The organism is Plantactinospora sp. BC1, from assembly GCF_003030345.1.
GTDB lineage: Bacteria > Actinomycetota > Actinomycetes > Mycobacteriales > Micromonosporaceae > Plantactinospora.
In genome coordinates, this window is sequence record NZ_CP028158.1 from 2,238,439 (window position 1) to 2,296,109 (window position 57,671).

42 protein-coding genes, 1 tRNA gene, 1 pseudogene and 1 riboswitch (2 of these 45 only partly in view) are annotated in these 57,671 nt (G+C 72.8%); of the genes and pseudogenes, 10 read left to right on the forward strand and 34 right to left on the reverse strand.

The window, feature by feature from the left end:
* From C6361_RS09420 to C6361_RS09565, 30 genes are all read right to left on the reverse strand, one after another.
* Positions 1-7,078: the 5' portion of a non-ribosomal peptide synthetase gene (locus C6361_RS09420; protein WP_107267501.1), read on the reverse strand. 3,962 nt of this gene lie to the left of the window's left edge; 7,078 of the gene's 11,040 nt are visible here — the first part of the coding sequence; its start codon is at positions 7,076-7,078; the stop codon falls past the left edge of the window.
* Positions 7,075-12,201 carry a non-ribosomal peptide synthetase gene (locus C6361_RS09425; RefSeq protein ID WP_107267502.1) on the reverse strand — a complete coding sequence of 1,709 codons (5,127 nt, stop codon included), beginning with the start codon at positions 12,199-12,201 and terminating at the stop codon, positions 7,075-7,077. Before C6361_RS09425 ends, C6361_RS09420 begins: the two co-directional genes overlap by 4 nt.
* Before the next feature lie 29 nt (positions 12,202-12,230).
* Positions 12,231-12,446: an MbtH family NRPS accessory protein gene (locus tag C6361_RS09430; protein WP_101365415.1), complete on the reverse strand. Its 216-nt coding sequence runs from the start codon at positions 12,444-12,446 to the stop codon at positions 12,231-12,233.
* 42 nt (positions 12,447-12,488) lie between these two features.
* Positions 12,489-13,505: a 2,3-diaminopropionate biosynthesis protein SbnB gene (sbnB, locus tag C6361_RS09435; RefSeq protein WP_107267503.1), complete on the reverse strand. Its 1,017-nt coding sequence runs from the start codon at positions 13,503-13,505 to the stop codon at positions 12,489-12,491.
* A gap of 9 nt (positions 13,506-13,514) precedes the next feature.
* Positions 13,515-14,489 (reverse strand): 2,3-diaminopropionate biosynthesis protein SbnA, encoded by a 975-nt coding sequence (sbnA, locus tag C6361_RS09440; protein WP_234359582.1) that lies wholly within the window; start codon positions 14,487-14,489, stop codon positions 13,515-13,517.
* Between the two features lie 327 nt (positions 14,490-14,816).
* The gene (locus C6361_RS09445) at positions 14,817-17,309 is read right to left on the reverse strand and encodes an FtsX-like permease family protein (RefSeq protein WP_199853308.1); all 2,493 of its coding nucleotides are present in this window, start codon (positions 17,307-17,309) and stop codon (positions 14,817-14,819) included.
* A complete protein-coding gene (locus C6361_RS09450; protein WP_234359429.1) occupies positions 17,303-18,037 on the reverse strand; it encodes an ABC transporter ATP-binding protein in 735 nt (244 codons plus the stop codon). The genes C6361_RS09445 and C6361_RS09450 overlap by 7 nt, the downstream gene beginning before the upstream one ends.
* Before the next feature lie 126 nt (positions 18,038-18,163).
* On the reverse strand, positions 18,164-19,651 hold the full coding sequence (locus tag C6361_RS09455) for a condensation domain-containing protein (RefSeq protein WP_107267506.1): 1,488 nt from the start codon (positions 19,649-19,651) through the stop codon (positions 18,164-18,166).
* Positions 19,648-19,917 carry an acyl carrier protein gene (locus C6361_RS09460; protein ID WP_107257175.1) on the reverse strand — a complete coding sequence of 90 codons (270 nt, stop codon included), beginning with the start codon at positions 19,915-19,917 and terminating at the stop codon, positions 19,648-19,650. The genes C6361_RS09455 and C6361_RS09460 overlap by 4 nt, the downstream gene beginning before the upstream one ends.
* 32 nt (positions 19,918-19,949) lie before the next feature.
* The gene (locus tag C6361_RS09465; protein WP_107267507.1) at positions 19,950-21,671 is read right to left on the reverse strand and encodes an acyl-CoA dehydrogenase; all 1,722 of its coding nucleotides are present in this window, start codon (positions 21,669-21,671) and stop codon (positions 19,950-19,952) included.
* Positions 21,668-23,488: an acyl-CoA dehydrogenase family protein gene (locus C6361_RS09470; protein ID WP_107270849.1), complete on the reverse strand. Its 1,821-nt coding sequence runs from the start codon at positions 23,486-23,488 to the stop codon at positions 21,668-21,670. Before C6361_RS09470 ends, C6361_RS09465 begins: the two co-directional genes overlap by 4 nt.
* Positions 23,489-23,493: 5 nt before the next feature.
* Complete coding sequence (locus tag C6361_RS09475; RefSeq protein ID WP_159079266.1) at positions 23,494-25,326, reverse strand: fatty acyl-AMP ligase; 1,833 nt, start codon at positions 25,324-25,326, stop codon at positions 23,494-23,496.
* Positions 25,327-25,426: 100 nt separating this feature from the next.
* Complete coding sequence (locus C6361_RS09480) at positions 25,427-26,173, reverse strand: 2-hydroxychromene-2-carboxylate isomerase (protein WP_107267509.1); 747 nt, start codon at positions 26,171-26,173, stop codon at positions 25,427-25,429.
* Positions 26,174-26,206: 33 nt separating this feature from the next.
* The gene (fabG, locus tag C6361_RS09485) at positions 26,207-26,953 is read right to left on the reverse strand and encodes a 3-oxoacyl-[acyl-carrier-protein] reductase (protein ID WP_107257179.1); all 747 of its coding nucleotides are present in this window, start codon (positions 26,951-26,953) and stop codon (positions 26,207-26,209) included.
* 8 nt (positions 26,954-26,961) lie between these two features.
* Complete coding sequence (locus C6361_RS09490) at positions 26,962-27,456, reverse strand: 3-hydroxyacyl-ACP dehydratase FabZ family protein (protein WP_107257180.1); 495 nt, start codon at positions 27,454-27,456, stop codon at positions 26,962-26,964.
* Positions 27,453-27,836: a 3-hydroxyacyl-ACP dehydratase FabZ family protein gene (locus C6361_RS09495; protein WP_107267510.1), complete on the reverse strand. Its 384-nt coding sequence runs from the start codon at positions 27,834-27,836 to the stop codon at positions 27,453-27,455. The genes C6361_RS09490 and C6361_RS09495 overlap by 4 nt, the downstream gene beginning before the upstream one ends.
* Positions 27,833-28,096 (reverse strand): acyl carrier protein, encoded by a 264-nt coding sequence (locus tag C6361_RS09500; RefSeq protein WP_107257182.1) that lies wholly within the window; start codon positions 28,094-28,096, stop codon positions 27,833-27,835. The genes C6361_RS09495 and C6361_RS09500 overlap by 4 nt, the downstream gene beginning before the upstream one ends.
* A complete protein-coding gene (locus C6361_RS09505) occupies positions 28,089-29,501 on the reverse strand; it encodes an acetyl/propionyl/methylcrotonyl-CoA carboxylase subunit alpha (protein WP_107270850.1) in 1,413 nt (470 codons plus the stop codon). The genes C6361_RS09500 and C6361_RS09505 overlap by 8 nt, the downstream gene beginning before the upstream one ends.
* Positions 29,502-29,511: 10 nt before the next feature.
* Entirely contained in the window at positions 29,512-30,165 is a 654-nt protein-coding gene (locus C6361_RS09510; RefSeq protein ID WP_107267511.1) for a biotin/lipoyl-containing protein, read from the reverse strand.
* On the reverse strand, positions 30,158-31,903 hold the full coding sequence (gene accD, locus C6361_RS09515) for an acetyl-CoA carboxylase, carboxyltransferase subunit beta (RefSeq protein ID WP_234359430.1): 1,746 nt from the start codon (positions 31,901-31,903) through the stop codon (positions 30,158-30,160). Before accD ends, C6361_RS09510 begins: the two co-directional genes overlap by 8 nt.
* Positions 31,904-31,906: 3 nt before the next feature.
* A complete protein-coding gene (locus C6361_RS09520) occupies positions 31,907-33,022 on the reverse strand; it encodes a beta-ketoacyl synthase N-terminal-like domain-containing protein (RefSeq protein ID WP_199853309.1) in 1,116 nt (371 codons plus the stop codon).
* Between the two features lie 11 nt (positions 33,023-33,033).
* Positions 33,034-33,924 (reverse strand): SDR family oxidoreductase, encoded by an 891-nt coding sequence (locus C6361_RS09525; protein ID WP_107257184.1) that lies wholly within the window; start codon positions 33,922-33,924, stop codon positions 33,034-33,036.
* Positions 33,918-35,054 carry a beta-ketoacyl synthase N-terminal-like domain-containing protein gene (locus C6361_RS09530; RefSeq protein WP_107267512.1) on the reverse strand — a complete coding sequence of 379 codons (1,137 nt, stop codon included), beginning with the start codon at positions 35,052-35,054 and terminating at the stop codon, positions 33,918-33,920. Before C6361_RS09530 ends, C6361_RS09525 begins: the two co-directional genes overlap by 7 nt.
* The gene (locus tag C6361_RS09535; RefSeq protein ID WP_107267513.1) at positions 35,051-36,223 is read right to left on the reverse strand and encodes a beta-ketoacyl synthase; all 1,173 of its coding nucleotides are present in this window, start codon (positions 36,221-36,223) and stop codon (positions 35,051-35,053) included. The genes C6361_RS09530 and C6361_RS09535 overlap by 4 nt, the downstream gene beginning before the upstream one ends.
* On the reverse strand, positions 36,220-37,155 hold the full coding sequence (locus C6361_RS09540; RefSeq protein WP_199853310.1) for a thioesterase: 936 nt from the start codon (positions 37,153-37,155) through the stop codon (positions 36,220-36,222). Before C6361_RS09540 ends, C6361_RS09535 begins: the two co-directional genes overlap by 4 nt.
* A gap of 50 nt (positions 37,156-37,205) precedes the next feature.
* The gene (locus C6361_RS09545; RefSeq protein ID WP_107267514.1) at positions 37,206-38,135 is read right to left on the reverse strand and encodes an alpha/beta fold hydrolase; all 930 of its coding nucleotides are present in this window, start codon (positions 38,133-38,135) and stop codon (positions 37,206-37,208) included.
* Positions 38,132-39,103 carry a beta-ketoacyl synthase N-terminal-like domain-containing protein gene (locus C6361_RS09550; protein WP_107267515.1) on the reverse strand — a complete coding sequence of 324 codons (972 nt, stop codon included), beginning with the start codon at positions 39,101-39,103 and terminating at the stop codon, positions 38,132-38,134. Before C6361_RS09550 ends, C6361_RS09545 begins: the two co-directional genes overlap by 4 nt.
* Complete coding sequence (locus C6361_RS09555; protein ID WP_199853311.1) at positions 39,103-40,245, reverse strand: beta-ketoacyl synthase N-terminal-like domain-containing protein; 1,143 nt, start codon at positions 40,243-40,245, stop codon at positions 39,103-39,105. Before C6361_RS09555 ends, C6361_RS09550 begins: the two co-directional genes overlap by 1 nt.
* Positions 40,242-41,492: a beta-ketoacyl synthase gene (locus C6361_RS09560; RefSeq protein ID WP_107257189.1), complete on the reverse strand. Its 1,251-nt coding sequence runs from the start codon at positions 41,490-41,492 to the stop codon at positions 40,242-40,244. The genes C6361_RS09555 and C6361_RS09560 overlap by 4 nt, the downstream gene beginning before the upstream one ends.
* Positions 41,493-41,547: 55 nt before the next feature.
* Positions 41,548-41,814, reverse strand: a complete 267-nt coding sequence (locus C6361_RS09565) for an acyl carrier protein (RefSeq protein ID WP_101365395.1) — start codon at positions 41,812-41,814, stop codon at positions 41,548-41,550.
* A 254-nt stretch (positions 41,815-42,068) separates the two neighbouring features.
* Between C6361_RS09565 and C6361_RS09570 the strand changes: the two genes are divergently transcribed.
* The 5 genes from C6361_RS09570 to C6361_RS09590 all read left to right on the forward strand — a co-directional run bounded on the left by C6361_RS09570 (position 42,069) and on the right by C6361_RS09590 (position 49,780).
* Entirely contained in the window at positions 42,069-42,674 is a 606-nt protein-coding gene (locus C6361_RS09570; protein WP_107267516.1) for a histidine phosphatase family protein, read from the forward strand.
* Positions 42,675-42,719: 45 nt separating this feature from the next.
* Positions 42,720-46,784 (forward strand): ATP-dependent RNA helicase HrpA, encoded by a 4,065-nt coding sequence (gene hrpA, locus C6361_RS09575; RefSeq protein WP_107267517.1) that lies wholly within the window; start codon positions 42,720-42,722, stop codon positions 46,782-46,784.
* Between the two features lie 106 nt (positions 46,785-46,890).
* A riboswitch (SAM riboswitch) is annotated at positions 46,891-46,982 on the forward strand.
* A gap of 261 nt (positions 46,983-47,243) precedes the next feature.
* A complete protein-coding gene (locus C6361_RS09580; protein WP_107257192.1) occupies positions 47,244-48,125 on the forward strand; it encodes an ABC transporter substrate-binding protein in 882 nt (293 codons plus the stop codon).
* Between the two features lie 82 nt (positions 48,126-48,207).
* A complete protein-coding gene (locus C6361_RS09585; RefSeq protein ID WP_107267518.1) occupies positions 48,208-49,002 on the forward strand; it encodes an amino acid ABC transporter permease in 795 nt (264 codons plus the stop codon).
* Complete coding sequence (locus tag C6361_RS09590) at positions 48,995-49,780, forward strand: amino acid ABC transporter ATP-binding protein (RefSeq protein ID WP_107267519.1); 786 nt, start codon at positions 48,995-48,997, stop codon at positions 49,778-49,780. Before C6361_RS09585 ends, C6361_RS09590 begins: the two co-directional genes overlap by 8 nt.
* A gap of 445 nt (positions 49,781-50,225) precedes the next feature.
* On the opposite strand, the gene C6361_RS09595 is transcribed toward C6361_RS09590, so the two are convergent.
* The gene (locus C6361_RS09595) at positions 50,226-51,503 is read right to left on the reverse strand and encodes a HAMP domain-containing sensor histidine kinase (protein WP_107267520.1); all 1,278 of its coding nucleotides are present in this window, start codon (positions 51,501-51,503) and stop codon (positions 50,226-50,228) included.
* On the reverse strand, positions 51,500-52,156 hold the full coding sequence (locus tag C6361_RS09600) for a response regulator transcription factor (RefSeq protein ID WP_107267521.1): 657 nt from the start codon (positions 52,154-52,156) through the stop codon (positions 51,500-51,502). The genes C6361_RS09595 and C6361_RS09600 overlap by 4 nt, the downstream gene beginning before the upstream one ends.
* A 131-nt stretch (positions 52,157-52,287) precedes the next feature.
* On the opposite strand from C6361_RS09600, the gene C6361_RS09605 reads away from it, so the two are divergent.
* The 4 genes and pseudogenes from C6361_RS09605 to C6361_RS09620 all read left to right on the forward strand — a co-directional run bounded on the left by C6361_RS09605 (position 52,288) and on the right by C6361_RS09620 (position 56,079).
* Positions 52,288-52,830, forward strand: coding sequence for a hypothetical protein (locus tag C6361_RS09605; RefSeq protein ID WP_107257288.1), 543 nt, complete (start codon positions 52,288-52,290; stop codon positions 52,828-52,830).
* The gene (locus C6361_RS09610; protein WP_107267522.1) at positions 52,827-54,023 is read left to right on the forward strand and encodes an efflux RND transporter periplasmic adaptor subunit; all 1,197 of its coding nucleotides are present in this window, start codon (positions 52,827-52,829) and stop codon (positions 54,021-54,023) included. Before C6361_RS09605 ends, C6361_RS09610 begins: the two co-directional genes overlap by 4 nt.
* A 59-nt stretch (positions 54,024-54,082) precedes the next feature.
* Positions 54,083-54,730: pseudogene (locus tag C6361_RS09615) on the forward strand (ABC transporter ATP-binding protein); the annotation flags it as partial.
* Between the two features lie 125 nt (positions 54,731-54,855).
* Positions 54,856-56,079, forward strand: coding sequence for an ABC transporter permease (locus C6361_RS09620; RefSeq protein WP_107267523.1), 1,224 nt, complete (start codon positions 54,856-54,858; stop codon positions 56,077-56,079).
* Between the two features lie 69 nt (positions 56,080-56,148).
* On the opposite strand, the gene deoD is transcribed toward C6361_RS09620, so the two are convergent.
* Positions 56,149-56,856: a purine-nucleoside phosphorylase gene (deoD, locus tag C6361_RS09625; protein WP_107257291.1), complete on the reverse strand. Its 708-nt coding sequence runs from the start codon at positions 56,854-56,856 to the stop codon at positions 56,149-56,151.
* Positions 56,857-56,932: 76 nt separating this feature from the next.
* Here deoD and C6361_RS09630 point away from each other — a divergent pair.
* Positions 56,933-57,022: transfer RNA gene (locus C6361_RS09630), tRNA-Ser, on the forward strand.
* Positions 57,023-57,112: 90 nt separating this feature from the next.
* Here the strand turns inward: C6361_RS09630 and C6361_RS09635 are convergent.
* Positions 57,113-57,671: the 3' end of a glycoside hydrolase family 18 protein gene (locus C6361_RS09635; RefSeq protein ID WP_107267524.1), read on the reverse strand. 812 nt of this gene lie beyond the right edge of the window; only the last 559 of its 1,371 coding nucleotides appear in the window; its start codon lies beyond the right edge, outside the window; the stop codon is at positions 57,113-57,115.

Sequence of the window (57,671 nt, forward strand, 5' to 3'; positions counted from 1 at the left end):
TGAAGTCCGCGTACCGGACCGCCGGGCGGGTCGCCGGTGTCGGTGTTCCGCCGGCCCGGATCTGCTGGTACAGCTCCAGCAGCTCGGTCAGCATCGCCCGGTGGCTCCACCCCTCGGTGATCGGGTGGGAGACCGTGACGGACATCCACCACGCCTCGTCGCTCTCCTCGTGCACGGTGAACCGCAGCAGCGGGGCCACCCCGAGGTCGAACAGCTTGGCCCGTTCCGCCGTGGTGAACTCCCGGATCGCCTGCTTCCGCCCGGCCGCGTCGAGCTGCCGGATGTCGCGTACGCCGATCGGGATCTCGGCGGTGTCGTGCACGAGCTGCATCGGCACCGAATAGCTGGTCAGGTCGAACGAGGTACGCAGCAGCTCGTGCCGCTCGACCACGATCCGGGCCGCCTCGCGCAGCGCGTCCAGCCCGAACGACTGCTCGGTGCGCAGCCGGAACGAGGTGACGTTGTGGTAGGCGTGCAGATCGTTGTCGGCCAGCATCTCGACGACCATGCCGAGCTGCACCTGCGACAGCGGGTACGCGTCGACCACCCCGGCCGGCAACGCGGCCCGGTCCTCGGCGGAGAGCAGCGCGTACGGCGCGATCGGACCGGACTCGACCGACTGGTCGGCAACCGACTGTCCGGAGAGCTTCTCGGCGAGTTCGGCGATGGTGCGGTACTGGAACACGTCCCGGACCGCCACCTCGAACCCGGCCGCCCGCAACTTCCCGACCAACGCCACCGCCCGAATCGAATGCCCACCCAGATCGAAGAAACTCTCCGTCACCCCCACCCGCTCCAGGCCCAGCACCGCACACCACACCGAAGCGATCCGCTCCTCCACCGGCGTGCGCGGACCCACGAACACCGGCCCTGCATCCACCACGGCAGAATCCGGATCCGGCAACGCCCGACGATCCACCTTCCCGTTCGCGTTCAACGGCAACGCATCCAACACCACGAACGCCGCCGGCACCATGTACTCCGGCAACCGGGTCGCCGCATGCCCGGTCAACCCGGCAACATCCAACTCGCCGGACGAGGCCGGCACGCAGTAGGCGACCAGACGCTTGTCCGACGCCGCACCCACCGCCACCACCACCGCGTCCCGAACCGACCCATGCTCCAGCAACACCGACCGGATCTCACCCAACTCGATCCGATACCCGTGCACCTTCACCTGATCGTCGACCCGACCGACGAACTCCACATCACCGCTCGGCAACACCCGGACCAGGTCGCCGGTCCGATACAACCGAGACCCCGCCGACCCGAACGGATCCGGCACGAACCGCTCCGCCGTCAACTCCGGCCGGTTCACATAACCCCGGGCCACACCGACCCCACCGACATACAACTCACCCAGCACACCCACCGGAACCGGCGACAGGTCGGCGTCGAGGACGTACATCGACATGCCGGGCAGCGGACGACCGATCGGCACCACGTCCGAGTCGGGCGTACGGGTGACGGGATAGGTGCAGGTGCCGACGGACGCCTCGGTCGGGCCGTACTCGTTGACCAGGCGGCCGTCGCCGAGGATCCGGCGCCAGTTCTCGGCGACCGGGCCGGGCAGGGCCTCGCCGGCCACCACCACGATCTCGGCCAGCGCGGCGAGCTGGGCGTCCTCGGCCTGCTGGCCGATGATCTCCAGGTGGCCGGGGGTCAGCTTCAGGAAGCTGAACGGACCGGCGGCCACCAACTCCCGACCCAGATCCGCCATGTCCAGATCCGGACCCGCCAACCACACCCGCTGACCCGACACCAACGGCGCCCACACATTCGGCACCACCAGATCGAACGCCACCGACGAGAACAACGCCGAACCACCAACACCACGACCAGCCAACTCCCGCGCCGCCCACGACACATGGTTGACCAACCCACGATGCGACACCGCCACACCCTTCGGCCGACCCGTCGACCCCGACGTGAAAATCACGTACGCGAGCCGGTCGAGATCGGTCGGGACCACGAGCGGTGTGGCCGGCTGCTCGGCGATGGCCGGCGCGTCCCGGTCCACCAGGACCCGCACCGGGATCTCCGGGAACCGGTCGGCGTAGCCGGAGCCGGTCACCACCACCCGGGTGCCGGCGTCGGCCAGCATGTCGGCGAGCCGGTCGGCCGGGTGGGCCGGGTCGAGCGGCACGTACGCGCCGCCGGCCTTCCAGACCGCCAGCATCGCCACCAGCAGCTCGGGGCCCCGGTCCAGCAGCACTCCGACGACGGACTCCGGCACCACCCCGCAGGCGCGCAGGTGCCGGGAGAGCCGGTTCGCCCGGGCGTCCAGTTCGGCGTACGTGAGCTGCTGGCCGGCGCACTCGACCGCCACCGTGTGCGGGGTGGCCGACATCTGTGCGACGAAGCGCTCCGGCACGGCCGGTCCGGTCGGTTCGGCGGTGGTGCGGTTCCACTCCACCACCAGCCGTTGCCGCTCCTCGTCGGCGAGGAAGGTGCCCCGGGCGTCGCCCTCCGGGTCCGCCGCCATCGCCTCCAGCACGGCCCGGTACATGGCGCCCATCCGGTCGCCGTTGGCCCGGCTCAGCACCCGGGGGTTGACCGCCATCGTCACGTAGCCGAGCCGGACCGCCACGGCGAGCGGGAACTCGGTCGGGCTGTCGTCGATGCTGGCCATGTAGTCGACGAGGTCCCGGTCGACCTGGTCGAAGTCGTGGTAGCTGAACCGGACGTCCATCAGCCGCTGGCCGTCGCCGAACTCGCGCTGGATCTCCGGCATCGGGAACCGGCGGCGGGGCCAGATCTCCATCTCCCGGGCGTACGTCCGCGCCACCAGTTCCAGCCAGGTCCGGGCGCCCCGGTCGTAGCCGAACGGCAGGCTGTTCAGGTACATCCCGTAGACCCGGTCGGCGCCGACCACCTCGGGCCGGCCGTGCAGCACCAGACCGGTCAGGAACGACTCCTCGGCGGTGAGCTGGCTCATCACCTTCAGGTGGGCGGCGAGCAGCACCGTCTTCAGCGACGCCTTCGCCCGGCTGGCCAGCTTGCGCAGGTCGGACTCCAGGTCGTGGAAGGGCACCCCGAGCATCAGCGACTCGCGCGGCGCGTCCTCGTCACCCCAGCCGGTGGGCAGGGTGAACCGGGCGTACCGGCCGACGATGTCCCGCCAGTAGTCCCGGTCGTCCGACGACGCCAGCGAGCGCAGCTCGGCGCCGATGAAGTCGGCGAACCGCACCGGCGGCGGCTCGACCTCGGCCGGCGTACCGCCGTCGCGGATCTCCCGGTAGAGGTCGAGCACCTCCATCAGCAGCGAGTGGTGGCTCCAGCCCTCGATGATGGCGTGGCACTCGGTGACCGAGAGCCACCAGGTCTTGTCGTCGCAGACGTGCGCGTGCAGCCGCATCAGGGCCGGCTGGGCCAGGTCGAAGACGTCGGCCCGCTCCACCGCGGTGAACTCCCGCAGCGACCGGTCCAGCTCGGCGGCGTCCAGGTGCCGCAGGTCCCGCTCCCCGACCGGCATCTCGGCGGTCGGGTACACCACCTGCATCGGCACCGAGTACGTGGTCAGGTCGATCGCGGTCCGCAGCACCTCGTGCCGGGCCACCACGATCCGGGCCGCCTCGCGGAGCGCCTCCAGCGCGAACGGCTGCTCGTCACGGATCCGGAACGACGTCACGTTGTGGTACGCGTGCAGCTCCCCGTCGGAGAGCATCTCGACGACCATGCCGGCCTGGACCCGGGAGAGCGGGTACGCGTCGCTGGCGCCGGCCGGCACCTTCGCCCGGTCCTCGGCGGAGAGCAGCTCGAACGGCGCCACCGGGCGCTCCTGCGCGGCCGGCGCGGACCGGCCGTCGAGGATCCCGCAGAGTTCCGCGACGGTCCGGTGTGCGAAGACGTCCCGGACGGAGACGTCCAGTCCGATCGACCGCAGCTCGCCGACCAGGGCGACCGCCCGGATCGAGTGCCCGCCGAGGTCGAAGAAGCTGTCGTGCACGCCGACCCGCTCGACCCCGAGCACGCTCCGCCAGATCGCCGCGACCCGCTCCTCGACCGGGGTACGCGGCGGCACGTAGGCCTGCTCCCCGGAGAGTGCGGCGCGGTCCGGCGCGGGTAGCGCGCGGCGGTCGAGTTTGCCGTTGGCGGTCAGCGGAATCTTCTCCAGCGGCACGAACGCGGCCGGCACCATGTATTCCGGCAGGCCGCGGGCGAGGAACTCGCGCAGCTCGGCCGGGCTCGGCACCTGGTCGCCCTCGGCCACCAGATAGCCGACGAGTCGCTTGTCGCCGGGGATGTCCTCCCGGACCACCACCACCGCGTCCCGGACCCCCGGGTACGCGGCGAGCACGGTCTCGATCTCGCCCAGCTCGACCCGGTAGCCACGGATCTGCACCTGGTCGTCGATCCGGCCGAGGAAGTCCAGCCCGCCGTCGGGGCGGCGCCTCGCCAGGTCGCCACTGCGGTACATCCGGGCCCCCGGCTCGGAAGCGAACGGGTCCGGCACGAACCGCTGCGCGGTCAGCTCCGGCCGCTTGAGGTAGCCCCGGGCCACCCCGGGACCACCCACGTGGATCTCACCCGGCACGCCGACCGGGACCAGGTTGCCGTACCGGTCGAGGAGATAGATCCGCAGGTCGCCGAGGGGGTAGCCGACCGGGTTGCCGGGGTCGCCGATGTCCTGCGGGCGTACCTGGTGGAAGCTGGAGTGCACCGTCGTCTCGGTGATGCCGTACATGTTGAGCAGGGCCGGGCGGTCCAGGCCGAACCGGTCGGTCCAGGGGGCCAGCTCGGCCATCTCCAGCTTCTCGCCGGCGAAGACCACCGCCCGCAGCTCCAGGGCGGCGAGCCGGGGATCGTCGTCCCGGGCGAAGCCGACCAGGCTGCGGAACGCCGACGGGGTCTGGTTGAGCACCGTGACCCGCTCCCGGACGAGCAGCTCCAGGAACTCGTCCGGCACCCGGGTCACCTCGCGCGGCACCACCACCAGCCGGCCGCCGTAGAGCAGCGCGCCCCAGAGTTCCCAGACGGAGACGTCGAAGGCGTACGAGTGGAACAGCGGCCAGACGTCGGCGGCGGAGAACCGGTAGTGGGTGTCGCCGACGGTCAGCAGCCGGAGCACGTTGGCGTGGGTCAGGCAGACGCCCTTCGGCCGCCCCGTCGACCCCGAGGTGTAGATGACGTAGATCAGGTTCTCCGGGCCGGTGAGCGGGGCCAGGTTCTCCGCCGGCTGCCCCGACAGGTCCTCCTCGTCGAGGTTGACCACGGCACCGTCGGAGAAGCCGGCGACCGTCCCGGCCAGCGACGACTGGGTCACGATCACCGACGCGCCCGCGTCGCCGACCATGAAACCGAGCCGATCCACCGGCTGCGCCGGATCCAGCGGCAGGTACGCCGCACCGGACTTCAGCACCCCGAGCAGGGTCGGGACCAGGTCGATGCCCCGCTCCAGGCAGACCCCGACCAGGGACTCCGGTCCCGCGCCGAGCGCGCGGAGCCGGTGCGCCAGCCGGTTCGCCCGGGCGTTCACCTCGGCGTACGTCAACGAGACGCCCTCGAAGGTCACCGCGACGGCGTCCGGGGCGGCGGCCACCCGCTCCTCGAAGACCTGGTGCACGGTCCGGGTCGGCGGCACCGCCTCGATCCGGAACGGGTCGGCGACCCCGGTGACCTCGGCCCGCTCGGCGTCGTCGAGCAGGTCGACCGCCGAGAGCGCCCGATCCGGGTCGGCGACGACGGCCTGGAGCAGCCGGACCAGGTGCCCGCCGAGGCGGCGCATCGTGGCCCCGTCGAAGAGCGCGGTCGCGTACTCCAGGTGGGCCCGGAGCCCACCGTCGGCGGCCTCCCGGATCTGGAGCGTCAGGTCGAAGCGGGAGACCTGGGAGAGCGCGTCCAGCGCCGAGACGGTCAGCCCCGGCATCGCGTACGCCCCGGCGCCCGCCTCGTGCATGGTGAAGGCGACCTGGAACAGCGGGGTACGGGACATGTCCCGCTCCGGCTGGAGTTCGTCGACGAGCTGCCCGAACGGCACCTCCTGGTGGTCGAAGGCGGCCAGCACGGTCTGCCGGTTGGCGGCCAGCAGCTCGCCGAAGGTGATGTCGGAGTCCCAGCGGGCCCGCATCACCAGGCTGTTGATGCCGTACCCGATCAGCTTGGAAAGCTCGGGCCGGTTGCGTCCGGAGACCACCGTGCCGACCGGGATGTCGGTGCCGCCGGTGTACCGGGACAGCAGCGCCTGGTAGCCGGTGAGCAGCACCATGAACAGGGTGGCGTCGTGCCGCCGGGCGAGGTCCCGGAGCTGCCCGCCGAGCGCGGCCGGCAGCTCCACCTCGACCACCGCACCGGCCCAGTCCCGGGTCACCGGGCGGGGCCGGTCCGCCGGCAGGTCCAGCGGCGGCACCCCGGCGAGCTGCTGCCGCCAGTAGTCCAGGTGCCGCTGGTGCTCCGCCTCCGAGCGGTTCCGCTCCCAGGCGGCGTAGTCGGCGTACTGCACCGGCAGCGGGGCGAGGGTGCTGGGCCGGCCGGCGAGCGCGGCCGCGTACAGCTCGCTGAGTTCCTCGGCGAAGACCCCGACCGACCAGGCGTCGCAGGCGACGTGGTGGAAGACCACGACCAGCAGGTGGTCGTCGTCGGCCAGCCGGACCAGCCGGGCCCGGACCGGCCACTGGGTGGCCAGGTCGAACGGGATCGACGGCTCCTCGGCGGCCCGGTCGAAGCCCCGGCGCTCCCGCTCCGCCTCGGGCAGGTCGGTCAGGTCCGTCACCGCCAGCTCGACCGGCCCGGCCGGGTCGATCACCTGGACCGGCTCGCCGCCGACCAGCGCGTACCGGGTACGCAGGATCTCGTGCCGGCCGACCAGTTCGGTCAGCGCCCGGCGCAGCGCGGCGGAGTCCAGCGGACCGCGCAGCCGCAGCGCGAGCGGTACCAGATATTCCCAGCTGCCCGGGTCCAGCCTGCTCAGGAACCACATCTGCTGCTGTCCGAAGGAGAGCGGCAGTGGACCGCTCCGGTCGACCCGGGTCAGTGCCGCGCGGCGACCGCCGCGCAGCCGCCCGGCGAGCCGGGCCCGGAGCAGTTCCTCCCGGGCCGCCTCGACACCGCGTTCGATCGTGCCCTCGACCGTGCTCATACCTCTTGCTCCTTCAGCAACGCCAGGCCGGCCAGCAGGTCGGACTCGGAAAGCTCGTCGATCTCGGCGCGGATCCGCTCCTCGACCGCCTCGGCGATCCGCGCGATCGTGGGCCGTTCGAAGACGGTCCGCACCGGTAGGTCGATCTCGAACTCCTCCTGGATCCGGGAGGCCAGCCGGACCGCGAGGATCGAGTGGCCGCCGACGGTGAAGAAGTTCGTCTGGGTACCGGCGTCGACGTCGAGCAGCTCGGCCCAGATCTCGGCGATCCGCTCCTCGACCGGACCCTGCGGTGCGACGTAGCCCGCCGCGTCCACCTCGGCGACCGTCCGGGCCGGGGTCGGCAGCGCGCGACGGTCGAGCTTGCCGTTGGGGGTCAGCGGAATCTTCTCCAGCGGCACGAAGACGCCCGGCACCATGTAGTCGGGCAGCCGGCTGCCGCAGTAGCCGACCAGGTCGGGGACGAGCGGCGGGTCGTCGGCGTCGGGTACGTAGTAGGCGACGACCCTCGGCTGGCCCGGCTCCGGCTCGTCGGTCAGCACGACCGCGTTCCGGACGCCGGGGTGCGCGGCGAGCACGGTCTCGATCTCGCCCAGCTCGACCCGGTAGCCGCGGATCTGCACCTGGTGGTCGATCCGGCCGAGGAAGTCGAGCCCGCCGTCGGGGCGGCGCCGGGCCAGGTCGCCGCTGCGGTACATCCTGGCCCCCGGCTCGGCCGCGAACGGGTCCGGCACGAACCGCTGCGCGGTCAGCTCCGGCCGGTTCAGGTAGCCCCGGGCCACCGCCGGACCGCCGACGTGGATCTCGCCGGGGACCCCGACCGGGACCAGGTTGCCGTAGCCGTCCAGCAGGTAGATCCGGGAGTCGCTCAGCGGATAGCCGATCGGGTTGCCGGAACCGGTGATGTCCTGCGGACGTACCAGGTGGTAGGTGGAGTGCACCGTCGTCTCGGTGATGCCGTACATGTTGACCAGTGCCGGACGCTCACCGAACCGGGCCATCCAGGGGGCCAGCTCGGCCATCTCCAGCTTCTCGCCGGCGAAGACCACGGCCCGCAGCGACAGCCGGTCCAGCCGGGGGTTGCCGTCCCGGGCGAACCCGACCATGGCGCGGAACGCCGACGGGGTCTGGCTGAGCACGGTGACCCGCTCGGTGACCAGCAGCTCCAGGAACTCGTCCGGCAGCCGGGTCACCTCGCGCGGCACCACCACCAGCCGGCCGCCGTAGGCCAGCGCGCCCCAGAGTTCCCAGACGGAGACGTCGAAGGCGTACGAGTGGAACAGCGTCCACACGTCGTCGGCGGAGAAGCCGTACTGCGGGTGGGTGGTGGTGAAGAGCCGGAGCACGTTGGCGTGGCTCAGGCAGACGCCCTTCGGCCGCCCCGTCGACCCCGAGGTGTAGATCACGTAGATCAGGTCCTCGGGGTGCGAGACCGGCGTCGGGTTCGCCACCGGCTGCCCCGACAGGTCCTCCCGGTCGAGCACCAGCAGGTCGCCGTCGAAGAACCCGGAGACCGTGCCGACCAGCGACGACTGCGTCACGACCACCGGAGCACCCGCGTCGTCGACCATGAGGCCGAGCCGGTCCACCGGCTGCGCCGGATCCAGCGGCAGGTACGCCGCACCGGACTTCAGCACTCCGATCAGGGTCGGGACCAGGTCGATCCCGCGCTCCAGGCAGACGCCGACCAGCGAGCCGGGCCCGATCCCGCCGGCCCGCAGCCGGTGTGCCAGCCGGTTCGCCCGGGCGTTCACCTCGGCGTACGTCAACGAGACGTCCTGGAAGGTCACCGCCACCGCCTCCGGGGCGAGCAGCACCCGCTCCTCGAAGACCTGGTGCAGGCAGCGGTCCGGGGCACCGGTGCGGAACGGGTCGATCCGGCCGGTGCCGACCAGCTCGTCGACCGGGTCGAGGAAGTCCACCGCGCCGAGCCGCAGCTCCGGGTCGGCGGTGACCGCCTGGAGCAGCCGGACCAGGTGGCCGCCCATCCGGTCCACCGTGGAGCGGTCGAAGAGCGCGGTCGCGTACTCCAGGGCGCCGAGCATCGCGCCGTCTTCCTGCACCCGGACGAAGAGCGTCAGGTCGGTCTTGGCGATCTGCCACGCCTCGGTGAACGCGGCCAGGTCGTCGGCGCGCACCGCACCGCCGGTCAGCCCCTCGTCGTGCAGGTCGAAGGCGACCTGGAACAGCGGGGTACGGGACATGTCCCGGTCCGGCTGGAGGTCGTCGACGAGCTGCTCGAACGGCAGCGTCTGGTGCGCGAACGCGGCCCGGCAGACCTCCCGGGTCGCCTCCAGCGCCTCGCCGAACCGCATCCCGGCGGTCAGGTTCGGCCGCAGCACCAGCGAGTTGAGGAAGAAGCCGACCATCTCCTCCAGCTCGGGCCGGTTGCGGCCGGCCACCGGAGTGCCGACGGCGACGTCCCAGCGTCCGGCGTACCGGGCGAGGAGCGTGCTGAACGCGGTCAGCATCGTCATGTACGGCGAGGCGCCGTACCGCCGGCCGAGGTCACGGATCGCGGCGGCGAGGTCGGTCGGGATGGTGAACGGGGCGAGCGCGCCCGACGGGTCGCGGCGGGCCGGTCGGGGCCGGTCGGTCGGCAGGTCCAGCGGGCCGAGCCCGTCCAGGGTCTTCCGCCAGTACGCCAGCTCCGCCGCCAGCACCTCCTCGGTCAGCCAGCCCTGCTGCCAGCTCGCGAAGTCGGGGTACTGGATCGGCTGCTCCGGCAGTTCCGGGGCGCGGCCGGCAACCGTCGCCGCGCAGAGTTCCCGCAGCTCCCGCTCCAGCACCACCGACGACCAGCCGTCGCAGGCGATGTGGTGCAGGGTGAGCAGCAGCACCGACTCGCCGGCCGGGGTACGCCCGGCCGTGGCCGGGATCCGCACCGAGGTCGGCGGGGCCGGCGTCGGCGTACCCGGGAAGCGGACCAGCAGCGCCCGCCAGACCGGGCCGGTGGCCAGGTCGAAGCCGCGCTCGAACTCGCCGCGGAACACCGTCTCCAGGTCGGCGGCGTCGGCCTCGACCACCCGCAGCTCGACCGGGCCGGGCGCGTCGACCACCTGGCGGGGCTCGCCACCGAACTCGACGTAGCGGGTGCGGAGGATCTCGTGCCGCCCGGCCAGCGCGTCCAGCGCCCGCCGGACCGTGCTCTGGCTGACCTCCCTGCCGAGCCGGACGAAGAGCGGGGCGACCCACTCGGTGTTGCCCGGCTCCAGCCGGTCCAGGAACCAGAGCCGGCGCTGCCCGAACGACAGCGGCAGCGGCCCGGTCCGGGGCACCGGGACGATCGGCGGGCCGTCGTCGGAGGGCACCGAGATCAGCTTCGCCTGCTGCTCGACGGTGGGTGCGGTGAAGAGGCCGCGCAGCGGTACCTTGCTGCCGGAGGCCGCCCGGAGCTGGTTGGCGAGCCGGGTGAGCAGCAGCGAGGAGCCGCCGAGCGAGAAGAAGTCGTCGTGCGCGCCGACCCGGTCCACCCTGAGCAGTTCCGCCCAGGAGCGGGCGACCAGCCGCTCGGCGGCGGTGCGCGGCGCCACGTACGGCGGGCGGCCGTCCTCGGCGCCGATCTCCGGGGCCGGCAGTGCGGCCCGGTCCACCTTGCCGCTGCTGTTCAGCGGGAACTCGGGCAGGGCCACGAAGGCGGCCGGGATCATCGGGTCGGGCAGCCGGTCCCGGAGGAAGGTACGCAGCCGGTCGGCGGTCGGCACCCGCTCGCCGGTGACGTACCCGACGAGCCGCTTGCCGCCCTCGGCGGTCTCCACGGCCAACACCACGGCGGCGTCGACGTCCGGGTTGGCGACCAGTGCGGACTCCACCTCGCCGGGCTCGATCCGGACGCCGTTCACCTTCACCTGGTGGTCGAGCCGCCCGATGTACTCCAGGGTCGCGTCGGTCCGCCACCGCACCAGGTCGCCGGTGCGGTAGAGCCGGGACCCCGGCGGCCCGTACGGGTCGGGGACGAACTTCTCGGCGGTCAGCTCCGGCCGGCCGAGGTAGCCCCGGGCCACCCCGACCCCGCCGGCGTGCAGTTCACCGGCGACCCCGACCGGCACCGGGTCCCCGTTCGGGTCGAGCACCAGCACCCGGAGGTTGGCCAGGGGCCGGCCGATCGGCACCGGGCCGGTCGGCAGCGCCGGGTCGTACGGGTGCGCGGTCACGTCGATGGCGCACTCGGTCGGCCCGTACGTGTTCCAGAGGGTGACCTTGAGTCCGTCGGTGAGCCGCCGGCACAGCTCGGCGTGCAGCGGCTCGCCGGCCGAGAAGAGCAGTCGCAGCGAGGTGCAGTCCCGCCAGCCCGGATCGTCGGCGACCAGCCGGAGCACCGACGGCACGCCCTGGAAGACGGTGACGCCGTACCGGCTGATCGCCCGGACCAGTGCCGCCGGGTCGCGCTCGGCGCCGACCGGGGCGAGCACCACCGCACCGCCGCTGACCAGCGGGGCGAAGAACTCCCAGCAGGCAGCGTCGAAGGTCAGCGCGGTCTTCTGCAACACCCGGTCGGCCGGGCCGAGGCCGTGCTGCCGGACCGCCCAGTCGACCCGGTTGGCGATCGCCGCGTGGCTGATCATGACGCCCTTGGGCCGGCCGGTGGAGCCGGAGGTGTAGATCGCGTAGGCGAGGTCGTCCCCGGTCGCCGGGTTGACCGGCGCCTCGTCGGGCAGCCCGGCGAGTTCGGCGGCGATGTCGTCGAGGTGGAGCACCCGGGCGCCGGTGCCGGCCACCAGCTCGGCGTGGGCCGAGCCGGTGAGCACGATCCCGGCGCCGGTGTCGGTCAGCACCCAGGTCGCCCAGTCCCGAGGGTGGTCCGGGCTCAGCGGCAGGTAGCCGGCACCCGCCTTCCAGACGCCGAGCAGCGCGACGACCAGGTCGACGCCGCGGGGCAGGCAGACCCCGACCAGCGTGTCGGGCCCGGCACCGAGGCCGCGCAGGTACCGGGCCAGCCGGTTGGCCCGGCGGTCCAGTTCGGCGTACGTCACCTCGACGTCGCCGGCCAGCACGGCGACCGCGTCGGGCGTGGCCGCCACCTGGCGGGCGACCAGCGCCGGCAGGATGTTGGCGGACCCGGCGACGCTCGCCGGCCCGCTGGAGTCGCCGACCAGGTCAGTCCGGCTTCGATCGGGGTTCATGGGTGCTCCTCACCTCGTTGCGGGGGCGGTCAGCTCTGCGCTGCCGCCATCCGCTGGCGCAGGCTCAGCGGGCGCATGTCGGTCCAGACCTCGCCGATCCGGGCGAGGCAGTCGGCACGCGGGCCCTCGGTGCCCTCGGCGTGCCAGCCCGCCGGCAGATCCCGGTCGGCGGGCCAGATGGAGTACTGCTCCTCGTCGTTGCGGACCACCCGGTACACCCGGTCGTCGGTCTGCTCGTCAGCCATCGGAACTCCTTGTGGTTGGTCGAGGCTCCGGCCGGGGCCGGATCACCTGGGATAGGCGGTGCCGCCGGTGGCGGGCAGGAAGTCGTCGACGCGGATGCCGAGGCCCCGCTCGACGGCGGCGGCCCGGACGAACTCCGCGAGGGCGATGTCCAGGGCGCCGAGGCCGAACGGCGAGAAGACCACCATCCGGCCGGGATCGCGGCGGAAGCCGCCGGTGCCGCGCAGGATCTGACCGATCGGCGCGTCGATGAAGTCGCGGTGCCCGACCTGCTGTTCGGTCAGGTGCAGCGAGGTCCGTTCCCGGCAGACGTGGTCGACGTCGTCGACCACGTTCTGGCTGGCCAGGATCGTCGCCGGGGTCAGGTCGCGCAGCGAGACGTGCAGCACGAGCGTGCCGGGGCGGGCCGGGCCGAGGTCGAGGTGCGGCTCGGCCGCCGTGGTGGCGATCGAGACCAGGTCGTGCGCCGCGACGGCCCGGCCGGCGTCGGCGGCCAGCGTCACGTGCAGGGTCGGCGAGAGGTCCGCGCACTGCCGGGCGAACGCCGCCGCCCGGGTGCAGTCGCTGTCGAAGAGGGTCACCTCGGTCAGCGTCGGCAGCGCGGCGAGCAGGAAGCGCAGCACCTCGAGGTTGATCACGCCGCAGCCGATCAGCGTCACCCCGCTCGGCCCGGGCTCGCGGACCAGCAGCCGGGCCGCCAGCGCGGCACTGGCCGCGGTCCGCTTGGCGGAGATCACCGAGCCTTCGAGCAGCGCCGTCGGCGCTCCGGTGTCCAGGTCGTTGATCACGATCGAGGCGCTGGCCCGGGCCAGCCCGGAGGCGATGTTCCCCGGCCAGGAGGCGATCCACTTCATCCCGGCGGCCGGCGACTTCCCGCCGACGTACGCGGGCAGCCCGATGATCCGGTTGCGCGGCTGGTCGGGAAAGCGGAGGAAGATCGAGTGCGGTACCGCGGTGGCACCCTCGTCGTGCAACCGGTACGCCTCGCCGACCAGCTCGATCAGCGCGAGTTCGCGCTCGGCGAGGATCTGCCGCACGTCGTCATGTCGAAGGATCAGCATCAGGCCTGATCACCCACCGGAGGCTTCCTTCCAGAGGTGCGAAACTTCACCGAAGCGGCTCCGTACCCAGTCGTCGGAATAGATCGTGTCGAGGTAGCGGTCGCCACCGTCGGGGAAGATGAGCACGCACTTCGCGTCCTCGGGGATGCTCGGAACGCGCCGCTCCAGGGCCGCCACGGTGGCCCCGGAGGAGCCGCCGGCCAGGATCGCCTCCCGGGCGGTGAGCCGGCGGCAGGCGGCGACGCACTCCAGGTCGGTCACGTGGATGACCTCGTCGGCGGCGTCCGGGTCGAAGAGTCCCGGCCGCAGCGACGCGCCGTGCCCGGGAAGCAGCCGCTCGATCGGCTGCTGCCCCTCGAAGATCATGCTGCCGACCGCGTCGACCGCGACGATCTTCGTGTTCAGCCCGTGCTGCCGGACGTAGTCCGCGCAACCGCGCAGGGTGCCGCAGGAGCTGACCGCGCAGAACAGGTAGTCGACGGAACCGTCGAGCGCCTCGACGATCTCGGCCATCGTCTGCCGGTGCGCGACCGGGTTGAGCGGGTTCGCGTACTGGTTGGGCCAGAACGCGTGCGGGGTGTTCGAGACCAGTTCGCGGACCCGGCGTACCCGCACCGGCAGATACTCGCCGCTGTCGGGATCGGGCCGGTTCACCACCTCGACCGACGCCTGGTACGCCCGCAGTATCGCGAGGTTCTGTTCGGTCGTCTTCGCGTCCACGACGCAGACGAACCGGAGCCCGAAATACCGGCAGATCTGGGCGAGCCCGACGGCCAGGTTTCCCGAGCTCGACTCGACCACCACCGACCGGCCCGGCTGGAGTTCGCCGCTGCGGATTTTCTCCAACAGCATGCTCAGCGCGGTCCGGTCCTTGACGCTGCCGCCGGGATTGAAGCGCTCCAGCTTGGCGAACACCTTGATTCGAGAATCGGGGACCAGGCGTTCGAGTTCCACCAGGGGTGTGTTCCCGACGGCCGCGAGGATGCCCTTCAGCGCGTGCGGTGAACCTTTTTCAACCTCCCCTTGAGGTTGGTCGTGGCCGCCGGTGAGAGCCGGCGTGCAGGCGCCGTGCTCTCCAGGTCGTAAAAGGTCCATTGGCACGGCTTTCCCTTCGCGGGTCAGTTACGTTCCCCGGAAACGTCACCCCAGGTGCCGTTCCCACGGTTGGCGCCGGCCTGCTTTCTCGGCTCCTAGTCATCCTGCGACCCGCGGCTATACCAGCCCCATATCGAAACTATCTTCGAAAACGAACCGGGCTCCGCCACCTGAGGAAACAGGTGACGGAGCCCGGAAAGGGTCCGATGTGGGCGGTTATTCGCGTACGCCGGCCAGCTCGACCGCGCCGGACCGGAAGGCGAGCCGGACCGGTACCACCGCACCGAGTACGGCCAGCGCGGCGCTGACCACCGTGATCACCGCGACGGTGCCCCACGGCACGCTGACCGGGGTCGCCCCGACGAGCTGCCCCAGGGCGAGCCGCAGCCCGGCCAGGTTCACCGCCGACGCCCCGACCGCGAGCAGCACCCCGACGCCGGCCACCAGCAGCGACTCGGCGGCGAAGACCCGGAGCACCTGTCGCGGGGTGGCGCCGGCCAGCCGCAGGATCGCCAGGTCCCGGAGCCGGTCCGAGGTCGCCATCACCAGCGTGTTGACGATGGCGATGAGGCAGAAGACGATCGCGATGCCGAGCACCAGCAGCATGCCCAGCGTGCTGGCCTGGCTGTTCTCGCTGCTCTCCTCGCCGAGCCAGTCCTCCGCCGCGACCGCCCGGGCACCCAGCCCGGCGGTGGCGCTGCCCAGCGCCGACCGGACGGCCGCCGCGTCGGTGCCGTCCTGCACCGAGACGTAGACCCGGCGGGCCAGGCCGGTGAAGGCGTACCTGGCGGTGCCGGCGTACTTCGTGCTCAGGTAGGCGACGTCGTTGCTGCCCGAGGTGGTGTCGAGCACCGCCACCACCCGCAGCGGCACGCTGCTGCCGTCGGCCATGAAGACCTCGACGGTCTCGCCGACCCCGACTCCCCAGTCGTCGTTGACGATGATGGTGTCGTCGCGCAGGTCGGCCGGGTTGCCCTCGTCGACCGGCAGGCTGAGGGTGCCCGACAGCGCCGCCGGGTCGACGGCCAGCGCCTCGTAGTCGGCGAGCCGGGCGTCGTCCCGGACGTACACCATGGTCGGCAGCGCGGCGACCACGTCGACGCCGGGGATCGCCCGGACCCGCTCGGTGACCGCCTCGTTGATCCCGGGCGTACCGTTCGGGGTGACCACGAAGTCGGCGGTGACCTGGTTGCGCCGGCCGCTGTCCTTGGCCCGGTCGATGGTGGCGGCGGCGCCGAGCAGCGAGATGGAGAGCCCGACGGTGAGCAGCACCGGCGCGGCGGTGGCCGCGGTACGCCGCACCGAGGTCAGCGCGCTCTCCCGGACCAGCATCCCGGCGGCACCGCGGAGCCGGCCGAGCGGCCAGGTGATCAGTCGGGCGATCGGCTTCACCACCACCGGGGCGAGCAGCGCGAAGGCGAGGATCGGCAGCATCAGCACCCCGATGTACCGGGTCGGCACCATCACCATGCCCGGGTTCACCACCGCCACCCAGCCGATGGTGACCAGTCCGAAGGCGAGCGCGAGCAGGCCGTAGAGCCACCGGCCGGAGGTCATGGTGCGGGAGTCGACGGCGGCGTCCCGGAGCGCCTCGATCGGGCGTACGTCACCGGCCCGGCGGGACGCCGCCCAGACCCCGGCCAGCGCCACTCCCAGCCCCACGCAGAAGGCGATCAGCAGCGGCACCCAGACCGCCGGCCCGGTGGAGAACCCGACGGTGAACCACGGCGGGGCGAGCCCCAGGTCGACCATCCAGCCGGCCAGCAGCGGCGCGACGGCGAGCCCGAGGGCGCAGCCGGCGACCGCGGAGGCGAGCCCGACCACGAACGCCTCGGTGAGCACCATCCGGCGTACCTGCCGGGGCGTGGCGCCGACCGTGCGGAGCAGGGCGATCTCCCGGCGCCGCTGGGCGACCGCGAAGGCGAAGGTCGAGGCGACCAGGAAGATCGAGACGAAGCCGGCGACCACGGCGGTGATCGGCAGCAGCGTCTGGGTGTTGTCGATCGCCTCCCGGTCGGCGTTGTAGCTCGGGTCGAGTACGTTGCGCCGCTGACCGGTGAGCACCTCGGCGTCCCCGCCGACGGCCTGGCGTACCGCCTCCGGCGCCCCGTAGGCGACCAGCGCCTCGACCCGGGGCGAGAGCCGGGCCGCCTCGGCGTCGGTGAAGAAGACCGCGGACTCGAAGTCGGCCGGCGCCGTCACCCCGGCGACGGTGTAGTCGCGTGGCCCGCCGGTGGTGAAGACGGTGACCCGGTCGCCCGGCCCGGCACCGCCGCTCGGCACCACGACCTCGGTGTCGGCCTGCGGCGGCCGGCCGGCGGCCAGCGCGTACGGCGCGAACTCGGCGCTGGACCAGCCGTGCCCGACCTGGTCGTCGGGGCCGCCGGCGAGCTGGGCGTAGAAGTTGCGGACCGGTACCGTCCGGCCCAGCGCGCCGACCTCGGCGGCCAGCGCGTCGGAGATGCCCCGGGCCTGGATCAGGGAGCGGCTGCCCGGATCGTGCCGGGCCGGATCCCACTCCGGGTCGAGCGCGGCGACCACCACCGGGGCGGCGGCGAACCGCTGCGGTGCCCGCTCGGGCAGCCCCAGGGTGGCGCCGATCTCCAGCCCCATCGCGGCGATCATGCCGGCGCCCAGGGTCAGCGCGACGAAGGTACCGACGAACGCGGCCCAGCGCACCCGCAGGGTCTGCAACGCGATGCTCAGCACGCGCCGACCTCCATCCGGGTCATCCGGGCGGCGATCGTCTCCGCCGTCGGGTTGACCAGCTCACCGGCGAGCACCCCGTCGGCGAGGAAGACCACCCGGTCGGCGTTGGCGGCGGTCACCGGGTCGTGCGTGACCATCACGATGGTCTGCTGGTGCCGGTCGACCAGGCCGCGCAGCAGCGCCAGCACCTCCCGGCTGGTGCTGGTGTCCAGCGCACCGGTCGGCTCGTCGGCGAAGAGCACCGCCGGCTTCGTGACCAGGGCGCGGGCGATCGCCACCCGCTGCTGCTGGCCGCCGGAGAGCTGCGCCGGCCGGTGCCCGCCCCGGTTGCCGAGCCCCACCTCGGCGAGTACCTCCGCCACCTCGGACCGGCTCGGCTTGCGGCCGGCCAGCCGCAGCGGCAGCGCCACGTTCTGCTCGGCGGTCAGCGACGGCAGCAGGTTGAAGGCCTGGAAGACGAAGCCGATCTTGTCCCGCCGGAGGAGCGTCAACGCGGTCTCGCTCAGCCCGGTCAGGTCGGTGCCGCCGATCACCACCCGGCCGCCGGTCGGCCGGTCCAGCCCGGCCGCGCACTGTAGGAGGGTCGACTTGCCCGAGCCGGACGGCCCCATGATCGCCGTGAAGCTTCCGGCCCGCAGATCGAGCGACACGCCTCTCAGGGCGGTCACCTCGTTCTGACCCGAACCGTACGTCTTGCTCAGCGACTCCAGCCGCACAGCCTGCTCCATAGCGAGCATCCAATCACTGATCGTTAGATCGACACATGAGATACCACCCTGAGAACCCCCGGACCGGCGACCCTGAGGTGTCCCGGGTTTCGGGCGGTTCCCCCCGGGATCCGGGTGTTCCCCGGTTCACTGCCCGGGCGAGACGCCGCCGGTACCCAACGCGAGCAGTTGTTCCAGTTGTGCGCTGTCGACAAGGGAGACCCGGTCGATCCGGCGCGTCGGGTCGGCGGTAGCCGCCTCCAGCAGCCGGCGGTAGTGCCCGGTAAGCCGCTCTATGGTCGCACCGTCGAACAAATCCGTGTTGTACCGGAAGGCACCGGTGAATGAATCCTCCGTCTGGCGCAGCTCCACGTTGAGGTCGAACTGCCCCTCCAGCTGCGGTACGTCGAACGCGGCCAGCCGAAGCCCCCGGTAGGAGATCTCCGGGCCCACGGCGGAGCCCTCCGGCACCAGTGGCAGCGGCGGGTCCAGCCGGTCCGCCGCGACCATCGTGAAGGCGATTCGGAACAGCGGCGACCGGGTGCTGCCCCGGGCCCCGCCGAGCATCCGGTCCAGCAGCGGGAACGGGTAGCCGACGTGGGCCAGTCCGGAGAGGAGTTCCCGGTGTGCCGCCGCCACCGCGTCGGCGAAGGTGGCCCCGGTGGCGAAGGACGAACGCAACACCAGGGTGTTGACCAGATAGCCGACCACCTCCCGCAGCCCCCGGCCGTGCCGGGTCGCCACCGGACAGCCGACCGCGAAGTCGTCCTGGCCGCCGTACCGGTACAGGGTGGCCTGGAAGACCCCGAGCAGGAAGGCGAACGGGGTCACCCCGGCCGCCGAGGCCGCCGCCCGGACCCGGGCCGCCAGCTCGTCGGGGAGCCGCAGGTGGTAGGTCGCCCCGTCGAAGGTCTGCCGCTCCGGTCGGGGCCGGTCGACCGGGATCGCCCCGGCCGACACGCCGGTGCAGCGATTCCGCCAGTACCGTTCCAGCCGCTCCCGTCGGGGCGAGTCGAGGAGTACCCGCTCCGCCTCGACATAGTCCAGGAAGCTGCCGGTCAGCGGCGCCCAGTCCGGTGCGCCACCGGCCGCGATCCCCTGGTATCCGGCCAGCAGGTCCCGCAGCAGCAGCCACTGCGAGGTGGCGTCGCTGATGATGTGGTGGGTGACCACGACCAGGGCGGCGTCCTCGGCGGAGCGGCGCAGCAGCACCACCCGGAAGACGTCGCCGGCACCGAGCCGGAACGGCACCTCGCCGACCGACCGGGCCAGCCCGAGCAGCGCCTCGTCGGTGCGGCCCGGAACGTCCCGGACCTCCAGCCACCGGGAGCCGTCCGCCGGCCCGGCACCGGCCGGCGGGACGAACTGCCGGGGTACCCCGTCGACCTCGGCGAAGGCCGTGCCGAGCACCGGGTGCCGGGCCACCAGCGCGCCGACCGCCCGGCCCAGCGCCGCGACGTCCAGCGCGGACCGGACCCGGACCGCGAGGGTGATGTTGTACGCCGGGCTCTCCGGCGCGAGCTGGTAGAGGAACCAGAGCGCCTCCTGCCCGACCGAGAGTGGATGGCCGGGGCCGGACAGCGGACCGGCCGGCCCGGCCGCCGACTCGTCCGGGCGGATGCCCTGCACGGTCATCCCCGGGCGCCCAGCACGCCGTGCAGGTGCTTGGCGAGGGCGTTGACGCTCGGGTGGTCCCAGGCCATCGTGGGCTCCACCTCGATGTCGAACCGCTCCTCCACGTCCCCGCTCAGGGTCATCGCGTAGACCGAGTCGAGGCCGATCTCGACCAGCGGGGCGTCGGCGTCGATCTCCTCGGCCGACCGTTGCAGATAGAAGGCGATCCGGCCGACCAGCCAGCTACGGATGGCGTCGACGGAGGTGTCTTGGATGGTTCCGGACATGGTGCACTCCTTTGGCGTACGGACGGAGACGGTCAGCCGGCGAGACGCCGGTTGACCAGATCGAAGCCGCGGTTGTCCTGGTGCCGCTCCAGCAGCTCGACGAAGAGGTGCCGCTCCAGCCCGTCCGGTGCCGCGCCCGGGTCGAGGCCCAGCCGTCCGGCGAGCCGGGTCAGCGCGGCGAGCAGCCACGGGGTGTCCCGCAGGAACGGGTCGTCCTGGTTGTGCCGCCACACCCCGAGGCAGGCGGCGGCGGCCAGCACGGTCGTGTACCGGTCGGTCAGCTCGAAGCTGCGCCGGCCGGCGATCACGGTACGGTCCCGGGGCGGCAGGTCGGCGCAGACCTCGGCGAGCCGGTCGAGTTCGGCGGTGAAGAGGCCGCAGAGCCGGGCGAGGGCCGGCTCGGCACCCGGTTCGGCGCCGTGTTCCCGGAGCGTGCCGGCCAGGCTGTCCACGCCCCGGGCGGAGAGCCCGAGAGCGCCGAAGTCCAGCGGCGGCAACGAACCGCCGAGCCGGAACAGCTCCGGCGGCGGTGCCGGCGACGAGCGCCAGCCCTGCTGGGCCAGCCGGGGCAGCTGCGGGATGATCGTCGCCTGGCAGACCGCCGCGCTGGCGTGGGTGAGCGTCGCGGCGAGCAGGTCCCGCAGGTTCTTCTGGAAGATCGCGTACGGGCCGTCCCGCAGGTACGACCGGGCGCCCAGCACCACCGAGAGCCGGTGCACCGCCTCCTGCAACATCTTCGGCACCAGGTATTTCACGGCGGCGCTGTAGACACTGGTCTGCCCCGGCAGCACGTGCAGGGCCCGGGCCACCACGGTGGCCAGACAGTCGCTGACCAGCAGGTCCAGGAAGGCGTCGACCAGGGTGGTCCGGGCGTGCGGCAGCTCGGCCACCGGCAGCCCGTACAGCCGGCGGTCGAGGGCGAACCGCAGCACCGTACGCAGTTGGGTGTCGACGATCCCGACCGCCATCCCGGGCAGTACGCCCCGGGTCACCTGGAAGGCCCGCAGCACCGTCTCCATCGCGCCGCCGGGTTCGCCGACGACCGCGTCGGCCGGCACCGGGCAGCCGTCGAACTCCAGCCCGCCGAGCAGCACCCCGCGCACCCCGGCGGTGCGGTAGCGGCGCAACTGCCGCAGGTGCTCCGCCGGCAGCGCGGCCATGTCCAGCAGCAGGTGCGAGTGGCTGCGGCTGCCCGGCCGGTCGTCGGTGCGGGCGAAGAGCGTCACCGCGTCCGCCCGGCTCAGGTTGCCGACCATCTCCTTGCGACCGGTCACCAGGAAGCGGTCGCCGTCGGGCCGGGCCCGCAGCTCGGCCCGGCCGAAGTCGGTGCCGTGCGCCAGCTCGTTGTAGCCGGCCGACGCCTTCCCGTGCCGCAGCAGCAGGTCGGCCATCCAGCGCCGCTGCCGCGCGGTGCCGTCGGTCCAGACCGGGGTGGCGGCGATGAAGGTGGTGACCCCGTAGCCGACCCCGAGGGTGGTGTCCCGGCGGAACACCGCGCGCAGCACCTGGGCCAGCCGGTCGGCCCGGTCGAACCGGCCGCCGAGGGCCCGGGGCACGAACTCGGCGTTCAGCCCGTACCCGTCGAGCGCCCGCTCGCCGTCGGCGAGCAGTTCGCCGCGCTCGTCGGCGGCGAGCAGCGCCGGATAGCCGACCGGGTTCGTCGGATCGTGCGGATTCCCGAGGTACGTCTCCAGGTCCGGGTCAGCGTCGGGAGCCGGGACCGGGCCGGGGACGCGGGCGGTGTCGACGCTCATCGGGCTGCCACCTCGGAAAGCTCTGCGGCCGGCTCGGCGGAGCGCGCCGCGGGCTCGGACGTCTGCGGGCCCGCCTCGGCGAGCCGGGCCGGGAGCAGGGAGAAGAGCCGGCCCTCCCGGTGCTGGGCCCGCAGGTCCGGCAGCAGCCGGTCGTAGTCCTCGCCGTCGTCGGTCTCGGAGCCGGTCCCGGCGGCCGGGCGGAGCTGCCCGATCAGCCGGTGCAGGCAGGCGCGCAGCCAGCGGGCGTCCGCCCAGAGCGGGGCGGTCGGGCCGTCGGAGAGCCAGTGCCGGTTGCGCAGCCAGAGTTGCAGGCAGGCGGCGGCGGCGAAGGCGAGCGCGTACTCGCCGGCCATCGCGAACGCCTCGGCCGGCACCTGCCGGGGCTGCGGCCGGTACGCGGCCATCCGCTCGTGCAGCCGGTCGACCAGCCCGGCCAGCGTCTCGGCCTGGCCGGCCAGCGCCTGCGGGGCGATGCCGGCGTCGACGAGTTCCAGTACCTCGGCGACGGCGACCGGCAACCGCTGCACCACGCTGCACCCGGTCCGGGAGAGCAGCGCCAGCCGGCTCCGGTCGAAGTCGGGCAGCGGCCGGGCCAGCTCGACGGTGTCGGCCAGCCCGGGGTCGACCACGCCCCGCCGGTATCCGCGTACCAGGCCCGGGAACTGGTTGACCAGGGTGTTCAGGTTGACCAGGGTGTTGCCGTCGAAGATGCCGACGATCCGGTGGTCGCGTTCGATCTTCTGGAACAGCCCGTCGGCGTGGTCGGCGGTGAGCAGGGCGCGGGCCCCGAGCACCTGGCCCAGCCTCGGGATGGTCCGGTCCATCATCGTCGGCACCAGGTATTTGGCGACCGCCGAGGTGACGCTCAGCTCGCCGGGGATGGCGTGGATGCCGCGCGCGGTCAGCATGCTGGTGGCCTCACCGATCAGCAGGTCGACGTACGCCTCGGTGAGGGTGCGGTTCGCGTGCGGCAGGTCGACCAGCGGCCGGTCGTAGAGCCGGTGCCCGGTGGCGAAGTCGAGGACCAGCCGCAGCGCCTGGTCACCCAGGCCGAGCGACATCGCCGCGCACATGGTGCGGGTGAGCTGGACGCTCTTCAGCACGATCTCCGGGCCGACGCCGGTCGAGCCGACCAGTGCGTCGGCCGGCACCTCGGCGCCGGTGAAGGCGATCCCGCTGATGTCCGCCCCGCGTACCCCGTGGGTGCGCTCCTTGGGCAGGCAGCGGAAGGTGCCGGGGGCGAGCCGCCGCTTGTCCACCATCAACAGGCTGAAGCCCCGAGTGCCGCCGGCCGGTTCGGTCCGGGCGAGTACGCAGACCACGTCCCCCCGGCTGGCGTTGTTGATCAGCCACTTCTCGCCGTCGACCCGGTAGCCGTCCCCGGTCGGCACCGCCGACACCTCACCGGCGAGCAGGTCGCTGCCGTGCTCCCGCTCGGTCAGCGCCAGCGAGATCACGCTGCCGGCGAGCACCTCGGCACCGACCCGGCGGGCCTGCTCCGGGGTGGCGCCGACCCAGGCCGAGACGGCACCGAGGTAGGTCTTGCCGTGCCCGATCGCGACGGTCAGGTCCCGGCGGGCCAGGATCCGCACCGCGTGCAGCAGCTCCTCGTAGTCGCGCAGCTCGCCGCCGAACTCGGCCGGCACGTACCAGCGGGGCAGGCCGAGCCGGTCCAGCTCGGCGCAGATCTCGGCCGGGAACTCCTCCCGGGCGTCCAGCGCGACGCAGCGGGCGAACGAGGCCGGCCGGTCCGGGTCGTGCGGGTCGCCGAGGCCGTGGTCGAGATGCTCGGCGAGGGCGAAGGCCGGATAGCGCATCCCGGTCACCCCCGCCCGGCCGGCACCGGCTGCGCGGCCCGCCCGGCCCGGTAGCGGTCCCGGACCTCCGGATCGAGATCCTCGTACGTCGCGTCGAGCACGCCGGAGACGAAGAGTTCCCGCATCATGGTGCGCTGGATCTTTCCGCTGGTGGTACGCCGGACCTGACCGACCCGGACGAAGACGACGTTCGCCACCCGGAGCCCGAGGATCCGGCTCAGCGTCGACTTGACCGCACCGGCCAGCCCGGCGATCTCGGCGGCGTCCCGGGCCCGGGTGCGCAGCTCCTGGACCACCACGATCTCCTCCCGGGGCGCCGGCACCGAGAAGACCGCGCAGGGCAGCCCGGCGAACGCCTCGGCGACCTCCCGGACCTCCCGCTCCACGTCGTGCGGGTAGAGGTTGCGGCCGTGCACGATCATCATTTCCTTGATCCGGCCGGTGACGTACAGCTCGCCGTCGTCGAGGGTGCCGAGGTCACCGGTACGCAGGAAGCCGCCGTCGCCGTCCGCGGTCACCGCGCCGAAGGCCCGCCGGGTCGCCTCCGGGTCCCCCCAGTAGCCTCGGGTCACGCTGCCGCCCCGGATCCACACCTCGCCGACCCGGCCGTCCGGCAGCACCGTGGAGGTGCCGGGGTCGATGATCCGTACGTCCAGCGCGTTGACCCGGCCGCTGCCGACCAGGGCCAGCCCGGAGGGCGTACCGGCGGGCAGCGGGGTGAAGACGTCCCGGGCCAGCTCGGCGGGGTCGACGTACGCCGTCACCGGGGCACCGGCCGGGCGGGCCCCGGTGACGCAGAGCGTCGCCTCGGCCAGCCCGTACGTCGGCAGGAACGACTCGTAGCGGAAACCGGCCGGGGCGAACCGGGCGGCGAACCGCTCCAGGGTGGCCGGGTCGATCGGCTCGGCACCGTTGCAGGCGTACCGCCAGCGGGACAGGTCCAGCGCGGCGACCTGCTCGTCGGTGAGCAGCCGGGCGCAGAGGTCGTACGCGAAGTTCGGCGCGCAGGCCACCTCGGCGCCGTACCGGTCGATCGCCTCCAGCCACAGCTGCGGCCGCTTGAGGAAGTCGTTCGGCCGGATCAGCACGGCGGTGCTGCCGAGATAGAGCGGCGCGATCAGCATCGCGATCAGGCCCATGTCGTGATAGAGCGGCAGCCAGCTACAGAACCGGGTCTGGTCGGTCCAGCCGAGGGTGCGGTGCACCGAGCCGATGTTGTGCAGCACGTTGCCGTGGGTGACCATCACGCCCTTCGGGTCGCTGGTCGAGCCCGAGGTGTACTGGAGGAACGCGATGTCGTCGGGACGGGCCGGATACGGCAGCCACCCGTCCGCGGCCGTCCCGGCACCGTCGGTCGGCTCCCCGCCCGGGTCGCCCGCGCCGCCGCCCCCACCCGGGGCGTCCAGGTCGGTCGCCGCGAAGGCCAGGTGGTCCAGTCCCTCCTGGAGCATCCAGTCGTCGACCGCGCCCAGGTTCCCCGGATCGGTCAGCACCACCGCCACGTCCGCGTTCCGGGCGATCGCGCTGGTCCGGTCGGCGTGGTGCCGGTAGTTCGCCGGCAGCGGCACCGGCACCGGGATCACGCCCGCGTAGAGGCAGCCGAGGAAGCCGGCCACGAACTCCAACCCGGTCGGATACAGCAGCAGCGCCCGGTCACCCGGCCGGCACCGCCGGCCCAGCCAGGCCGCCGTCGACCGGGCCGCCCGGTCGAGTTCGGCGTACGTCAGGGACGTCTCGACGAACCGCTCCCCCGCACCACGGCAGAACACCACCGCCTGCCGTTCCGGCGATCCGGCCACGTTGTGCCGGACCGCCTCGACGATGCTTCCCTTGGACACGTTTGTTTCCCCGGCTTCTCCGCACGGCGTCCACCGCGCCATCGGCGTTTCCGTGGCAGACCGTACGATCGACGTCCATATTCGGGCTATATCAACGGGCTCAGCCGCAGCCGCCGGCATGCCCCTCGTCGGTCCGGCCCGGCGCACCCACCGGCACCGGCTCCGGTGCCGCCCCCTCACCGTTCCCCGGCACCTGCGGCGGCTCGGCGGGACGGGGCTTCGCGGTCCCGCGCTTGGCGGCGACCGAGGCGGCGAACGCGGCCAGCCGGTCCACCCCCCAGAACCGGTCGAAGCCGTGTACGAAGAACGGCACCCCGAACACGCCGTCGCGGTAGATGTCGAGCAGCGCCCCGACGCCCTGGCGACGTACCTCCGGATCGTCCGCCGCCCCGGAGACCTCGGCCGGGTCGAGCCCCAGCTCGGCGGCGATCTCGGCGACCGTGGACCGGTCGCAGATGTTCCGCCCCTCCTCCCACCTGGCCCGGTACGCCCGCTCCAGGTAGGCCGGTCCGGCACCGTGCCGCGCCGCCACCAGGTAGCCGAGGTGCGGGATCTCCCAGACCGGCTCCCGGTCGACCGGCCAGCTGAACGTCAGCCCGCGCTCGGCGGTGAGCCGCCGGACGTCCTGGAGCACGTAGAGGTGCTTGGCCCGGGACATCGCGGTGTAGACGAACTCGCCGCCGGCCTCGGCGAGCAGCCGCGAACTCTGCTCGTCCGGCTCCCAGAACGGCACCCAGTCCAACTCGGACACTAGCTCCGGATACCGCTGGTGCAGGTCCCGGTAGGCGAGCCAGGAGTACGGGCTGCGCAGGCTGAAGTAGAACCGTGGGGTGCGGCGCACCGCCATGGGAAACTCCTCGGGTGCTTCGGGGCGGGCGCGCTACAGCGCGATGCCGCCGTCGACTTGGAAGACCTGGCCGGTGACGTAGGAGGCCCGGTCCGAGACGAGGAAGCCGACCAGGTCGGCGGTCTCCTCCGCCCGGCCGAACCGGCCCAGCGGGATCCGGCCCAGCATCTCCTTGGTGACCGCCGGCGGCAGCCCCGCGGTCATGTCGGTCTCGATGAAGCCGGGTGCGACGACGTTGGCGCGGATGCCGTACCGACCCATCTCCTTGGCCAGCGCCTTGGTGAAGCCGATGATCCCGGCCTTGGACGCCGAGTAGTTGGTCTGCCCGGCGTTGCCGGCCACCCCGGCCACCGAGGAGAGCGTCACCACCGCGCCGCGCCGCCGCTTCATCATCGCGAAGACCGCGGACCGGCACACCGTGTAGGTGCCGTCCAGGTTGGTCCGCAGCACGCTGTGCCACTCGTCCTCGCCCATCAGCACCAGCGGCCGGTCCCGGGTCACCCCGGCGACGGTCACCACCGCGTCGATCGGGCCCAACTCGTCCTCGGTGGCGGAGACGAAGTCGCGTACCTGCGCCAGGTCCACCACGTCGACCTGCCGGGTCAGTACCCGGGCCCCGGCCTCGCGGGCCGCCTTGGCCGCCAGTTCCGCCGCCTCCGCGTTGGCCTGGAAGCAGAAGGCCACGTCGAAGCCGTCGGCGGCCAGTCGGCTCACCACCGCCCGGCCGATGCCCCGGGATCCGCCGCTGACCAGCGCGACCCGTCGCTCGTTCTCGCTCATGTCGCTCCTCACACCCCGACCGGGGTCGGGCCGGCCGGGCGCAGCGCGTCCAGCGGGCGCAGGGTCTGCACGAACTGGCCGAGCCGCATCACCGGCTCGCCGCCGACCACGGTCTCGCCCTCGAGGATCACCGTCTCGCCGATGACCTTGACCAGCCGGACCCGGTGTTCGAGGACGTCCCCGGGGTAGACCGGGTTGCCGAAGGTGACGTTGCTGATCGACCCGGCCAGCACCACCTTCCCGGCCAGCACGTCCGGGTTGGGGGTCTCCCAGCTCGCCAGCAGCACCGCCGCCTGGGCCCAGGACTCGACGATCAACGTCCCCGGGTACGCGTAGTCGCGGTCCACGGACGTCTCGTCGAGCAGTTCGTAGCAGGCCTCGCTACAGGTCACCGCCTTGAGCGCGGCCAGCCGCTCACCCGGCACCAGCTCGACCACCCGGTCGAGCAGCAGGATCGGATACCGCTGGGGTATCACCTTCCTGATCCCGGCAACCCCGATCATCGGTTCTCCTCGAAGCGGTAGCGCAGGCGCAGGTCGGCGGCCGGACCGCGCCCCGTGTTGATCTTGGCTGTGCAGCGCAGTTCCGGCCCGGCCCAGGAGAACTTCGCCTCGATCCGCAGTTCGTCGCCGGGCGCGACCGGACTGAGGAAACGGCACCGGTCCATCGCGGCCAGCTCGGGGCGGCGCCCCTCGCCCAGCGCCGCCCGTACGGTCTGGCCGACCAGTTCGACCACGTACACCCCGGGCAGCACCGGGAAGCCCGGGAAGTGCCCGGTGAAGACCGGATCGGCGGGATCCACCTTCGCGGTCGAGACCGCCGAGGAGTCGTCGGCCTCGACCAGTTCCACCAGGTCCGCCAGGGGCGCGCAGCGCGGCGTCACGAGCCGCCCCGCAGCTTGCCGTCGAGGAGCTGGTAGGTGCTGTCCAGCGTGCTGACGGCGATCAGCTCGCTCTCCTCCATCTTGACGCCGTACCGCTTCTCCAGCCGGACGGTGATCTCCAGGGCCATCAGGGAGTCCACCTCCAGGTCGTTGACGAAGTGCGCGTCGTCGGTGACGTCGGAGAGGTCGACGTCGATGGTGTCGGCGATGAGCTGCCGGAGGTCTTCCTTGTCGAGCCTCGTGGTGAGCTGGTCAGACATGACTTTCCGTCCTTTCGGTGTGGATCTCGTGGTCCTCGGAGTGGGCGTCCTCGCCCGGGGATGGCTCGGCGAGCACGGACTCGACGACGCCGAGCTGGTAGTCGCCGGAGCGGAAGCCGGGATGGCGCAGCAGCCGGCGGTGGAAGCCGACGTTCGTGGTCACCCCCGCCGACCGGTACTCGGCCAGCGCCCGGTCCAGCCGGCGCAGCGCCTCCTCCCGGGTGGCGCCGTGCGTGACGACCTTGGCCAGCAGCGAGTCGTAGAACGGCGGTACGACGTAGCCGTCGTAGAGGTGGCTGTCCACCCGTACGCCGGGACCGGCCGGCATCCGCAGCCCGTGCAGCCGGCCGGTCGAACCGGCCCAGTCCCGGTCGACGTCCTCGGCGTTGATCCGCGCCTCGATCGAGTGCCCCTCGAACCGGACGTCGGACTGGGTCAGGTCCAGCCGTTCCCCGGCGGCGATCCGGATCATCCAGGCGACGATGTCGATCCCGGTACGTACCTCGGTGATCGGGTGCTCGACCTGGAGCCGGGTGTTCATCTCCATGAAGTACGCCGCACCGTCCGGCGCGACCAGGAACTCGAAGGTGCCGGCGCTGACGTAGCCGATGTCCCGGGCCCCGGCCACCGCCGCCGCGCACAGCCGCTCCCGCAGCCCCGGGTCCAGCGCCGGGGACGGGGACTCCTCGACCAGCTTCTGGTGCCGGCGCTGGACCGAGCAGTCCCGCTCGCCGAGGTGCAGCACGGTGCCGTGCCCGTCGGCGAGTATCTGCACCTCGATGTGCCGGGCGGCCGGCAGGTAGCGCTCCAGGTAGACCCGGTCGTCGCCGAAGAGGGTCCGCGCGGCGGACCGGGTCGTCTCGTACGCCAGCGGCAGGTCCTCGGCCTGGTGCACCACCGCGATGCCCCGGCCACCGCCGCCGGCCACCGCCTTGACGATCAGCGGGAAGCCGATCTCGGCGCCGACCGTCACCGCGTCGCCGAGCGAGTCGACGGTGCCGTCCGAGCCGGGCAGCACCGGTACCCCGGCGGCCCGCATCGCCGCCCGGGCGGCCACCTTGTCGCCCATCAGCGCGATGTGCTCGGCGGCCGGGCCGACGAAGGTGAGCCCGACGTTGCGGCAGGAGGCGGCGAAGACCGGGTCCTCGGAGACGAAGCCGCAGCCCGGGTGCACCGCGTCGGCGCCGGACTTGGCGGCGGCGTAGAGGATGGCCGGGATGTTGGTGTAGCTGCGGGCGACCGGGCCCGGTCCGATGTGCACCGCCTGGTCGGCGAGCTGCACCGCCAGGCTGTCCCGGTCGGCGGAGGAGTAGACCTGCACGCTCTCCAGGCCGAGGTCGCGGCAGGCGCGGATGATCCGGACGGCGATCTCGCCCCGGTTGCAGATGAGTACCCGGTTGACCATCGTCGGCACCTCAGCCCGGCTCGATGCTGAGCAGCGGCTGCTCGTACTCGACGACCTCGCCGTCGGTGACGTGCACGGCCCGGACGATCCCGGCCCGGTCGGTGAGGACCGGGTTCATCATCTTCATCGCCTCCACGATCGCGACCTGGTCGCCGGCCTCGACCCGCTGGCCGATCTCGGCGAAGGGCGGCTGGTCCGGGCCGGGAGACCGGTAGAAGACCCCCATCAGCGGTGCCGTCACCGGCACGGTGCCGGCCGCCGGGGCGACCGCCGTGGCGACGGCGGCCACGGCCGCGCCCGGTACCGCCGCCACGGCCGCGCCGGGCACGGCGGAGAGCGCCGCGCCGGTCACCGCCGGGTCGCCGGTGACGGTGACGACCGCCTCCCGGCCCGGCTCGGCACCCTCGACCTCGATCTGGACGTCGGCCACCCGCACCCGGACCCGCCGGATCGCCGGGTCCCGGACCAGTTCCGCCACCTCGGCGGCGGCCCGTACCGCCCCACGCAGCGCGGCGTCGCCCGGCCCGGCACCGGCCGGCACCGCCGCTCCAGCCGAGTGCGCTCCGCCGCCGTTCGCTGCCGTCGGCCCGGTGCCGTTCGCGGTCACCGGGCCGGTGCCGTTGGCCGCCCGGACGGCGGCCGATTCGCGGACCTGCTCAGACATGCGCGCCTTCCTTCCAGGGTTCCGCCACCGGGCTGCCGGTGGCGGTGCCGTCCGGGGCCAGCACGCCGTAGCCGCGCAGCCGGCGGTAGCGGGCGGCCAGCAGTTCCTCGACCGGGACCCCGGCGAGCTGGCGCAGCAGCCGGCCGACCGCCTCGGCGACGAGTCCGGCGGCCCGCTCCGGGTCGCCGGGCGGCTCCGGCAGGATCTCGTCGACCACACCGAGCCGGCCGAGGTCCTCGGCGCGCAGCCGCAGCGCCCGGGCGGCCACCGGGGCCTGCCCGGCGTCGCCGAAGAGGATCGCGGCGCAGCCCTCCGGGCTGATCACCGAGAAGACGCCGTTCTCCTGGATCAGCAGCCGGTCCGCGACCGCCAGCGCCAGGGCGCCGCCACTGCCACCCTCGCCGGTGATCACCGCGACCACCGGGGTACGCAGCCCCGCCGCCAGCGCCAGCGTCTCGGCGATCGCGGCGCTCTGGTTGCCCTCCTCGGCGGCGAGTCCGGGGTACGCCCCCGGGGTGTCCACCAGGGTCACCACCGGTACGCCCCAGCGCTGCGCCAGCTCGAAGAGCCGCATCACCTTGCGATAGCCCGCCGGGTGCGGCATGCCGAAGTTGTTCGCCACGTTCTCCCTGGTGTCCCGCCCCTTGGCGTGCCCGACCACCACCACCGGGCTGCCGTCCAGCCGGGCCAGCCCGCCGACGATCGCGGAGTCGTCGCGTTCCCAGCGGTCGCCGTGCAGCTCGACGAAGTCGCCGAAGATCCGCTCGATGTGCTGCCGCACCGTCGGCCGGTCGGCGGCCCGGGCCCGGCCCACCGCCGTCCAGGCGTCCACCGAACGCTCGGGCCGGTCGTCGTGGCCCGGGGCACGGGACGGCCGGCGAGCGGCGGCCGCCACCGGGTTCCCGGCCGAGGTGCCGGCCGCCGCCGCGCAGAAGCCGACCAGCCGGGCCAGTACGCCCCGCAGCTCCTGACGGCGTACCACCAGGTCGACGTGGCCGTGCTCGTGCAGGAAGCGTGCGGTCTGGAAGCCCGCCGGCAGCGGCTGCCGGATCGTCTGCTCGATCACCCGGGGTCCGGCGAAACCGGCCCGGGTCCCCTCCTCGGCGATGATCACGTCGCCGAGGCTGGCGAAGGAGGCGGCCACCCCGCCGTACACCGGGTCGGTGAGCACGCTGACGTAGGGCACCCCGGCGTCCCGGAGCAGCCGGATCGCGGCGGCGGTCTTGGCCATCTGCAACAGCGAGAGCACGCCCTCCTGCATCCGGGCCCCACCGGAGGCGCTGACCGCGACCAGCGGTACCCCGTGGTCCAGCGCCGTCTCGGCGGCCCGGGCGACCTTCTCGCCGACGACCGAGCCCATGCTGCCGCCGAGGAAGGCGAAGTCGAGCACCACCAGCGCGACCCGGTGCCCGCCGATGGTCGCCATCCCCAGCACGGCGCCGTCGGCCCGGCCGGTCCTGGCCCGGGCCCGGGCCAGCCGCTGCGGGTACGGCATCCGGTCGGTGAACTCCAGCGGGTCGGCGGCGGCGAGTTCGGCGTCGTGCTCGACGAAGCTGTCCGGGTCGACCAGCAGCGCGATCCGGTCGTCGGCACGCAGCGGCAGGTGGTGACCGCACTCCGGGCAGGTGTGCAGGGCCCGGGCGAGCCGGTCCCGGTGCAGCAGCGCCGCGCAGCGCGGACACGGCTGCCACACGCCGTCCGGAAGCCCGTTGATCAGGTCCAGTGTGGAGGCTCCCACGACTCAGCCCACCGCGCCGAGCAGGGTGGCCCCGACCTGGCCGTCCCGGTCCACCCCGGTGACCAGCGCGATGCCGTCGGGACGGTCGGTGAGTTCGGCGAGCGCACCGGCGAGCTGGAACGCCGACGAGGCCGCCGAGGTGTCGCCGAGCAGCGCCCGGCAGTGCACCCGGGTCGGCCGGGCCGCACCGAGCACGTCGGCCAGCGCGGCCTCCTCCTGCGCGCCGAACTCGTCACCGCTGTCCGAGGCGGCCAGCACCGTCACGTCCGCCGGGCTCAGGCCGGCTCCGGCCAGCGCCTCCGCGACGGCCCGGGCCAGCACGGTACGCACCGCCGACGGGTCGGCGAAGGCGAGGAACCGGGAGCCCCGGACCGCCGCCAGCGGCTGGCGCTGCTGCCGGACCGCACTGGAGTACGACTCCAGCAGGAAGATCGCGCACCCCTCGCCGAGCGCCGTCGCACCGTCGGCCGGGGCGGCGCCGTTTCGGGACCGGGCGTGCCACTCCAGCCAGCCGCGCGCCACCGAGTACTCCTCGACCGCGCCGCAGAGCACCGGCTCGGAGTGGCCGCACCGGTGCAGCCGTACCGCGTAGTTCAGCGCCAGCAGGCCGGTCAGCGAGCCGCCCGCGATGGTGGTGTTCGGGCCCTTCAGCCCGTACCAGATCGCGCTCTGCCCGGCGGCACGGTTCATCACCGTGTTCGGGAAGCGCGCCGGGTCGACGTGGAACGGCTTCGCCCCGGTCAGCGACTCCCGGGTGAAGTCCATGATGCTCTGCACGCTGCCGGAGTTGGTGCCCAGCACCAGGCCGAGCCGTTCGGGCTCGCCGAGCCGCTCCCGGCCGTACCGGTCGAGCAGCATCCCGACGGTGGCCACGGCGATCCCGGTGGCCCGGTCCATCGACCGGGTGCCCTTCTTGCCGAGCACCTCGGCGACGTCGAAGCCGGGCATCAGCCCGGCCCGCTCGTACGGTCCGGGCCAGACCTCCCGGTCCAGCGAGGTCACCGCGGCGGCCCCGGCCCGCAGGCCGGCGGTGAACCGCTCGGCGCCGAGCCCGAATGCCGACGCGGCCGACCAGCCGGAGAGCACCAGTTCGTCCGCGGCGATGGTGGTGACGGTCATCTCTCTCCCTCTCAGACCGCGACCGGCGCCGCGACCGGCGCCCCGCTCGGCTCGGGCGTGACGTCCGGCTCGACGGCCTCGGCGTGCCGGGGACTCCAGGCCGGAATTCCGGCGATGTTCTCGGCCCCGTCGACCCCGATCGTGTTGCCGGTGATCCAGGACGAGTCGGTACGGGACAGCAGCAGGATCGCCTCGGCCACGTCCTCCGGCTGGGTCAGCCGGCCGTGCGGGTTGGTGGCGCCGGCCTGGGCGACGAACTGGGTGTGCTCCGGGATCCGCTCCAGCGCCGGGGTGACAGTGACTCCGGCGCAGAGCGCGTTCACGGCGACGCCGTACCGGGCGAGTTCGCAGGCGAGCTGCCGGACGTGCGACTCCAGCGCACACTTGGCGGCCGACACCGCGCCGTAGCTCGGCATCACCGAGGTGGCGCCGGAGCTGGTCATCGCGTAGACCTTGGCGCCCCGGTGCAGCAGCTTCGCCGCCATCAGGTCCTGCACCCAGTAGACGAGGCTGTGCGCCATCACGTCGACGGTCATCTCCATCTGCCGCTGGCCCAGCGTCCGGTCCCAGCCGGCGCGCGGCAGGTACGGCAGCAGCGAGCCGAACGCCAGCGAGTGCATCACGACGTGCAGCCCGCGCGGCCCGGTCAGCTCGGCGATGGTGGGCAGCAGTTGCTCCCGGGTGGACCGGCTGGACGCGTTGACGTTGAAGAAATGCGCCTCGACCCCGTACCCGCGCAGTTCCGCTTCGAGCTCCCTGGCCGCCTGGGCCCGCTCGCCCATGTCCAGGTGCACCCCGATGACGTTGCCGCCCTCCCGGGCCAGCGCCAACGCGGTCGCCCGCCCCATGCCGCTGGACGCGCCCAGCAGCAGACTCCACGTGCCTTCCAGGGGAATCAGCATCCCGCGCTCCTTTGTGTCGATCCGGCGGTACGCCAGATCCGGACCATCGCCACGTTTCCGGTGCCGGCCGCGGTGACCAGCAGGCTGTCCCCGTCGGCGGCACGCAGCCGGTCGGCCAGCCGGAGCATCGGGGTGAGGCTGCCGGCGGCGGGCGGGCCCGCGTCGCGCACCGGGCCGACGGCGGCCGGCACCGCCCCGGCCACCAGCTCGCTGACCGGCGAGTCGTCCAGCACGGCGTGCACCGGGACCTGGTCGGCGCCGAGGCTGTGCGCCGCCTCCCGGAGCACGGCCACGGCCCGCTCCCGGCCCGCCCCGGCGGCGAGCCCGTGCGGCGGCAGCAGCAGGGTGCGGACCGCGCACCGGCCGTAGCCGGTGGCGCCGCGCGCCGCCGCCCGCTCCGGCGGCTCCAGCACCAGCACCACCGCGCCCTCCTCCGGTGCCGCCGCCTCGGGTGCCGGCACCGCCTGCTCCATCGCACCGACGAGCAGCAGGTCGGCGCGGCCGGCCGCGAAGGCCCGCGCCCCGACCTGCACCGACTCCAGACCGGCGACGAGCGGCGAGATCAGGGTCAGGCTGATCCCGGTGAACCCGTGCTCCATCGACAGCCGGCTGGTCAGCACGTTGACCGCGCCGTACGGGGCGGTGACCGGGCTCAGCTCGCTGGCGTGCTCGGCGATCACGGTGCGGTCCTGCTCGTCGTGCAGCGCCGCCGCACCGTTGTTGGTGCCGATCACCACGCCCCGGTCCTGCTCGGCGGCACCGGTGAGGCAGTCTCCGGCGTCGTCGAGGGCCTGCCGCCCGGCGACCAGCAGGTACTGGCAGGCCGCCGGCAGGTACTTGTAGCCGCGCCGCCCGAGCTGGGTGCGTACGTCGAACCAGGCCCCGTCGGCCGCCGGCCGCTCCACCGGCGGCGCGCATACGCCGATCCCGGTGACCACGACCTGGCCGGCGGGCGGCATCCGGCCGGCCACCCGGCCGACCGACGGCAGCGGAGGCCGCGCCTGCTCGAGCGTGGCGTTCCGGGTCGGCCCGGCGACCGGAGAGAACCCGGCCGAGAGACTGTCGAGCTGCCCCGGCGGTGCGCCCACCCCGGGCGGCCGGCCAGCCACCCCGACACCGTCCCGGCTCATCCGCCGGCCCCCGCGAGCACCAGCGACACGTTGTTGCCGCCGAAGGCGTACCCGTTGACCATGATCCGGTCGGACCCGAGCGGGGTGACCATGCCCTGCGGTAGCCAGACCCGGCACTCCGGGTCCTGCTCGGCGATCGGCACGTTCGGCGGCACGGTCCGGTGCCGCAGGATCAGCGCCGCCGCCACCGCCGCGACCGCGGCCGCCGCCCCGCCGGTGTGCCCGATCAGCGCCTTGAGGCTGTAGAGCGGCACGTCGGCGCCGAGCACCTCGTTGAGGGCCCGGCTCTCCACCACGTCGTTGAGCTGGGTACCGGTACCGTGCGGCAGGACGCAGCCGATCCGTTGGTCGGCACCGGTGGAGTCCAGCGCCGCCCGCATCGCCCGGACGATCTGGGTCCCCTCCGGCTCCGGCGCGGTCAGGTGGTAGGCGTCGCAGGTCCAGCCGGAGCCCTCCACCACGGCCTGCACGGTGGCGCCCCGGGCCCGGGCGTGCTCCGCCGACTCGACCACCAGGACGCCGGCGGCCTCGCCGAACGACGTACCCCGGCGGTTCAGGTCGAAGGGGCGGCACCGGACCGGGTCCACCGCGCCCATCCGGTTGAAGCAGGCCAGCATCACCCGGCTGTACGCGTCCGCGCCGACCGTCAGCACCACGTCCGCCTCGCCGGAGCGGACCAGGTCGGCGGCGGCGCCGAGGGCGAAGCCGCCGGCCGCGCAGGCGTTGCTGATCGTGGTCACGACGCTCAGCGGCCCGAGCCGGTCGGCGACCGCCGAGGCGACGCCGACCTCGGTGGTGAACCGGGCGGCCGGCTTGCCGCCGTCCGCCCGCCACTGCTCGTGCAGGCTCGCGTCACCCATGCAGGTGCCCAGGGCCAGGCCGATCCGGGACCCCGCCGTCGCCGGCCCGCCCAGCGGCAGGCCGGCGTCGGCGATGGCCTCGTCGATCGCGGTCAGCGCCAGCCGGGACGTCCGGGCGAGCGCCTGCGACTGTGCCGGCAGGTCGGCGTCGGGGACGCCCTGCACCGCCGGCACGTCCATGTTCGCGTACGGGTCCGGCACGGGACCCGGGTCGGTAACCGGTGCCGCCATCATCGCGTCCCAGAGGGCGCGCGTACCACTGCCGTGGCACGTGACGACACCGAGGCCGGTGATGGCGACGCCGGTCATCGACGCGTACTCGGAGCAGCCGGCGTGCCTTCCAGCGCGCTGGCGAGACGGTCGTCGAAGTCCACCAGGCTCCAGTCGCGGCGGTTCTCGATCACCGCGTACCCGTGGGTGATCTTCCCCGTGGCGGTCGGCACCAGGATGCCGTCCCGGAGCACGTAGCAGTCCATCCGCGAGGTGTAGGTGAGCCGCTTGAAGACGTTCTCGACGGTGAAGACGGTGTAGAGGTCCTCCTCCATCCGCGCCTCGTCCAGGATGGTGATCCGGGAGTGCGGCACCACCGGGATCCAGTCCTGCTCGTCCAGCAGCCGCTTGATCGAGACGTTCCGGTCGGCCAGGAAGAGGTCGACGACCTCCTCCATCTGCCGCAGGTAGCCGGACATCTGCATCCGCTCGGTGAAGTGGCAGTAGAAGTACGGGATCCGCCACTTCCAGGCGTACGCGTTGCGCCCGGCGGTGAGCCCGGCCAGCAGGTCGCCCTCGGGCGCCGGACCGGAGGCGGCCGGCCGGGTCACCTTGACCGGCGACTGCCCCAGCCGGGACACCGTGTACGGGGCAAGCTCGGCCGGCACCTGCTGCACCGGGTGCCCGTGCGGGTCGAGGCGCAGCTCCACCCGGACCTTGGCGGTGACCGCCTTGATCGGCGGTGCGCCGTTGACCGAGATCTCCACCGCGAAGGCGAGCGCGTCGCCGGGCAGCGGCCGGACCTCGGCGGTCGCCACGTCGTCGATGTGGAAGGCGTGGGTGATCCGGCTGTCGATGTCGACGATGTCGACGCAGAGGCCGTGCCGCTCGTAGAGCCCGCCGGGCGCGAAGCCGCGCTGCCGCAGGTGGTCGAGGACGGCCTCCTCGACCAGGTAGTTGACGTGCTTGAAGCCGATCCAGGTGCAGATGTTGGACCCCTCGTACCGGGGCCGCAGCTCCACACGGGTCACGCCGTCCGCGGCTGGTTCGGAGACGGGACGGGGTGCCAGGGTCGTCGAGTTCACGTGCGCTCCAGGTGTGTGTCGAGGATCGGTTCCGGGCTTGTGTCGGGGGGCGACAGCGGGTGGGCGAAGTCCGCCACCAGGGCGGCGAACCGGTCGGGGTGCTCGGCCATCGCGAAGTGGCCGCAGTCGGCGAGCAGGGCGTACCGGCCGGCGGGTGCGGCGTCGGCGAGCGCCCGCCCGTCGCCGGGCCGGGCGGCGAAGTCGCCGTCGCCGGAGATCACCAGCAGCGGCAGCGCCAGGTCGGCGACGGGCAGGAACGGGGTACGCAGGTAGGCGTCGAAGAAGCGCATCCAGCCGTACGGGCCGATCCGCTCCCGGACCCGCTCGCCCATCGCGACGCGTACCTCGGCGGGCAGCCCGGCCGGGGCGCTGACCCGGATCCCCTCTTCGAGGATCCGGTGGAAGTGGTTGAGATAGAAGTCGATCGCCGCCCAGTCGAAGTCGTCGGCGGCCGGTCGGTAGAAGGGCGAGACCAGCACCACCGCCCGGGGCAGCGGCATCGCGCCCGCAACCGTCGGAGCCATCGCCATCGCCGGCCGGATGGTCTCCGGCTCCGCCGGCCCGCCGACCCGGCCGGCCCGGCCGAGCAGCTCCAGCAGGGTGTTCGCGGCGAACGAGTGCGCGACCACCAGGTCCGCGCCGCCGGGGACCGCGGCCAGCGCCTGCGCCGCCGCGCCGGTGGCGTCGGCCCGGTGGCTCCAGCCGGTGTCGCCGGCGCTCGCCCAGGGCAGCTCGGCGTCCCACAGCTCCAGCCAGGCGGGTGCCCGCGACTCGAAACGGTCCCAGATGGCCCGGCTGCTGCCGAGGCCGTGCAGCAGCAGGGTGCGCACCGGTCGGGTGCCGGCACCGGGCCGCCGGCACCGGACCGGTACCCCGGTCCCGTGCGGCAGGGCGCGGTCCGGTCTCGGCGGCGCGGAGGTGCTCATCGCCGGTCTCCCCCGGCGGTCAGCAGCAGCGCGGCCGCCGCGTCCGAACCGTCGCCGTCGGCGGTGGCGAGTACGGCACCCCGGTCGTGCCCGTTCAGCCAGGCGGTACCGGCGACGCACTGGAGCACGCCGAGCGCCCCCGAGCAGTGCCCGTGGTACGCGGTCAGGTCGTGGCTGGTCTGCTCGGTCATCCCGGTCGGTCCACCCGCCCCGGCCCCGAACCACATGTCCACCGGACGCGGGTCGGTACGCCGGATCGCGGCCACCGCCGCCGGCTGGTCCGCCTTGCGGGCGTACGGGCCGAGTTCGGCGAGCGCCTCGACGCCCCGGTCCCGGACCGCCGTCGCCGACTCCAGCACCAGCGCCGCGGCACCGTCGAAGAGCCGGAGGTCGTCGTCGTCCTTGCTCCGGCCGCCGCTGACCAGGTGCCGGACCGGCGCGTTCGCCGGTTCGACCCCGACCACCAGCACCCGGTCGACCCGGCCGGCCAGCACCAGCAGCCGACCCCAGTTGACCGCGTCCAGTCCGGAGGTCGCCCCGTTGCACATGGTCAGGTTGGCGCCGCGCAGCCGGAACCAGATCGCCAGCCAGGACGCGATCACGTTGCTCGCGGTGGCCGGCAGGTTCATCGGGCTCAGCCCGACGTAGGTCTCCTCGGCGATCGTCGACACCGTGTCGCAGACCGTGTCGACGTTGCCGTAGTTGGAGCTGACCACCACGCCGACGGTCTCGCCGGGGACGGTCAGGCCCGGGTCGCCGAGCAGTCCGGCGTCGGCGAGCGCGTCCCGGCCGGCGCAGAGGGCGAGCCGGGTGGCCCGGTCCTTGTAGCGCAGTCCCTTGCGGTCCAGGCGGCGGGTCGGGTCGTCGCCGTCGGCACCGGCCGGGGTACGCCGGAGCAGGTCGTCGGGGCCGGCGATCCCGGAGACCGCCACCCCCACCCCGCTGACCACCACGTCGACCGGAGCCATCAGGACACCTTCTCCACGATCGCGACGGCGTTCAGTCCGCCGAAGCCGAACGAGTCCACCTGGGCGACCCGCAGGGTGGCCAGCTCGGCGTGCTCGCGTACCAGTCGGAAGCCGTCGACCTCGTCGATCGGGTTCTCCAGGCCGAGGATCGGCGGCACCACGCCGGAGCGCAGCGCCTCGACCGCCACCACCAGGCTGTGCAGCCCGGAGGCACCGGCGGTGTGCCCGGTCATCGACTTGATGGCGGTCATGTACGGCGAGGGCGACACCCCGGAGTAGACCTCCCGGACGGCCTGCGCCTCGGCCTCGTCGTTCAGAGCCGTACCGGTGCCGTGCAGCATCAGCAGGTCGACGTCGGCCGGCTCCACCCCGGCCCGCCGGTGCGCCTCCCGGGTGACCAGGGCGATGCTCTTGGCGTCCGGCGCCGATGGGTGGTACGCGTCGCAGTTCACCGCCACGCCCCGGACCCGGGCGTGCCGGTGCCCGGCACCGGGGCCGTCGGCCTCCCGGCGCAGCACCACGGCGACCGCGCCCTCGCCCTGGAGCATGCCCCGGCGGTCCCGGTCGAACGGCCGCACCTGCTCGGGCGCCTCCGCGTAGCAGCGGTCCAGCAGCCCGTAGGTGCTCTCGGTGATGGTGTCGACCCCGGCCACCACGACGGTGTCGGCGACACCGAGGTCGAGCAGGTCCATGCCGAGGCCGAGGGTGTAGAGCGAGGCCGAGCAGGCGTTCGCCACGGTGTGCGTGTCGGTGGCTCCGAACCGCTTCCGCAGCGCGCTGCCGAAGTGCAGGTCGCGGGCGTCGAACGGCACCCCGTCGCGCCAGCTCAGCTCGACCGAGCGCAGTTCCCGCAGGGTGGTGCCGACCAGCACCGGGGTGTCGCCGAGGTCGCCGTCGAGGCCGGCGTCGGCCAGCGCGGCAGCGACCGCCTGCTCCAGCCACCGGCTGGCCCGCAGGGTCTCGTCGCAGCCGGGACCCGGCCGGTCGTCGATCTCGTACGCGTGCTGCGCCCGGTAACGGGAGCGGTCGAAGCCGCGCAGTTCGGCCAGCCCGCTGTAGCCGGCGCAGAGCGAGTCGAAGAACTCGACGGTACTGCCGCCGATGCTGGCCACCGCGCCCATCCCGACCACCAGCGCGGTCATGGCGTCACCTCGTCGTACCTGCCGAGGATCAGCACCGCGTTGTTGCCGCCGAAGGCGAGCGCGTTGTTCTGCACCACCCGCAGATCGGCGTCCTGGGCCACGTTCGGTACGCAGTCGAGCCCGCACTCGGGGTCGGTCTCGACGTGGTTGATGGTCGGCGGGATGAATTTGTGGGTGATCGCCAGGGCGCAGGCGGCCGAGGCCAGCGCACTCGCCGCCCCCATGGTGTGCCCGATCATTCCCTTGATCGAGACCGTCCGGGGCGCCCCCTGCCCGAAGACCTGCCGGATGGCGCCGGCCTCGGTGACGTCGTTCGCCTTGGTCCCGGTGCCGTGCGCGGAGATGAAGTCGATGTCCTCCGGCTTCACCCCGGCGTTGCGGTGGGCCAGCTCGATGCAGCGGGCGATGCTGTTCTGGTCCGGCGCGACCGGGTGGTACGCGTCGCAGTTGAGCCCGTAGCCGAGCACCTCGGCGTAGATCCGGGCACCCCGGGCCCGGGCCGAGTCGAGGCTCTCCATCAGCAGGATGCCGGCGCCCTCGCCGGTGAGGATGCCCTTGCGGTTGCGGTCGAACGGCTGGCACGCCTCCGGGGCGATGGTGCCGAGCCGGTAGAAGCCGGTGAAGGTCTTCCGGCACAGCGCGTCGGCACCGCCGCAGAGGGCGACGTCCACGTCACCGCTGCGGATCGCGTCCAGGCCGTACCCGACGGCGTAGTTGCCGGCCGCGCAGGCGGTCGGGATCGTCACCGCCTCGACATCGGTCAGCCCGAGTTCGGCGACGATGCTCGACGAGAGGCGGCCGGCGGGAACCCGACGCGCCACGACCGGGTCGAAGTGTTCCGCACCCCGGTCGACCTGGACCCCGACCAGTTGGTCGAGGTCGTGCGATTCGCCGTCCGTGGTTCCCACCGACACCAGTGCGCGGCGGGACCGCAGCTCCCCGAGAGACATGCCCGCGTCCGCGACCGCCATGCCGGCGGCGGCGGCCGAGAGCTGGCTCGCCCGGCCGAGCTGTGCCGGGTCGACGTTGTGCAGCCAGCGGGCCGGGTCGAAGTCGGTGATCTCGCACCCGTTGGCGTACGCGAACCCGGTCGTGTCGAACGCGGTGATCGGCTTGACCCCGCTCCGACCGGCCCGCAGTCCGGCGAGAAACTTCTCGACCCCGATTCCGATGCTGGTCACCACGCCGAGCCCGGTGACGACCACCCGGCGGGGCGATCGAGCATCGCCTGGCAGAACGCTCATCATCGCGCCTCACTCACCTGTAGTCCTCCGACCCGACTCCGCCGTCCGCGCGACGCGCTCAGGCGTTCGACGCCTCGCCGACGACGGCGTAAACGCCCTGCAGATTCACCATTCGGCTCAGTTCCGCCTGGTCGATCGTGACGTGCAGATTCCGCTCCAGGGCGGCGAGAATTTCGATCGCGAGCAGCGAGTCGGCACCGTGGTCCTCTTTGAACAGACTGGTCTCGGTGACCTCGTCCGCGTCGATTTCCAGAATCTCGCAGACGATCTCCTTGACCTGCTCGCGGTCGATGTCGGTGCTGGTGGTGGGGGTCGTGCTGCTCATGTCGCCTCCAGAAACGGATCGGTTGAGTGAATATCTCGATGACTGGCCTTGGCTGGCGGCGCCGTGCGCCTCACCGCCCGATACCGTTTGCCGCCTCGGCCGTCTGGCGGCACCATCGGATCGCGGTACTGTCCCGAGTCTGTGAGCCGCGACTATATTTCTCCTATATGGCGACGGGCGGTCCGCCATATCCACCGCCGGACTCCGGTAACGAGTGAAGCGATCGCCGCCCGTACGGATGGCAGGGTGGGGACATGGCGGTCGACATCGTCTACGAGACGCACGCGACGACCACCGACAACGAGGCCGGGCTGGCCACCGGCTGGCGGCCCGGCCAGCTCTCCGAGCAGGGCCGGCGGGAGGCCCGCGAGCTGGGCGAGCGGCGCCGCGACGACGGGCTGCACGTCGTCTTCTGCTCCGACCTGGCCCGGGCGGTGGAGACCGTCGAGCTGGCGTTCCCGCTGCGGGAGCTGCCGGTGCACCGGGACACCCGGCTACGCGAGTGCGACTACGGCGACCTGACCGGCCGGCCCGTGGCCGAGCTGGCCCCGCTGCGGGTCGGATATCTGGACGAGCCCTTTCCGGGCGGGCAGAGCTACCGGCAGGTGGTGGAGCAGACCCGCGGCTTCCTCCGGGACCTGGCCGCCGCCTGGGACGGCTTCCGGGTGTTGATCGTGGCGCACTCGGCGAACCGGTGGGCGCTGGACCACCTGCTGCACGGGGTACCGCTGGCCGAGCTGGTGGCGGCGCCGTTCGACTGGCGCCCGGGGTGGACGTACCGGCTGCCGTCGGGCTGGGGCACGGACCGTCCGACGCCGGCCCGACGCCAACCGGGGCGGCCGGCGCCGGAAGGTGGGTAACTCACGGGCGGTCACGGCCGGGGCCTGCCTATTCTTGGCGACGACATGCAGACGCCACCGCCCGCCCCTGCCGTACCCGCCGCCGACCTTCCCGCGCTCCGGGCCCGGCTGCCGGAGTTGATGTTCCGCGACCAGCGCCGGATCCAGCGCCGGATGGAGGGGCTCGCCAAGATCCGTGATCTCGGGCGGCGGCAGGCGGCCACCGCCGAGATCGCCGCCGAGATCGGTACCGCGGAGGAGCGGCTCGCCCGCCGCCGGGCCGCCGTACCGGTGATCACCTATCCGGCCGGGCTGCCGGTCAGCGAGCGCAAGGACGACCTGCTCGCCGCGATCCGGGACCACCAGGTGGTGATCGTGGCCGGCGAGACCGGCTCCGGCAAGACGACCCAGCTGCCCAAGATCTGTCTGGAGCTGGGTCGGGGCGTCCGGGGGCTGATCGGGCACACCCAGCCCCGCCGGCTGGCCGCGCGCACGGTGGCGGACCGGATCGCCGACGAGCTCGGCACCGAGCTGGGCGGGGTGGTGGGCTACAAGGTCCGCTTCACCGACCAGGTCGGCGACAACACGCTGGTGAAGCTGATGACCGACGGCATCCTGCTCGCCGAGCTTCAGCAGGACCGGATGCTGCGGCAGTACGACACGCTGATCATCGACGAGGCGCACGAGCGCAGCCTCAACATCGACTTCATCCTCGGGTACCTCCGGCAGCTCCTCCCCCGCCGGCCCGACCTCAAGGTGATCATCACCTCGGCGACCATCGACCCGGAACGCTTCGCCCGGCACTTCGCCTCCGGCGACGAGCCGGCGCCGGTGCTGGAGGTCTCCGGCCGGACCTATCCGGTGGAAACCCGCTACCGGCCACTGGTCGAGCTGGGCGACGGCGAGGACCCGGACGACGACGGGGAGACCGTACGGGACCAGATCCAGGCGATCGGCGACGCGGTGCAGGAGCTGGCCGCCGAGGGGCCCGGGGACATCCTGGTCTTCCTCAGCGGAGAACGGGAGATCCGGGACACCGCCGACGCGCTGGGCAAACTCGTGCAGAATCGCCCGGCGCTGCGGGACACCGAGATCCTGCCGCTCTTCGCCCGGCTCTCCACCGCCGAGCAGCACCGGGTCTTCCAGTCGCACCGGGGTCGCCGGGTCGTACTCGCCACCAACGTCGCCGAGACCTCGCTGACGGTGCCCGGCATCAAGTACGTGGTGGATCCCGGCACGGCCAGGATCTCCCGCTACAGTCACCGGCTCAAGGTGCAGCGGCTGCCGATCGAGCCGGTCTCGCAGGCGTCGGCGAACCAGCGCAAGGGGCGCTGCGGGCGTACCTCGGACGGGATCTGCATCCGGCTCTACGACGAGTCGGACTTCCTGTCCCGGCCCGAGTTCACCGACCCGGAGATCCTGCGCACCAACCTCGCCTCGGTCATTCTCCAGATGACCGCGATCGGGCTGGGCGACATCGCCGCGTTCCCGTTCATCGACCCGCCGGACAGGCGCAACATCGCCGACGGGGTCAACCTGCTGCGCGAGCTGGGCGCGCTGGAGGAGACCGGCGAGGAGGCCGGGCACCGGCTGACCCCGCTGGGCCGCCGGCTGGCGCAGCTCCCGGTCGACCCCCGGCTGGCCCGGATGGTGCTGGAGGGCGAGCGCAACGGCTGCGCCACCGAGGTGTCGGTGATCGCCGCCGCCCTCTCCATCCAGGATCCCCGGGAGCGGCCCGCCGACAGGCAGGCCCAGGCCGACCAGGCGCACGCCCGGTTCACCGACAAGGAGTCGGACTTCGCCGCCCTGCTCAACCTCTGGCGATATCTCCAGGAACAGCAGCGAGCACTCTCGTCCAGCGGTTTCCGCCGGATGTGCAAGGCCGAATACCTCAACTACCTGCGGGTCCGGGAGTGGCAGGACATCCACTCCCAACTCCGCCAGGTGCTCCGCAGCACCGGCGGCGCGGCGTCCGACGCCCGTCCCGGGCGCGGCCGGCGCGGCGGCGACTCCGGCACCGACGCCCCCGCCAGTGGTACGCCGACGGCACCGGCCGGCGACGCGACCCCGGAGAACCTCGACACCGACCGGATCCACCAGTCGCTGCTGGCCGGACTGCTCTCGCACGTCGGGCTGAAGGAGACGCAGAAGAACGAATACCTGGGCGCCCGGGGCGCCAGATTCGCCCTCTTCCCCGGCTCGGCGCTGTTCCGCAAGCCGCCGCGCTGGGTGATGGCCGCCGAGCTGGTCGAGACGTCCCGGCTCTGGGGCCGGGTCGCCGCCCGGATCGAGCCGGAGTGGGTCGAGGCGCTCGCCCAGCACCTGGTGAAGCGCAGCTACAGCGAGCCGCACTGGGAAAAGAAGCAGGCCGCGGTGATGGCCTTCGAGAAGGTCACCCTCTACGGCATCCCGCTGGTCAGCGGCCGGAAGGTCAACTTCGGTCGGATCGACCCGGCGCAGAGCCGGGAACTGTTCATCCGGCACGCGCTGGTGGAGGGTGACTGGCAGACCCACCACCGGTTCTTCCACGACAACCGCGCGCTGCTCGACGAGGTGGAGGAGCTGGAGCACCGGGCCCGGCGCCGGGACATCCTGGTCGACGACGAGACGCTGTACGCCTTCTACGAGCAGCGGATCCCCGCCGAGGTGGTCTCCGGCCGGCACTTCGACGCCTGGTGGAAAAAGACCCGCCGGGACCGGCCCGACCTGCTCACCTTCGACCGGCAGATGCTGGTCAACGAGGGGCGGGGCGGGGTCGACGCGGCCGACTACCCCGACGAGTGGCACTCGGACGGGGTGGCGCTGCCGCTGACGTACCGGTTCGAGCCGGGGACCGAGACCGACGGGGTGACGGTGGACATCCCGCTGCCGATGCTCAACCAGGTCGACGCGGAGAGCTTCGACTGGCAGGTACCGGGGCTGCGCGAGGAACTCGTGGTGGCGCTGATCCGGTCGCTGCCGAAGGCGGTGCGCCGGAATTTCGTCCCGGTGCCGGACTACGCCCGGGCGGTGCTGGCCTCGATCACACCCGGCCGGGAGCCGCTGCTCGACGCGCTGACCCGGGAGCTGCGCCGGATGACCGGGGTGACCGTGCCCCGGGACGCCTGGGACCTGGCGAAGCTGCCGGCACACCTGCGCCCCACCTTCCGGGTGGTCGGCGAGGAGCGGCAGACCGTCGCCGAGGGCAAGGACCTGCCGGCGCTGCAACGGCAGCTCACCACCCAGGTACGCCGGATGGTGGCCGCCGCCGCCCCGGACGTCGAACGGTCCGGGCTGCGGGAGTGGAGCATCGGCACGCTGCCGCGCTCGATCGAGCAGGATCGGGCCGGCTACCTGGTGACCGCCTACCCGGCCCTGGTCGACGAGGGCGACAGCGTCGGGGTACGGGTCTTCGAGACCGAGGCCGAGCAGGGTCGCCAGATGTGGGCCGGTACCCGGCGACTGCTCCGGCTGACCCTCGGCTCGCCGCAGAAGTTCGTCTCCGGTCGGCTCTCCAACGAGGCGAAGCTGGCGCTGAGCCGCAACCCGCACCGCAACGTGCAGGAGCTGCTCGACGACGCCGCCGACGCGGCGGTGGACAAGTTGATCGCCGACGCCGGCGGGCCGGCCTGGGACGCCGAGGGGTTCGCCGCGCTGCGCGACCGGGTCCGGGCGGATCTGGTCGACACCACCGTCGAGGTCGTCGACCGGGTACGCCGGGTGCTCGCCGCCGCCTACGCGGTCGAGCAGCGGCTGGCCCGGACCAACGACCTGACCATGGTGGCGGCGTTAACCGACATCCGGGCCCAGCTCTCCGGGCTGGTGCACCGCGGCTTCGTCACCGAGACCGGGTACGCCCGCCTCGCCGACCTGCCCCGCTATCTGACCGCGATCGAGCGTCGCCTCGACCGGCTGCCGCAGAACCCGCAGCGGGACCGCGACCAGCAGGCCCGGATCGAGCAGGTGCAGCAGGAGTACCGGGAGATGGTCGACGCGCTGCCACCCGCCCGCCGGGGTTCCGACGCGGTACGGCAGATCCGCTGGATGATCGAGGAACTCCGGGTGAACGTCTTCGCCCAGGCGCTCGGTACGCCGTACCCGATCTCGGAACAGCGGATCTACCGGGCGATGGACGTCGCCGAGGCGGGCTGAGGCCCCGCACCGGCCGGACGCCCCGGGGCGGCGGGTGGCGAGCGACACAGCCATCCCGGCCCTGACCAGTTGGAATGTCGGTACCCGGGTTTAGTAGGCTGACCTCCGGCCATCCAGAGCGACCGAGAGACCTGGCTCGTCGACGTCGCAGCAACCCCCCACCGTGGGTGCGGGTGCTACCGCCAGGACCGATGGAGGTTCAGCAGTGCGCAGCATCCGAGCCGGGCGGGCGAGCCGGCTGCATGTCGTCTGGCACCGGTGGCGTCGACACGTCGACCTCTGCCGGACCAGCACCATGCTCTGTCGGGCCTCGGCCTGACCGCGACCGCCGGTCGGCGGCATTCCGACCATCTCGTCAGCACCCCCTGAGCGACGCCGTCGGCGTACCGCCCGCGACCTGACCGGTCCGGGTGGTTCTCCGGCACGCCGTCGCCGGATATTTCATGGAGTTTCAGCACAATGCGCATCAACCCTCTCGCCACCCGCCTCCTCTCCGGCGTCGCCGCCGTCGCGCTGCTCGGCGCGGTCGCCGCCTGCGGCGGCTCGTCGTCGGGCGACACCGCCGACAACCCGTACGACCTGCTGCAACCCGGGACCCTGCGGGTCGGCACCCTGACCGACGCGCCGCCGAACGTCTTCCTCTCCGACGGCAAGTTCACCGGCTTCGACAACGACCTGATGACCGCCGTCGCGGGCAAGCTCGGGCTCAAGGTCGAGTTCGTCGGCACCGAGTTCTCCGCGCTGCTCGCCCAGGTCAACAACCACAAGTTCGACGCCGGCTCGTCGTCGATCACCATCACCGAGGCGCGGCGCAAGACCGTCGACTTCACCAACGGGTACGACTTCGGCTACTTCGGACTCGACGTACCGGCCGGCTCGCCGATCAGGAGCTTCGCCGAGCTGAAGGGGAAGCGGGTGGTCGTGGTGCAGGGCACCGTGCAGGACGACTACGCCACCAAGGAGGGCCTGGACCCGGTCCGGGTACCCGACTACAACGGCGCGATCAACCAGCTCAGGTCGAAGACCGCCGACGCCTGGATCGCGCCCGCCGAGATCGGCGAGAAGTCCGCACAGGAGAGCGGCGGCAAGATCGTACTGGCCGAGAAGCAGCTCAGCTCGGCACCGACCGCGTTCGCGGTGGCCAAGGGCGCCGACCCGCTGCGCGAGGCGCTGAACTCCGCACTCGACCAGGTGATCGAGGACGGCACCTGGACCCGCCTCCAGGAGCAGTACTACCCCGGTCGGCCGGTACCGGAGAGCTTCAAGCCGGGCAGCGGCACGGTGACGTACCCGCCGGTCAAGGCCGGTCCGACGAGCCCGGCCGCCACCCCGGCGAGCTGACCCGGCCAGCACATCAGACAGTCGTCGGCCGGCCGCCCGGGGCGGCCGGCCGACGACTGGTGGATCCGAGACAGGTGAGGCGATGGAGACCCTGGCGACGTTGTGGGAGACGTTCTTCGACTGGGAGTCGATGCGCGAGGCGCTGCCCGAGATGCTCACGGTCGGGCTGCCCAACACGCTGCTGCTGGCGCTGCTCTCCGCCATCGTGGGGACGCTGCTCGGCATGCTGCTGGCGATGGCCGGGCTGTCCCGGAGCCGGTGGCTGCGCTGGCCGGCCCGGATCTACACCGACGTGTTCCGGGGACTGCCGGCCGCCGTCACCATCCTGCTGATCGGGGTCGGGCTGGCACCGCTCGGGCTCGCCTGGTGGGGACCGAACCCCTATCCGCTGGGCATCCTGGCGCTGTCGCTGATCGCGGCGGCGTACATCGGGGAGATCTTCCGGTCCGGCATCCAGAGCGTGGAGGCCAGCCAACTGGAGGCGACCCGGGCGCTGGGACTGTCGCACGGCGCCGCCATGCGCCTGGTGATCATCCCGCAGGGCGTACGCCGGGTGCTGCCGGCCTGGGTCAACCAGCTCATCGCGCTGATCAAGGACTCCAGCCTGGTCTACTTCCTCGGCCTGGTGGCCAGCCAGCGGGAACTGTTCCGGATCGGCCAGGACTACGCGGCGAACACCGGCAACGAGTCCGCGCTGCTGCTCGCCGGACTCTTCTACCTGGTCATCACCGTGCCGCTGACCCACCTCGTCAACTGGGTCGACCGGCGGCTGCGCGACGGCCGGGCCGGTGGCCCGGAACCCGACGAGGAGGACCCGGTGGCGCTGGCCGGCGAGACCGCGCTACCGACGGGTGGAAGGGGAACCCAGCATGCCTGAGTCTGTCAGTCCGACGGTGTCGGCCCGGCCCGCCGAGGCGGGTCCCGGATACGAGTCGGTGAGCGTCGCGACCCGGGACGTACATCTGGCGTTCGGCCGGAACCAGGTGCTGCGCGGCATCGACCTGGAGGTCGGCCGGGGCGAGACCGCCTGCGTGATCGGCCCCTCCGGCTCCGGTAAGTCCACCCTGCTCCGGGTCGTCAACCGGCTGCTGGAGCCGGACCGCGGCGACGTACTGCTGGACGGCGTGAGCGTGCTCGACCAGGACCCGGACGCGCTGCGCCAGCGGATCGGCATGGTCTTCCAGCAGTTCAACCTCTTCCCGCACATGACGGTACTGCGCAACGTCACACTCGCCCTCCGGCAGCTCAGGAAGCTCTCCAAGGACGAGGCCACCGAGCTGGCGCTGCGCCAGCTCGACCTGGTGGGGCTACGACACAAGGCGGACGTACGGCCCGGCCGGCTCTCCGGCGGCCAGCAGCAGCGGGTGGCCATCGCCCGGGCGCTGGCGATGTCGCCCCGGGTGATGCTCTTCGACGAGGCGACCTCGGCGCTCGACCCCGAACTGGTCAAGGGCGTGCTCTCGCTGATGGCGGACCTGGCCGGTCAGGGCATGACGATGCTGGTCGTCACCCACGAGATGGGCTTCGCCCGGCAGGTCGCCGACCAGGTCGTCTTCCTCGACCGGGGCCGGGTGGTCGAGGCCGGCCCACCGGCACAGGTCTTCGAGGACCCGCGAAGCGCCCGGCTCGGGCAGTTCCTCTCCCAGGTCCTCTGACAGTGAGGATGTAGGAGCGGGTCACCCGGCCGGTCTGACTCAGCCTCTGACTGACCTTGGGTGTCTTCTAGGGGATTCGTCGGTCTGCCCGGGTGACCCGTTCCTGCACTCACCGACCGGGCGCCGCCGCCGCACCCAGGGCAAAACCGACCGCGAGATCAAACGCTGCCTCAAGCGCTACATCACCCGAGAGCTCTACCGACGCCTCGAAACACCACCCTCAACCACTTGACGCACCATAGGAGCGTCCCGGTACCCGTCACCCGCCACCCGGTACGCCGTTGTGCACAGTGCCCGACCCGGCGGCTCGCCGGTTTTCCACAGCTCCGGGGCCGGTGGGACGGCGGTTCTGCACAGCTCCGGTCGAGGTTGTGCACACCCTTGTGGATAACCTCGACCGCCTGTGGAAAACTCTCGTGTCCCCGGTGCCGCTGACCGCACCGGATCAGCCCGGTACGCCCCGAGCCTGGCCCGCCGCCGGCCCGAGGTTGCCGGTCGGGAGCTCGGCGCGGGGCGCGAGGGACGACGTGGCCGCAACGGCCGGCGGGGCGTACTCCGGAACGGCCTGGACCGGCGCCTCGGCCGGCAGCAGGACCGTCACGACCAGCCCACCCCCGTGCCGGGGCTCGGCCCGGACCGACCCGCCGTGCGCACCCGCGACCGCCCGCACGATCGACAGCCCGAGCCCGAAGCCGCGACCGCCGCCGACCCGCTCCTGACGCAGCCGTCGGAACGGCTGGAAGATCGTCTCGATCTCGTACCCCGGCACCACCGGCCCGGTGTTCGCCACCACCAGGCTCGCCCAGCCGTCGACCGTCGCGGTGTTGAGCCAGACCTGACCGCCGGTCGGGACGTTGTGCCGCAGCGCGTTCTCCAGCAGGTTCTGGGTCAGCCGCTCCAGCAGCACCGGATCGCCGGTGGTGGGTGCCGGAGCCAGGTGCCGGTAGACCGGCAGTTCGGTCCGCATCTGCTCGGCCACGTGCCCGACCACCTCGGCGAGGTCGAGCGGGGTGCGCTCCACCACCTGCTGCTCCGAGTCGGCCAGGGTGAGCAGCCCGTCGATCAGCCGCTCGTGTCGCTCGTTGACCGCGAGCAGCGTCTCGCCGAGCTGCCGCAACTCGGCCGGCGCGCCCGGCCGGGTGACCGCCAGTTCCAGCAGTGACCGGTTCAGCGCCAGTGGCGTACGCAGCTCGTGCGAGGCGTTGGCGACGAACCGCCGCTGCCCGTCGAAGGACTGGTGCAGCCGTTCCAGCATCAGGTCGAAGGTGTCGGCGAGTTCCTTGACCTCGTCGCGGGGGCCGTCCAGCGCGATCCGCTCGTGCAGTCCGCGACCGGCGATGCCGGCACCGGCGATCCGCCGGGCGGTACCGGTGATCTGGTGCAGCGGTTGCAGCGCCCGCCCGGCGATCAGCCAGCCGAAGGCGAAGGCGGTCGCCGAGACCAGGGCGAGGGCGATGCCGCCCTGGGTGAGCAGGGTCTCCAGGGCGTTCTGCCGGGCCTCGTCCTGGATCTGGCGGGCGAAGATCCGGAGCTGCTCGGCGTCGCCCGGACTGACGATCCGGGTGGGTGCGGGGGCCGGCGGCCGGTTCAGCGTCACGCCGAAGGTGGCGGGCATCCGCTGCTCGACGAGTACGTAGGTGACGGCGAGCAGCACCACCCCGGCAAGCAGGAAGAGGCCGCCGTAGACCAGGGTCAGGCGGGCCCGAATCGTCAGTCTTTTCACCTGATCTGATACCCCACTCCCGGCACGGTCTCGACGATCTGCGGATCGCCGAGCTTGCGGCGCAGCTTCATCACGGTCACCCGGACCACGTTGGTGAACGGGTCGATGTGCTCGTCCCAGGCCCGTTCCAGGAGTTCCTCGGCGGAGACCACCGCGCCGCCGGCCCGCATCAGCTCGGCCAGCACCGCGAACTCCTTGCGGGACAGTGCCACGTACCGGCCGTCGCGGTAGACCTCGTGCCGGGCCGGGTCGACGACCAGGCCGGCCCGGGTCAGCTTCGGCGGCGCGGCCGGTCGGGCCCGCCGGGTCAGCGCGTGTACTCGGGCGGAGAGTTCGACCAGCGCGAACGGCTTGATCAGGTAGTCGTCGGCGCCGAGGGCCAACCCGGCCACCCGGTCCCGGACCGCGGCCGCGGCGGTGAGCATCAGCACGCGGGTCTCGCCCCCGCCCTCCACGATCGCCCGGCACACGTCGTCGCCGTGCACCACCGGCAGGTCCCGGTCGAGTACCACCACGTCGTAGTCGTTGACGCCGAGCCGCTCCAGGGCCGCGTCGCCGTCGTACGCGACGTCGACCGCGAACGCCTCCCGGCGCAGCCACTCGGCGACGGCGTCCGCCAACAGCTTCTCGTCCTCGACCACCAGTACCCGCACCGTCCCATCCTGACTCGGTGCCGGATAACCCCGCCGTAAACGTCGACGGTTACGCCCCGGATACGCGTCGCAGACTTCACTTTGTCCGTATCGGCCGGCGAACCGCGCCGGCCCACGGAAGGAGTTGTGCCATGCGCCGACGAATGTCGGGCATCTGGCTGGCCCTCCCCGTCCTCGGCCTGGCGCTCGCCGGTTGCGCCGGGGCCGACGAGGGGCCGGGGGTGGCCACCGCCCAGGGTGGCACCGGAGCCGGGCCTACCGCCAGTGCCAGCGCCGCCGCGCTCAGTGACGAGGACCGCCGCCTGGAGTTCGCCAAGTGCATGCGGGAGAACGGAGTGGAGATGCCGGACCCGGAGCCGGGTCAGGGCGGCATCCGGATCCAGCGCAACCCGGGCGACGATCCGGCCAAGACGCAGGCGGCGATGGAGAAGTGCCGCCACCTGCTGCCGAACGGCGGTCAGTTGCAGCTCAACCCGGAGCAGGTCGAGCAGGTGCGCAAGATGGCGAAGTGCATGCGGGAGAACGGTGTGCCGAACTTCCCGGACCCGCAGCCGGACGGCACCATGCGGTTCGACCAGGGCAGTGGGATCAAGCGGGACGATCCGACGTTCCAGGCCGCGATGGAGAAGTGCCGGGGCGACTTCCCGGTCCGGATCCAGGGTGGTGGCCGATGACGGTGGGTACCTCCACGACCGAGACCGGCCCGTCCCCGGACGGGCCGGTTCCGGCCGGCACCGGGCCGGACACCGCCGCCGGGACTGTTCCGGCCGCCGGGGGCCGGTCGGGGCGTCGGCGCCGGGGCGGCCGGGGCCGGGCGGTGGCGGTGGGGACCGCCGCCGCGCTGGCGGTCGCCGCCGGGGTCGCCGCCGCCGTCGGCTTCGGCGGTGACGATCCGGGTACGGCCACCGCCAGCAATCTGCCACCGGCGAACGCACAGGTGACCCGGCAGACGCTGATCGACTCGGAGACCGCCGACGGCGAACTCGGGTACGGCGAGACCCGGACCGTGGCGGTACGCAAGGCGGGCACGATCACCTCGATCGCCGCCGCCGGTACCCGGGTCACCCGGGGCAAGCCGCTCTACTCCATCGACAACAACAGGGTGGTGCTGCTCTACGGCGGGCTGCCGGCGTACCGGACGCTGCGCTCCGGCGACAGCGGCGAGGACGTCGAGCAGTTCGAGAAGAACCTGAGCACGCTCGGCTACGACGGGTTCACCGTCGACGACGAGTACACCTCGGCCACCGCCGAGGCGGTGCGGGAGTGGCAGGAGGATCTCGGCCTCGACGAGACCGGCCGGGTCGAGTTGGGCCAGGTCGTCTACGCCACCGGCGAGATCCGGGTGGACAGCACCGACGTCGAGGTCGGCGACGCCGTACAGCCCGGCGGTGGAGTGCTCAGCTACAGCGGTACCTCCCGGGTGGTCACCGTCTCGCTGGAGGTGGACGACCAGCGGCTGGCCAAGCGGGGTGCCAAGGTCACGGTGACGCTGCCGGACGGCAAGGAGGTGGCCGGCACCATCGCCGCCACGGAGACGATCATCGAGACCGGTACCGGCGCCAACGGCGCACAGGGCGAGCCGGAGACCAAGATCGAGGTGACCGTCACCGCCGCCGACCCGAAGGCGCTGGCCGGATTCGACAGCGCCTCGGTCGACGTGGCGTTCACCGCCGCGCAGCGGGAGAACGTGCTCACCGTCCCGGTCGCCGCGCTGCTCGCCCTCGCCGAGGGCGGCTACGGGGTGGAGGTCGTGGAGGGCGACGCGACCCGGATCGTGGCGGTGCGGACCGGACTCTTCGCCTCCGGCCGGGTGGAGGTGACCGGCGACGGGCTGGTCGAGGGGGCGACCGTGGGGATGCCGAAGTGAGCCGGGACGTGGCGGCTGCGGGTACCGCACTCGTCGATCCGCCGGCCGGCACCGACGGGGTGGTCGTGCTGGACCGGGTCACGAAGGTCTATCCGGGCGGCGTGACCGCGCTCGGTGGCGTCACCCTGACCGTCCGGCCGGGCGAACTGGTGGCGATCGTCGGGCCGTCCGGCTCCGGCAAGTCCACCATGCTGCACCTGATCGGCACCCTCGACCGACCGTCGACCGGCACCGTGCACATCGACGGGTACGACGTGGCGAAGCTGTCGGACCGGCAACTCTCCGCGCTGCGGTCGTCCCGGATCGGGTTCGTGTTCCAGCAGTTCCACCTCGCACCGGGCGTACCGGTGCTGGACAACGTGGCGGACGGGCTGCTCTATGCCGGCGTACCCCTCGGGGAGCGGCGGCGGCGCGCGGAGGCCGCGCTGGTCCGGGTCGGGCTCGGGCAACGGCTGGACCACCGGCCGCACGAACTCTCCGGCGGCGAACGGCAGCGGGTGGCGATCGCCCGGGCCGTGGTGGGCAACCCGGCGCTGCTGCTGGCCGACGAGCCGACCGGCAACCTCGACTCGACGTCCGGGGCCGGGGTGCTGGCGCTGCTGCGTGAGCTGAACGCCGCCGGGACCACGGTGGTGGTGATCACGCACGACCGGGAGATCGCGGCGAGCCTGCCCCGGCAGGTGCAGATGCGCGACGGCCTGGTGCTCACCGACAGCGCCGCCGGCGATGATTCCGCCGTCGGCGGTGGCTCCGTCGGCGGTGGTGGCTTCGTCGGCGGTGGTGGCTTCGTCGGCGGTGGGCTCGCGCCGATCGCGTCGAACGGGGTCGGCTGATGGCCGGGGCGAACGGCGGGGCGGGACCCCGGCTGGTACCGGCCCGGATGCGTCCCCGCGACATCCTCCGGGTCGGCGGCGTCGGGCTGCGTACCCGGCCGCTGCGGGCCTTCCTCTCCGCGCTCGGCATCGCGATCGGTATCGCCGCGATGGTCGCGGTGGTCGGCATCTCCTCGTCGTCCCGGGCGGAACTGGACCGGATGCTCGACTCGCTCGGCACCAACCTGCTGACCGTCGCGCCCGGCAACACCATGTTCGGCGACGCGGCCCAGTTGCCCGAGGAGTCGGTGGCGATGATCGGCCGGATCGGCCCGGTCCAGCAGGTCTCCGCCACCGGGCAGCTCGGCGAGGCCCGGGTCTACCGCTCGGACCGGATCCCCGAGGTGGAGAGCGGCGGGATCGCCGCCCGGGCGACCCGGCTGGACCTGCTCGACACGGTCGGGGCGACCATGGCCAGCGGTACCTGGCTGAACGGGGCGACGGCGCGCTATCCGGCCGTCGTCCTCGGGGCCACCGCGGCGGAACGGCTCGGGCTCGGCAGCGCCGGACCGGACGTACAGGTCTATCTCGGCAGCCGGTGGTTCACCGTGGTCGGGATCATGGCACCGGTACCGCTGGCGCCGGAGCTGGACCTCTCCGCGCTGATCGGCTGGGAGGCGGCGGCGACGTACCTGGGCTTCGACGGGCACCCGACCACCGTCTACACCCGGTCGGTCGAGCAGTCGGTCGAGGCGGTGCAGGCGGTACTCGGTGCCACCGCCAACCCGGAGGCGCCGAACGAGGTCAAGGTGTCCCGGCCGTCCGACGCGCTGGAGGCGCAGCAGGCCACCGACGAGGCGTTCACCGGGCTGCTGCTCGGGCTCGGCGCGGTCGCGCTGCTGGTCGGCGGGGTCGGGGTGGCGAACACGATGGTGATCTCGGTACTCGAACGGCGGGCCGAGATCGGGTTGCGCCGCTCGCTCGGCGCGACCCGTGGCCAGGTACGCACCCAGTTCCTCGCCGAGTCGCTGCTGCTCTCCGCCCTCGGCGGCGTCGGCGGAGTGCTGATCGGCATCGGGGTGACCTCGGGCTACGCCCTGTCCCGGGACTGGCCGACGGTCGTGCCGAGCTGGGCGATGGTCGGCGGCGTCGGTGCGACGCTGCTGATCGGCGCCTTCGCCGGCCTCTACCCGGCGATCCGGGCTGCCCGGCTGGCCCCGACCGAGGCACTCGCCACCCCGTGACGGGGGTGCGGGGAGGGGCCCCTTCTTGTCGCGTTCTGTGAAAGAAGGGGCCCCTCCCTGTGTTGTCGATCAGGCGACGATGGTGTCGAGGGCGATCTCGACCATCTGGCTGAAGGTCTGCTCGCGCTCCTGCGCGGTGGTCTGCTCGCCCCGCTTGATGTGGTCGCTGACGGTCAGCAGGGTCAACGCCCGCGCCCTGAACCGGGCCGCGATCGTGTAGAGCGCCGCCGACTCCATCTCCACCGCCAGTACGCCATAGTCGGCGAGGGTGTCGTAGAGGTCCGGACGGTCGGTGTAGAAGGCGTCGGCGGCCAGGATCGGCCCGACCCGCATCGCGATGCCGCGCCGCTCCGCCACCTCCACCGAGGTACGCAGCAGCCCGAAGTCGGCGACCGGGGCGTAGTCGATCAACCCGTCGAACCGCATCCGGTTCATGTTCGAGTCGGTCGACGAGCCGCTGGCCGCGATCACGTCCCGGAGTTGGAGGTCCTCGCTGAGGGCGCCGCACGAGCCGACCCGGATCAGCGACTTCACGCCGTAGTCGTTGATCAGCTCGTGCGCGTAGATGGAGGCGGACGGCATGCCCATGCCGGAACCCTGGATCGAAACCTCGGTGCCGGACCAGCGGCCGGTGAAGCCGAGCATGCCGCGCACCGTCGAGTAGCACTTGGCGTCCTCGAGGTAGGTCTCCGCGATCCACTTGGCCCGCAGCGGGTCACCCGGCATCAGGACCCGCTCGGCGATCTCGCCAGGCTTGGCGCCAATGTGCGTACTCATGTGAGGTGATCCTGCCAGGTCGCTCCGGCCGATACCGCCGCGACGTCGCACCGGGGCGTCGGGTACCCTTCTCGGCGGTGGTGTGTCCGAGTGGCCTAAGGAGCACGCCTCGAAAGCGTGTGAGGGTTTACGCCCTCCGCGGGTTCAAATCCCGCCGCCACCGCCACTGAACAGGCAAAACGCCCGGCAGGTCGGAAACGACCTACCGGGCGTTCGGCTTGTGGGCCCGGTCCGTCGTGCGGCGACGGGTGGCCGGTTACGGCGTCCAGAGGCCGAGGTCGATGGTCCGGGTCAGGGTCGCCTGCTCGTCGTCGCCGTCCAGCGACCAGATCATCGCGCCACCCAACCGCTCCGCGCGGATGAACAGCGTCTTCTGGAGTACGACGGCCGGGTCGTCGTACGTCCAGAAGGTCGTACCGTCGTAGAGCCATGCCGTTCCGGCGCGGAGGTCGCGGTAGACCCGGTAGCCGTCCTTGCCGGCCCTGGTCTTCAGCACCTTGTAGTCCTCGTAGCCGGGCTCGAAGGTGGCCGGGGCGGCGCCGCCGGTGGAGGTGCCGAACAGGCCGTTGCGCCCGCCGGTCACCCCGGTCCAGCCGCGCCCGTAGTAGGGGATGCCCAGCACCAGCTTGCGGCGCTCGGCGCCCCGGTCGAGCCAGGCGTCGATGGTGCGGTCGACGGCGAAGTCCGGCTCGGTGGCCCCGGCCGGTACCCGCAGCGCGGACTGCTGGTTGGCGACCGGCTCCCAGGTGCCGTGGAAGTCATAGCCCTGCACGGTGGCGAAGTCCAGGTTCTTGAAGACCTTCCGGACCTCGAAG

Coding starts and splice junctions, on each gene's coding strand:
- C6361_RS09620 (WP_107267523.1), top strand. CDS start 54,856: ATGGCCGGGGCGAACGGCGGGGCGGGACCCCGGCTGGTACCGGCCCGG.
- C6361_RS09500 (WP_107257182.1), bottom strand. CDS start 28,096: ATGTCTGACCAGCTCACCACGAGGCTCGACAAGGAAGACCTCCGGCAG.
- C6361_RS09460 (WP_107257175.1), bottom strand. CDS start 19,917: ATGTCCGGAACCATCCAAGACACCTCCGTCGACGCCATCCGTAGCTGG.
- C6361_RS09560 (WP_107257189.1), bottom strand. CDS start 41,492: ATGATGAGCGTTCTGCCAGGCGATGCTCGATCGCCCCGCCGGGTGGTC.
- C6361_RS09530 (WP_107267512.1), bottom strand. CDS start 35,054: ATGAGCCGGGACGGTGTCGGGGTGGCTGGCCGGCCGCCCGGGGTGGGC.
- C6361_RS09590 (WP_107267519.1), top strand. CDS start 48,995: ATGCCTGAGTCTGTCAGTCCGACGGTGTCGGCCCGGCCCGCCGAGGCG.
- C6361_RS09425 (WP_107267502.1), bottom strand. CDS start 12,201: ATGAACCCCGATCGAAGCCGGACTGACCTGGTCGGCGACTCCAGCGGG.
- fabG (WP_107257179.1), bottom strand. CDS start 26,953: ATGAGCGAGAACGAGCGACGGGTCGCGCTGGTCAGCGGCGGATCCCGG.
- C6361_RS09610 (WP_107267522.1), top strand. CDS start 52,827: ATGACGGTGGGTACCTCCACGACCGAGACCGGCCCGTCCCCGGACGGG.
- C6361_RS09520 (WP_199853309.1), bottom strand. CDS start 33,022: ATGACCGTCACCACCATCGCCGCGGACGAACTGGTGCTCTCCGGCTGG.
- C6361_RS09430 (WP_101365415.1), bottom strand. CDS start 12,446: ATGGCTGACGAGCAGACCGACGACCGGGTGTACCGGGTGGTCCGCAAC.
- C6361_RS09555 (WP_199853311.1), bottom strand. CDS start 40,245: ATGACCGCGCTGGTGGTCGGGATGGGCGCGGTGGCCAGCATCGGCGGC.
- C6361_RS09450 (WP_234359429.1), bottom strand. CDS start 18,037: ATGGAGCAGGCTGTGCGGCTGGAGTCGCTGAGCAAGACGTACGGTTCG.
- C6361_RS09550 (WP_107267515.1), bottom strand. CDS start 39,103: ATGGCTCCGGTCGACGTGGTGGTCAGCGGGGTGGGGGTGGCGGTCTCC.
- C6361_RS09490 (WP_107257180.1), bottom strand. CDS start 27,456: ATGATCGGGGTTGCCGGGATCAGGAAGGTGATACCCCAGCGGTATCCG.
- C6361_RS09580 (WP_107257192.1), top strand. CDS start 47,244: ATGCGCATCAACCCTCTCGCCACCCGCCTCCTCTCCGGCGTCGCCGCC.
- C6361_RS09605 (WP_107257288.1), top strand. CDS start 52,288: ATGCGCCGACGAATGTCGGGCATCTGGCTGGCCCTCCCCGTCCTCGGC.
- C6361_RS09505 (WP_107270850.1), bottom strand. CDS start 29,501: ATGGTCAACCGGGTACTCATCTGCAACCGGGGCGAGATCGCCGTCCGG.
- C6361_RS09570 (WP_107267516.1), top strand. CDS start 42,069: ATGGCGGTCGACATCGTCTACGAGACGCACGCGACGACCACCGACAAC.
- C6361_RS09565 (WP_101365395.1), bottom strand. CDS start 41,814: ATGAGCAGCACGACCCCCACCACCAGCACCGACATCGACCGCGAGCAG.
- deoD (WP_107257291.1), bottom strand. CDS start 56,856: ATGAGTACGCACATTGGCGCCAAGCCTGGCGAGATCGCCGAGCGGGTC.
- C6361_RS09470 (WP_107270849.1), bottom strand. CDS start 23,488: ATGCGCTATCCGGCCTTCGCCCTCGCCGAGCATCTCGACCACGGCCTC.
- hrpA (WP_107267517.1), top strand. CDS start 42,720: ATGCAGACGCCACCGCCCGCCCCTGCCGTACCCGCCGCCGACCTTCCC.
- C6361_RS09535 (WP_107267513.1), bottom strand. CDS start 36,223: ATGACCGGCGTCGCCATCACCGGCCTCGGTGTCGTCACGTGCCACGGC.
- sbnB (WP_107267503.1), bottom strand. CDS start 13,505: ATGCTGATCCTTCGACATGACGACGTGCGGCAGATCCTCGCCGAGCGC.
- C6361_RS09480 (WP_107267509.1), bottom strand. CDS start 26,173: ATGGCGGTGCGCCGCACCCCACGGTTCTACTTCAGCCTGCGCAGCCCG.
- C6361_RS09585 (WP_107267518.1), top strand. CDS start 48,208: ATGGAGACCCTGGCGACGTTGTGGGAGACGTTCTTCGACTGGGAGTCG.
- C6361_RS09465 (WP_107267507.1), bottom strand. CDS start 21,671: ATGAGCGTCGACACCGCCCGCGTCCCCGGCCCGGTCCCGGCTCCCGAC.
- C6361_RS09510 (WP_107267511.1), bottom strand. CDS start 30,165: ATGTCTGAGCAGGTCCGCGAATCGGCCGCCGTCCGGGCGGCCAACGGC.
- C6361_RS09455 (WP_107267506.1), bottom strand. CDS start 19,651: ATGACCGTGCAGGGCATCCGCCCGGACGAGTCGGCGGCCGGGCCGGCC.
- C6361_RS09545 (WP_107267514.1), bottom strand. CDS start 38,135: ATGAGCACCTCCGCGCCGCCGAGACCGGACCGCGCCCTGCCGCACGGG.
- C6361_RS09525 (WP_107257184.1), bottom strand. CDS start 33,924: ATGCTGATTCCCCTGGAAGGCACGTGGAGTCTGCTGCTGGGCGCGTCC.